Source organism: Actinoplanes sp. NBRC 101535, from assembly GCF_030269225.1.
Taxonomy (GTDB): domain Bacteria; phylum Actinomycetota; class Actinomycetes; order Mycobacteriales; family Micromonosporaceae; genus Actinoplanes; species Actinoplanes rectilineatus.
The window spans coordinates 1-56340 of the sequence record NZ_BSSY01000016.1 but is presented as its reverse complement, the minus strand read 5'-3'; the positions used below and the strand labels follow the sequence as shown (position 1 = coordinate 56340).

At 71.6% G+C, this 56340-nt stretch carries 54 protein-coding genes (1 of these 54 only partly in view); 28 read left to right on the top strand and 26 right to left on the bottom strand.

The window, feature by feature from the left end; genetic code table 11:
* Positions 1-522 carry the 3' portion of a DUF8746 domain-containing protein gene (locus tag QSK32_RS34005; protein ID WP_285474178.1) on the top strand. The gene continues 135 nt to the left of window position 1, outside the view, so the window shows 522 of its 657 coding nt (coding positions 136-657); the start codon falls outside the window, past its left edge; the stop codon is at positions 520-522.
* Entirely contained in the window at positions 519-1118 is a 600-nt protein-coding gene (locus QSK32_RS34000) for a hypothetical protein (protein ID WP_045741887.1), read from the top strand. Before QSK32_RS34005 ends, QSK32_RS34000 begins: the two co-directional genes overlap by 4 nt.
* A 99-nt stretch (positions 1119-1217) precedes the next feature.
* Here QSK32_RS34000 and QSK32_RS33995 read toward each other — a convergent pair whose 3' ends face one another.
* From QSK32_RS33995 to QSK32_RS33980, 4 genes are all read right to left on the bottom strand, one after another.
* Positions 1218-1904: a pyridoxamine 5'-phosphate oxidase family protein gene (locus QSK32_RS33995; protein WP_285474177.1), complete on the bottom strand. Its 687-nt coding sequence runs from the start codon at positions 1902-1904 to the stop codon at positions 1218-1220.
* A gap of 116 nt (positions 1905-2020) precedes the next feature.
* Positions 2021-2332: a hypothetical protein gene (locus tag QSK32_RS33990; RefSeq protein ID WP_285474176.1), complete on the bottom strand. Its 312-nt coding sequence runs from the start codon at positions 2330-2332 to the stop codon at positions 2021-2023.
* A gap of 27 nt (positions 2333-2359) precedes the next feature.
* Positions 2360-3019 (bottom strand): lysophospholipid acyltransferase family protein, encoded by a 660-nt coding sequence (locus tag QSK32_RS33985; protein ID WP_285474175.1) that lies wholly within the window; start codon positions 3017-3019, stop codon positions 2360-2362.
* Between the two features lie 118 nt (positions 3020-3137).
* Entirely contained in the window at positions 3138-3341 is a 204-nt protein-coding gene (locus tag QSK32_RS33980) for a cold-shock protein (RefSeq protein WP_045741886.1), read from the bottom strand.
* Positions 3342-3778: 437 nt separating this feature from the next.
* On the opposite strand from QSK32_RS33980, the gene QSK32_RS33975 reads away from it, so the two are divergent.
* On the top strand, positions 3779-5890 hold the full coding sequence (locus QSK32_RS33975) for an elongation factor G (protein ID WP_285474174.1): 2112 nt from the start codon (positions 3779-3781) through the stop codon (positions 5888-5890).
* Positions 5891-5978: 88 nt separating this feature from the next.
* On the top strand, positions 5979-6821 hold the full coding sequence (locus tag QSK32_RS33970) for a hypothetical protein (RefSeq protein ID WP_285474173.1): 843 nt from the start codon (positions 5979-5981) through the stop codon (positions 6819-6821).
* A gap of 342 nt (positions 6822-7163) precedes the next feature.
* On the opposite strand, the gene QSK32_RS33965 is transcribed toward QSK32_RS33970, so the two are convergent.
* Complete coding sequence (locus QSK32_RS33965) at positions 7164-8285, bottom strand: lipase family protein (RefSeq protein ID WP_285474172.1); 1122 nt, start codon at positions 8283-8285, stop codon at positions 7164-7166.
* A gap of 108 nt (positions 8286-8393) precedes the next feature.
* Here QSK32_RS33965 and QSK32_RS33960 point away from each other — a divergent pair, with 108 nt between their 5' ends.
* On the top strand, positions 8394-9002 hold the full coding sequence (locus tag QSK32_RS33960) for a TetR/AcrR family transcriptional regulator (RefSeq protein WP_285474171.1): 609 nt from the start codon (positions 8394-8396) through the stop codon (positions 9000-9002).
* Positions 9003-9138: 136 nt separating this feature from the next.
* Positions 9139-11100, top strand: coding sequence for a trypsin-like serine protease (locus QSK32_RS33955; RefSeq protein ID WP_285474170.1), 1962 nt, complete (start codon positions 9139-9141; stop codon positions 11098-11100).
* Between the two features lie 89 nt (positions 11101-11189).
* On the opposite strand, the gene QSK32_RS33950 is transcribed toward QSK32_RS33955, so the two are convergent.
* The 5 genes from QSK32_RS33950 to QSK32_RS33930 form a co-directional block, all read right to left on the bottom strand.
* A complete protein-coding gene (locus tag QSK32_RS33950; protein ID WP_502872576.1) occupies positions 11190-12317 on the bottom strand; it encodes an RNA polymerase sigma factor in 1128 nt (375 codons plus the stop codon).
* 2 nt (positions 12318-12319) lie between these two features.
* Positions 12320-12730: a YciI family protein gene (locus QSK32_RS33945; RefSeq protein WP_211275352.1), complete on the bottom strand. Its 411-nt coding sequence runs from the start codon at positions 12728-12730 to the stop codon at positions 12320-12322.
* 106 nt (positions 12731-12836) lie between these two features.
* Complete coding sequence (locus QSK32_RS33940; RefSeq protein ID WP_285474168.1) at positions 12837-13118, bottom strand: hypothetical protein; 282 nt, start codon at positions 13116-13118, stop codon at positions 12837-12839.
* Between the two features lie 220 nt (positions 13119-13338).
* Complete coding sequence (locus QSK32_RS33935) at positions 13339-13509, bottom strand: hypothetical protein (RefSeq protein ID WP_285474167.1); 171 nt, start codon at positions 13507-13509, stop codon at positions 13339-13341.
* A 111-nt stretch (positions 13510-13620) separates the two neighbouring features.
* Positions 13621-14394, bottom strand: coding sequence for an SDR family NAD(P)-dependent oxidoreductase (locus QSK32_RS33930; RefSeq protein ID WP_045741968.1), 774 nt, complete (start codon positions 14392-14394; stop codon positions 13621-13623).
* Between the two features lie 133 nt (positions 14395-14527).
* On the opposite strand from QSK32_RS33930, the gene QSK32_RS33925 reads away from it, so the two are divergent.
* A complete protein-coding gene (locus QSK32_RS33925; protein WP_245673908.1) occupies positions 14528-15139 on the top strand; it encodes a TetR/AcrR family transcriptional regulator in 612 nt (203 codons plus the stop codon).
* A 5-nt stretch (positions 15140-15144) separates the two neighbouring features.
* Here the strand turns inward: QSK32_RS33925 and QSK32_RS33920 are convergent, their stop codons facing one another.
* A complete protein-coding gene (locus QSK32_RS33920) occupies positions 15145-16512 on the bottom strand; it encodes an MFS transporter (RefSeq protein ID WP_045741877.1) in 1368 nt (455 codons plus the stop codon).
* Between the two features lie 189 nt (positions 16513-16701).
* On the opposite strand from QSK32_RS33920, the gene QSK32_RS33915 reads away from it, so the two are divergent.
* Positions 16702-17685 (top strand): SEC-C domain-containing protein, encoded by a 984-nt coding sequence (locus tag QSK32_RS33915; protein ID WP_045741876.1) that lies wholly within the window; start codon positions 16702-16704, stop codon positions 17683-17685.
* Positions 17686-17925: 240 nt separating this feature from the next.
* Here QSK32_RS33915 and QSK32_RS33910 read toward each other — a convergent pair whose 3' ends face one another.
* Positions 17926-19101, bottom strand: coding sequence for a serine hydrolase domain-containing protein (locus QSK32_RS33910; protein ID WP_285474166.1), 1176 nt, complete (start codon positions 19099-19101; stop codon positions 17926-17928).
* Positions 19102-19282: 181 nt separating this feature from the next.
* Between QSK32_RS33910 and QSK32_RS33905 the strand changes: the two genes are divergently transcribed.
* On the top strand, positions 19283-19552 hold the full coding sequence (locus tag QSK32_RS33905) for a hypothetical protein (protein WP_285474165.1): 270 nt from the start codon (positions 19283-19285) through the stop codon (positions 19550-19552).
* Positions 19553-19625: 73 nt separating this feature from the next.
* On the opposite strand, the gene glgX is transcribed toward QSK32_RS33905, so the two are convergent.
* Both glgX and QSK32_RS33895 read right to left on the bottom strand, forming a co-directional pair.
* Complete coding sequence (glgX, locus tag QSK32_RS33900; RefSeq protein WP_285474164.1) at positions 19626-21734, bottom strand: glycogen debranching protein GlgX; 2109 nt, start codon at positions 21732-21734, stop codon at positions 19626-19628.
* 52 nt (positions 21735-21786) lie between these two features.
* The gene (locus QSK32_RS33895; protein ID WP_285474163.1) at positions 21787-22341 is read right to left on the bottom strand and encodes a TetR/AcrR family transcriptional regulator; all 555 of its coding nucleotides are present in this window, start codon (positions 22339-22341) and stop codon (positions 21787-21789) included.
* Between the two features lie 83 nt (positions 22342-22424).
* On the opposite strand from QSK32_RS33895, the gene QSK32_RS33890 reads away from it, so the two are divergent.
* Positions 22425-23252 (top strand): CE1 family esterase, encoded by an 828-nt coding sequence (locus tag QSK32_RS33890; protein WP_285474162.1) that lies wholly within the window; start codon positions 22425-22427, stop codon positions 23250-23252.
* Here the strand turns inward: QSK32_RS33890 and QSK32_RS33885 are convergent.
* Positions 23178-23612 (bottom strand): MerR family transcriptional regulator, encoded by a 435-nt coding sequence (locus QSK32_RS33885; RefSeq protein WP_063775495.1) that lies wholly within the window; start codon positions 23610-23612, stop codon positions 23178-23180. The genes QSK32_RS33890 and QSK32_RS33885 overlap by 75 nt on opposite strands.
* A gap of 104 nt (positions 23613-23716) precedes the next feature.
* On the opposite strand from QSK32_RS33885, the gene QSK32_RS33880 reads away from it, so the two are divergent.
* Genes QSK32_RS33880 through QSK32_RS33870 form a run of 3 tightly spaced genes read left to right on the top strand, consistent with a single transcriptional unit; the run spans position 23717 to position 25208 of the window.
* Positions 23717-24373 (top strand): glycoside hydrolase family 32 protein, encoded by a 657-nt coding sequence (locus tag QSK32_RS33880; protein ID WP_045741869.1) that lies wholly within the window; start codon positions 23717-23719, stop codon positions 24371-24373.
* A gap of 42 nt (positions 24374-24415) precedes the next feature.
* Positions 24416-24793, top strand: coding sequence for a ChaB family protein (locus QSK32_RS33875; RefSeq protein ID WP_045741967.1), 378 nt, complete (start codon positions 24416-24418; stop codon positions 24791-24793).
* Positions 24780-25208, top strand: coding sequence for a DUF1810 domain-containing protein (locus QSK32_RS33870; protein WP_045741868.1), 429 nt, complete (start codon positions 24780-24782; stop codon positions 25206-25208). The genes QSK32_RS33875 and QSK32_RS33870 overlap by 14 nt, the downstream gene beginning before the upstream one ends.
* Here the strand turns inward: QSK32_RS33870 and QSK32_RS33865 are convergent.
* On the bottom strand, positions 25196-25669 hold the full coding sequence (locus tag QSK32_RS33865; RefSeq protein ID WP_285474161.1) for a macro domain-containing protein: 474 nt from the start codon (positions 25667-25669) through the stop codon (positions 25196-25198). The two genes, QSK32_RS33870 and QSK32_RS33865, sit on opposite strands and share 13 nt — an antisense overlap.
* Positions 25670-25679: 10 nt before the next feature.
* On the bottom strand, positions 25680-27290 hold the full coding sequence (locus tag QSK32_RS33860) for a sensor domain-containing diguanylate cyclase (protein WP_052720352.1): 1611 nt from the start codon (positions 27288-27290) through the stop codon (positions 25680-25682).
* Between the two features lie 156 nt (positions 27291-27446).
* Here QSK32_RS33860 and dacB point away from each other — a divergent pair, with 156 nt between their 5' ends.
* Positions 27447-29000: a D-alanyl-D-alanine carboxypeptidase/D-alanyl-D-alanine endopeptidase gene (dacB, locus tag QSK32_RS33855; protein ID WP_045741866.1), complete on the top strand. Its 1554-nt coding sequence runs from the start codon at positions 27447-27449 to the stop codon at positions 28998-29000.
* Here dacB and QSK32_RS33850 read toward each other — a convergent pair.
* From QSK32_RS33850 to QSK32_RS33835, 4 genes are all read right to left on the bottom strand, one after another.
* Positions 28895-29665: a hypothetical protein gene (locus QSK32_RS33850; RefSeq protein ID WP_157410949.1), complete on the bottom strand. Its 771-nt coding sequence runs from the start codon at positions 29663-29665 to the stop codon at positions 28895-28897. The genes dacB and QSK32_RS33850 overlap by 106 nt on opposite strands.
* Before the next feature lie 61 nt (positions 29666-29726).
* Positions 29727-30374: an HNH endonuclease family protein gene (locus QSK32_RS33845; protein WP_425394636.1), complete on the bottom strand. Its 648-nt coding sequence runs from the start codon at positions 30372-30374 to the stop codon at positions 29727-29729.
* 234 nt (positions 30375-30608) lie between these two features.
* The gene (locus tag QSK32_RS33840; protein WP_285474160.1) at positions 30609-33656 is read right to left on the bottom strand and encodes an ATP-binding protein; all 3048 of its coding nucleotides are present in this window, start codon (positions 33654-33656) and stop codon (positions 30609-30611) included.
* Positions 33657-33793: 137 nt separating this feature from the next.
* Positions 33794-34498, bottom strand: coding sequence for a hypothetical protein (locus QSK32_RS33835; RefSeq protein WP_285474159.1), 705 nt, complete (start codon positions 34496-34498; stop codon positions 33794-33796).
* Positions 34499-34604: 106 nt separating this feature from the next.
* On the opposite strand from QSK32_RS33835, the gene QSK32_RS33830 reads away from it, so the two are divergent.
* The 8 genes from QSK32_RS33830 to QSK32_RS33795 all read left to right on the top strand — a co-directional run bounded on the left by QSK32_RS33830 (position 34605) and on the right by QSK32_RS33795 (position 41744).
* Positions 34605-35654 (top strand): hypothetical protein, encoded by a 1050-nt coding sequence (locus QSK32_RS33830; protein WP_045741863.1) that lies wholly within the window; start codon positions 34605-34607, stop codon positions 35652-35654.
* Positions 35655-35710: 56 nt separating this feature from the next.
* Complete coding sequence (locus QSK32_RS33825; RefSeq protein WP_245673907.1) at positions 35711-36619, top strand: hypothetical protein; 909 nt, start codon at positions 35711-35713, stop codon at positions 36617-36619.
* 134 nt (positions 36620-36753) lie between these two features.
* Positions 36754-37092, top strand: a complete 339-nt coding sequence (locus QSK32_RS33820) for a hypothetical protein (protein WP_157410947.1) — start codon at positions 36754-36756, stop codon at positions 37090-37092.
* Positions 37089-38339: a hypothetical protein gene (locus QSK32_RS33815; protein WP_045741861.1), complete on the top strand. Its 1251-nt coding sequence runs from the start codon at positions 37089-37091 to the stop codon at positions 38337-38339. Before QSK32_RS33820 ends, QSK32_RS33815 begins: the two co-directional genes overlap by 4 nt.
* Before the next feature lie 76 nt (positions 38340-38415).
* Positions 38416-38976 carry an ArsR/SmtB family transcription factor gene (locus QSK32_RS33810; RefSeq protein WP_157410946.1) on the top strand — a complete coding sequence of 187 codons (561 nt, stop codon included), beginning with the start codon at positions 38416-38418 and terminating at the stop codon, positions 38974-38976.
* Positions 38973-40190 carry an MFS transporter gene (locus QSK32_RS33805; RefSeq protein ID WP_285474158.1) on the top strand — a complete coding sequence of 406 codons (1218 nt, stop codon included), beginning with the start codon at positions 38973-38975 and terminating at the stop codon, positions 40188-40190. Before QSK32_RS33810 ends, QSK32_RS33805 begins: the two co-directional genes overlap by 4 nt.
* Positions 40191-40277: 87 nt before the next feature.
* Positions 40278-40901 carry a transcriptional repressor LexA gene (gene lexA / locus QSK32_RS33800; protein ID WP_045741858.1) on the top strand — a complete coding sequence of 208 codons (624 nt, stop codon included), beginning with the start codon at positions 40278-40280 and terminating at the stop codon, positions 40899-40901.
* 42 nt (positions 40902-40943) lie between these two features.
* Entirely contained in the window at positions 40944-41744 is an 801-nt protein-coding gene (locus QSK32_RS33795) for an SAM-dependent methyltransferase (RefSeq protein WP_045741857.1), read from the top strand.
* A 45-nt stretch (positions 41745-41789) separates the two neighbouring features.
* On the opposite strand, the gene QSK32_RS33790 is transcribed toward QSK32_RS33795, so the two are convergent.
* On the bottom strand, positions 41790-42455 hold the full coding sequence (locus QSK32_RS33790; protein ID WP_045741856.1) for a DUF2306 domain-containing protein: 666 nt from the start codon (positions 42453-42455) through the stop codon (positions 41790-41792).
* A 1174-nt stretch (positions 42456-43629) separates the two neighbouring features.
* Between QSK32_RS33790 and QSK32_RS33785 the strand changes: the two genes are divergently transcribed.
* From QSK32_RS33785 to QSK32_RS33775, 3 genes are all read left to right on the top strand, one after another.
* Complete coding sequence (locus QSK32_RS33785) at positions 43630-46521, top strand: FtsX-like permease family protein (RefSeq protein ID WP_285474157.1); 2892 nt, start codon at positions 43630-43632, stop codon at positions 46519-46521.
* A 112-nt stretch (positions 46522-46633) separates the two neighbouring features.
* Positions 46634-47461: an ATP-binding cassette domain-containing protein gene (locus tag QSK32_RS33780; RefSeq protein WP_285474156.1), complete on the top strand. Its 828-nt coding sequence runs from the start codon at positions 46634-46636 to the stop codon at positions 47459-47461.
* Complete coding sequence (locus QSK32_RS33775; RefSeq protein WP_045741854.1) at positions 47458-48144, top strand: ATP-binding cassette domain-containing protein; 687 nt, start codon at positions 47458-47460, stop codon at positions 48142-48144. The genes QSK32_RS33780 and QSK32_RS33775 overlap by 4 nt, the downstream gene beginning before the upstream one ends.
* Here the strand turns inward: QSK32_RS33775 and QSK32_RS33770 are convergent.
* Positions 48132-49196: a spore photoproduct lyase family protein gene (locus QSK32_RS33770; protein ID WP_045741853.1), complete on the bottom strand. Its 1065-nt coding sequence runs from the start codon at positions 49194-49196 to the stop codon at positions 48132-48134. The genes QSK32_RS33775 and QSK32_RS33770 overlap by 13 nt on opposite strands.
* Before the next feature lie 96 nt (positions 49197-49292).
* Between QSK32_RS33770 and QSK32_RS33765 the strand changes: the two genes are divergently transcribed.
* On the top strand, positions 49293-51554 hold the full coding sequence (locus QSK32_RS33765; protein ID WP_285474155.1) for a putative bifunctional diguanylate cyclase/phosphodiesterase: 2262 nt from the start codon (positions 49293-49295) through the stop codon (positions 51552-51554).
* Between the two features lie 18 nt (positions 51555-51572).
* Here QSK32_RS33765 and QSK32_RS33760 read toward each other — a convergent pair whose 3' ends face one another.
* Together QSK32_RS33760 and QSK32_RS33755 are read right to left on the bottom strand one after the other, a co-directional pair.
* The gene (locus QSK32_RS33760) at positions 51573-52379 is read right to left on the bottom strand and encodes a patatin-like phospholipase family protein (RefSeq protein ID WP_285474154.1); all 807 of its coding nucleotides are present in this window, start codon (positions 52377-52379) and stop codon (positions 51573-51575) included.
* Between the two features lie 9 nt (positions 52380-52388).
* Positions 52389-53054, bottom strand: coding sequence for a TetR/AcrR family transcriptional regulator (locus QSK32_RS33755; protein ID WP_285474153.1), 666 nt, complete (start codon positions 53052-53054; stop codon positions 52389-52391).
* Positions 53055-53117: 63 nt separating this feature from the next.
* Between QSK32_RS33755 and QSK32_RS33750 the strand changes: the two genes are divergently transcribed.
* Entirely contained in the window at positions 53118-54068 is a 951-nt protein-coding gene (locus QSK32_RS33750) for an alpha/beta fold hydrolase (RefSeq protein ID WP_285474152.1), read from the top strand.
* A 47-nt stretch (positions 54069-54115) separates the two neighbouring features.
* Here the strand turns inward: QSK32_RS33750 and QSK32_RS33745 are convergent, their stop codons facing one another.
* Positions 54116-55105, bottom strand: a complete 990-nt coding sequence (locus tag QSK32_RS33745; protein ID WP_045741850.1) for an acyl-CoA dehydrogenase family protein — start codon at positions 55103-55105, stop codon at positions 54116-54118.
* A gap of 91 nt (positions 55106-55196) precedes the next feature.
* On the opposite strand from QSK32_RS33745, the gene QSK32_RS33740 reads away from it, so the two are divergent.
* Positions 55197-56087 carry an AraC family transcriptional regulator gene (locus tag QSK32_RS33740; protein ID WP_045741849.1) on the top strand — a complete coding sequence of 297 codons (891 nt, stop codon included), beginning with the start codon at positions 55197-55199 and terminating at the stop codon, positions 56085-56087.
* Positions 56088-56340 lie beyond the last annotated feature (253 nt).

Here is a 56340-nt window from a genome sequence, read left to right as displayed (position 1 = left end):
GGCGACGCCGGGCGCCAGCTCACCGGCGAGTACTCGCTCGGCATGCGCCAGCGCCTGGCGGTGGCGACCGCGCTGCTCGGCGAGCCGAACGTGCTGGTCCTCGACGAGCCGGCCAACGGCCTCGACCCGGCCGGCATGGCGTGGCTGCGCGGCCTGCTGCGCGAGCACGCCGCGGCCGGCGGCACGGTGCTGATCTCCAGTCATCTGCTCGGCGAACTGGAGCTGATGGTCGACGACGTGGTGATCATCGCGGACGGCCGGCTCCGGACGGCGTCGCCGCTGGCCGACCTGTTCGCCGGGAACCACCTGCGGGTCCGCGGCGGCGACGACGAGATGCTCGCGAAGGCCTTCACCGAACACGGCGCGACGGTCACCACCGACGGCCGCACGCTGCTGGTCACCGGCCTCACCCCGGAACAGGCCGGCGACATCGCCCTGCAGGCGCAGGTGCCCGTCTACGAACTCGTCGCGCAGACCCAGCACCTCGAGGACATCTTCCTGAACCTCGCGGAGGCATCATGATCGCGGTCCTGCGCAGTGAACTGCACCGCAGCCTGTCGATCCGCTCGTCGTGGATCATCCTGGCGCTGTTCGCCGGGCTGGCGGCGTTCACCGGATGGCTCAGCGAGGACTTCTGGACCCTCTTCGCCGGCCTGGGCGCCTTCGGCATCGCCATCGTGCTCACCTCCCAGCACTACCAGCACCACACGATCATCCTCACCTTCCTCGGCCGGCCGCAGCGCCTGGTGGTCCTCGCCGTGCAGTGCCTCGTCGCGATCCTCTTCGGTCTGGCGCTCGGTGTGGTCAGCGGATTCCCGATCGTCGGCGGGCACCCCGGGCAGTACCTCACCACGCTGGCCGCGATCCCCCTGATCGCCGTCTTCGGCGTCGCCAACGCGACCATCGTGCGCCGCCCGATGTGGCTGCTCGGCGGCTACCTGGGCTGGCTGGTGATCGCCGAGGGCATGATCGGCCGGCTGGAGGAGCCGCTGCCGTTCACCAGTTTCCTGTTCGCCTCGATCGGCCAGCCCCGGTTCCAGCTGGCCCTGCTGGGCTGGACGGCGGGCTCGCTGGCGCTCGCCGCCTGGTCGGTCCGGCGCGACGTCACCGGTGGGTGAGGTCGGGACACCGCTTTCGGCGTACGCGAAAAGCGGTGTCCCGAAGCCGCCGCCGGAGGTCGTCGCCCGGCCCGCGCCGCTGATCGTCCGCGAACAGGGTCAGGAGGGCCGGCGTAGGGCGGCGATCTCCTTCGCCAGGCGGCGGTTACGGTCGCGCAGTTCGTCCAGTTCGCGGTGCAGGCCGTCGAGCGCGGGGGCGAGTTCGGCTCGGGTCCAGCGGGGCGTGATGTGCTGCGGACAGTTCCAGTCGAAGGCGTGCACCCGAACGGTGATCACCCGTTCCACGTGCGCCGCATAGTCCGGGGTGGCGACCCGGGCGAGCAGCGCCGCCGTCCCGTCCCGACGGGTGTCGGCCGTCTGTGCTGCTGTCTCGTGCCGGGCGTCGGCCACCTGCGCCTCGCCGAGGATCTTGAGGCGTTGCCGGCCGGCGTAGTCCATCAGGAAGAGCGACACCCGCGACGACGCCCGGAGGTTGCCGGCCGACACGTACTGCCGGTTGCCCCGGTAGTCCGCCCAGCCGAGCACGCTGTGGCCGTCCTCATCGTCGAGGACCTTCAGGAATCCGGGCGGCCCGCCGCGGTGCTGCACGTAGGGCCAGCCGCTCTCACCGGTGGTGCCCAGGTAGAAGCTGTCCCGCTCCCCGATGAACGCGATCTCCTCCTCGCCGAGCACGCTGCCGGTGTCCCACCCGGCGATCAGGCGGCGCATCGCGGTGTGGCTGCCGTACTCGCGCTGGGCGGCCATGACGGACGGCGTGTCGAGAGCGGTCAGGTAACGGTGCGGCACGGCGTCCTCCGGGTGTCGGTCTCGGTCCGGACGGTAGCGCCCCGCACTTGACGATCAGTGAATCGCGCCGGACCACCCAGGCCGACCGCAACCGGACCGTCGCGCCGTACCGCCCGTCACCACGGTGGTGGTGGGGTGTGTTGATTACGGGCGTGGTGGGCGCCTGAAGTCATCACGCCCGTGGTGGTGTGGTGATTACGGGTGTGGTGGGCGCCTGAAGTCATCACGCCCGTGGTGGTGTGTTGATTACGGGTGTGGTGGGCGCCTGAAGTCATCACACCGGTGGTGGTGTGTTGATTACGGGCGTGCTGGGCGCCCGAAGTCACCACGCCGGTGGTGGTGTGTTGATTACGGGCGTGCTGGGCGCCCGAAGTCACCACACCGGTGGGGGTGTGGTGATTACGGGCGTGGTGGGCGGCTGAAGTCATCACGCGGACCCTGACGACGAAACGTGTCTAGGGCTTGACGTCGCGTTCCCCGGACGCCACCGGGGCGACGGCGCGGAGTTCGGCGGTGAGCCGCGAGGACAGGGCCGTGGCGGACTCCGACGGCGGCGCGGGCGTGGGCTCGAAGAACGTCACCGTCAGGCGCGGGCGCCGCGGGAAACGGGCGATGTCCACTGTCCCGGAGACCGCCGCGCAGACGATCCGGGCCTGCGGCACGGCCTGGGCGAGACGCCCGACGCCGCTGCGGGCCCGCAACTGGCGGCCCTGCGACCGGCTGCCCTCCGGGAAGATCCCGAGACAGCCGCCGGTGGAGAGGCACCGCAGCGCGGCGTCCAGGGCGTCCGTGTCGGCCTGTCCACGCCGGACCGGGATCTGGCCCATCCCGTCGAGAATCCGCGCGACCAGCGGGTTCTTCCAGAGTGAATCCTTGGCGAGGGCCTGGATCTGCCGGCGGCGACGGGCGGCGTACGCGATCACCATCGGGTCCCAGGCGCTGTCGTGATTGGCGGGCACGATCGTCGCGCCCTGCTCCGGAAGGTGCTGCAGGCCGACCACTTCGAGGCGGCCCCACCAGCGGATGATCGGCCCGGCCGCCGCCATCACCACGCGATAGGTCAGGGGGATCCGGCGGGGGCCGGCGGTCGTGCCGGGGGAACGATGGTGCTCCATGAACTCACTCTCGACTGTCCAGGGCCCATGCTGTGTCACAGGCGTCAGGTCGCCTGATGATAGGAAACGCCGAGCGGCGGCCCACCGAAACAGTGGCCGCCGCCGGAGAGAACGTCGATCAGAGCGGGCGGATGTTCTCCGCCTGCGGGCCCTTCTGGCCCTGGGTCACGTCGAATTCCACCCGCTGGTTCTCCTCGAGGCTGCGGAATCCGGTCGTCGCGATCGCCGAGAAGTGGGCGAAGACGTCGGCGCCGCCGCCGTCCTGGGCGATGAAGCCGAAGCCCTTGTCGCCGTTGAACCATTTGACGGTTCCAGTAACCATGTCTGCTCCTTAGCAGGCTGTTGGGGCTGCACTGCGCGGCCCCGTGCGCCGCCGCGTTGATCGCCCGCGTCGGGAACGACACGAAAAACGAAAAAAGCGCCTGGCCGGGTTATCTGAAACCCAGCAGGCGCCGAAAACGTCTACGGAAATCAAAACTGCAACGAGTCGACGCTAGCACAGAATGCGCGTTCCCGGACGAATCATCGCCCGCCCGGAGTACGCCTGAACCGCTCGTGACCTCGGCCGACTGTTCAGTCGGTGACATGCCGGTGGACGGCCGCCTCGGAAAGGCCGGCCCGACCCGGCGGGTGAAAACCGGTGGCGCGGGGGTGGGGGCCGTGACAGGTTGGGCGTGACCGGCAGTCCACGACGAGGAGTGACCATGCGAACGGCTACCACGCTTCGGACCCCTGACCGTCCTATCGTGGAGCCCCGCCTTGGCCCTGTTGAACCTCGGAATCGTCGCCCATGTTGACGCCGGCAAGACCAGCCTGACCGAACGCCTCCTCTACGAGGCCGGAGCCGTCGCCCGGCCCGGGAGCGTCGACGAGGGCACCACCCGCACCGACTCGATGGAGTTGGAACGCCGCCGTGGCATCACCATCCGCGCGGCCGTCACCTCGATCAGTCTCGGGGAGCTGACGGTCAACCTGCTGGACACGCCCGGCCACCCCGACTTCATCGCGGAGGTCGAGCGTTCCCTGGCGGTGCTGGACGCCGCCGTGCTGGTGGTCTCCGCCGTCGAGGGGGTGCAGCCGCAGACCGTCGCCATCTGGCGGGCGTTGCGGCGCATCGGCGTACCCACCATGGTCTTCGTCAACAAGGTGGACCGTCGTGGCGCCGGCGCCGACCGGGTGGTCACCCAGTTGCGGCAGCGGCTCGCGGCCTGTCCGGTGCCGCTGACCACCGTCACCGGCCAGGGCGAGCGGGCGGCCCGGGTACGCACCGCCGGATTCGGCACCGAAGCCGTCGTGGCCGCGGTGGCGGAGGCGGACGACACCATCGCCGACCGGTGGCTGACCGGGGAGCGGGTCCGCGCCCGGGACGTGCGGCGTGCGCTCCGTCGCGGTGTGCGGCACGGTCGTCTCACCCCGGTCGTGTACGGGTCGGCGATCACCGGCGCCGGAGTTCCGGAACTGCGGCGAACCCTGTCCAGCCTTCTCCCGCACAGCGCCGAGCCGCGCCCGCACAGCGATGGGCCGGTCCCGCACAGCGCCGAGCCGCACCCGCACAGCGCCGCGTTGCGCCCGTACGGCGATGGGCCGGTCCCGCACGACAGCGATGGGCCGCGCCCGCACAGCGATGGGCCGGTCCCGCACGGCGCCGGGAGCGACGGGCCGGCGGCCGGCACCGTGTTCGCGGTCGACCGTGACGACCACGGGCGGCGGGTCTGGATGCGCCTGTGGTCCGGGCGTCTGAGCGTTCGCGACCGGGTACGCCTGTCCGGCGCCGCACCGCAGACCGTCACCCAGATCGCCGTCAGTGAACCCGGTGGCGTGCTGGTCCGCCCGTCCGCCGTGGCCGGCCAGATCGCCGCCGTCCGCGGGCTGTCCGCCCGGATCGGCCAGCACGTCGGGGAGCCGCCGCGGCGGCATCTCTACCGGTTTCCGCCGCCGACCCGGCAGGCCCTCGTCGAACCCGTCGACCCGGCCCAGCGGCTCGCCCTGTTCGCCGGTCTCGCCGAACTCGCCGACGAGGACCCGCTCGTCGACCTGCGCCTCGACGAGCAGCAGTCGCAGGCGGTCATCCGCCTGCACGGCGAGGTGCAGAAGGAGGTCATCGCGGCGCTGCTCGAGGACCGGTACGGCGTCCGGGTCCGTTTCTCCGGCACCCTGACCGCCTGCATCGAGCGGGTGACCGGTACGGCCGAGGCGGTGGACCGGGTCAAGGAGCACGGCAACCCGTACCTGGCCGGGATCGGTCTGCGCGTCGAGGCGGGCCACGACGTCACGTTCCATCCCGGGATCGAACCGGGACGGCTGCCCCCGGCGTTCGTCGCCGCCACCGAACAGGGCGTCCGGGCCGCCCTGCGGCAGGGCCCGCACGGCTGGCCGGTCACCGACTGCACCGTCACCATGACGTCCTCGCAGTACTGGCCGCGGCAGAGCCGCCCGCACCAGAAGTTCGACAAGTCGATCTCCAGTGTGGCCGCGGACTTCCGCAACCTGGCTCAGGTGGTGGTGACCGCGGCCCTGTCCCGCGCCGGTACCCGGGTGTGCGAACCGGTCGAACGTTTCGACGTCAACCTGCCCCGGCATCTGGCCGACACGGTGAGCGCGCTGCTCGGCCGGCACGGCGCGGTCATCCACGACGGCGTCGTCACGGGTGGGGAGCGGGCCGGCGGTTACCTGGAACTGACCGGGACCCTGCCGTCGGCGCGGATCCCGGGCGTGGTCGCCGCACTGCCCGATCTGACCGGCGGCGAGGCGGTCCTGACCGCCCACTTCGACCACTACGCGCCGGTGCCCGGTGACCGGCCGCCCCGGCTGCCGCGGCGCGGCCCGGATCCCGGCGATCGCGAGGAGTGGTTCCGGGCGGTGGCCCGCTGACTCGTACCGGCGAAAGGTATTGATCTTGAATAGCCGACCGGATGTACCGCGGTGAATGCCCGGCCCGTAGCCTGCCGTGGTGTATCCGGTGACACCACCCTTTCCGTCCTTTCCGTCCCTTCCGTCGCGCCCCGCGACGGTGACCGTGGCCTTCGGCCTGCAACTCGCGGTGGCCGGGGCGCTCGTGCTGTTCGCGGCGGTGACGGTCGTCGGCGCGGTCCACTACGACGGCCTGATCGACGTCGCCGCGCGCGAGACCGCCGCCGCGGCCGCCGACGTCCAGTCGGAGCGCAGCAGCAACACGTTCGGCGCGACGTTCACGGTGGTGCTGGCGCTGATGCTGGCGACCTGGCTCGGCGTCACCGCGATCGGGCTGTACCGGGGCAGTTCCGTCGCCCGCGTCCTCAGCCTGATCGGGCTGATCGTGCCGCTCGCGCTGAACGTCCTCGCCTGCCTCCTCGGCAGCCTGGCCGTGCTGCTGCTGTTCGGCCTGCTCGCCGGAGAGCCCGAAGGGGTGGACGACTTCGGCGAGCAGGACTTCGGGTCGGGGGACTTCGAGGAGTGGGCGGGCGAACTGTTCTACGAGCGTCTGGAGGAACTCGACACCGAGGGCCTGTCGGTCGCGGTCGAGCTCGCCTCCACGCTCGCCGGCGGGGTCGCATTCCTGGCCGCGGTCACGACCGTCGTGCTGCTGTTCACCACGTCCGCACGACGGCATTTCCAGCCGCCGGCGCGGGCATGGGGATATCCGCCGGCGCAGCCGTTCGCGCCGATGTGGCCCCAGCCGCCGGTCCACCAGCAGCCGGTCCATCAGCCGCCGGTCCATCAGCAGCCGGTCCATCAGCAGCCGGTCCATCCGGATTCCGGCGACCGGCAGCCTCCCGCGGAGACACCGGCCCCGCCCGGCGACCCGTCCACACCGGCTTCCTGACAGACCGCACACCAAGGATCAACAGCGAAGACCGATGTCGTAGCGGGGTGGGTGGTGCGGACCGTCGCTCCCGCCGAGGGCCCCGGAGAGCTTCGCCGGCCGCTACGCGTCCGGACCGCGAAGCCCTCCGGGGCGACCTGCGTGAGTGGTCGCGCCCATCAGTCCCGTGATCCACGGGACTGATGGGGACCCGCCGTGGATCACGGGAACGTGCCGTCGCCGCGGGTCACGGGACCGTGCCGAGCCGGCGTGGATCACGGGACGGTGCCGAGCCGCCGCGGGTCACGGGACCGTGCTCCGGGCGTACCCCCGAACGGGAATGACCGGCGGTGAGGGTGACCGTCAGGCGGCGAGGTGCGCGCGGGCGAACGCGATGTTGTGCGGCAGCGCCTGGGCCCACACGTTGTGGCCGGTGGCGTAGTGACGGTAGGTGACGTCCGCGCCGTGCAGCTTCATCTCGGTGACCTGCAGGTCGGTGAGGAACGGGAACGCCACCACGTCGAACCGGCCCTGGTTGACCAGCACCGGCGCGTCGAAGCCGCTGACCGGCAGGGTGGTGACGTCGCGCAGCACCGCCGGGAAGTCGCCGGTGCTGAGCGGCTTCGACAGCATCTGGCCGATCGACGTGCCCTGGGTGCGGGTGTTCATGTCGAAGTAGCAGAGCCGGTGTGCGTCGTCGACGACGGCGCGGCCGGCCGGCGTCAGGTAGGCGTCGAGGTCGAAGTCCGGGCGGGCGGTCTCCAGTCCGGCGAGGATGTACGCGACGTAGGTCGTGTAGTCCGGGGCGGGCAGCGGCGGGATGTACGGTCCGGCGACCGGGATGTACCCCTCGATCTTGGTGGCCGGCGCGTCGGCCATCGCGGCGGCGAGCCGGAGTTCGGGTGCGCGTTCGGCGGCCTTCGCCGCGGTGGCCAGGGTGGCGTGGCCGCCCTGGGAGATGCCGTTCACGACGTAGTCCCGCGACAGTGTGGGGTCGACGCTCCGGGCCGCCCGCACCGAGTCGATCACCGCGTTGGCCTCGGCGCCGGCGTCCAGGTACGCGTGTGAGCCGTCGGTGCCGATGCCGATGTACTCGGTGGCGACGAAGGCGAATCCGGCCGTGATCCACGGTGTGACGACGTTGACGTCCGCGGCGGCGGTGCCGTAGTCGTCGGTGTAGGCACAGTCGTCGCCGAGCCCGGCGGTCACGTGCGCGTTGGCCAGGATCGGCCAGCCGCCGGCCGGTGGGGTGCCGGTCGGCACGTAGATGGTGGCGAGCGACTGCCGGGGCTGGTCGAGGGAGTTCTCGGTCCAGTACGTGATCGACGTCGCGGTGCTTCCGGGCGCCTCCTTGCCGGGCAGCGGTGTGGTCGTGACGACCGTGCCGGGGCGCTCGCCGGGTGCCGCGGCCGAGGCCGGCACGGGGGCGCCGAGGATCAGCAGCGGGCAGATCGCCAGGGGCGCCATGCGGCGGATGGAGGGCATCGACATTCCTTCGTCTCCGTATCGACAGTGGACCTAGAAGTTAGGTTAGGCGAACCTAACATGCCGCATCGGCGCACCCGGATCTGTACCGAGCGGTAGAGTCGTCCCATGAACGCAGCGACACCCGCCGCCGGCGGCCGGCCCCGGGCCTTCGACGAGGAGGCCGTCCTCGACCGGGCCACCGAGGTCTTCTGGCGGCACGGCTACGACGGGGCCTCCCTGAGCGTGCTGACCGGGGCGATGGGCATCAACCGGCCCAGCCTCTACGCCACGTTCGGCAACAAGGAGCAGCTGTTCCGCCGGGTGTTCGCCCGCTACCACGCGGCCCGGGTCGCCGCCGCCCGCGCGGCACTGGACCGGCCGCGGGCGTACACCGCGGTGGAGGCGTTCCTGCGCGCCAGTGCCGACGGCCTGACCGCCGACGACCATCCGGCCGGCTGCCTGTCCATCCAGGGCGGTCTGGCCTGCGCCCCGGAGAACGCCGGCATCGCCGGGATCCTGGCCGCCGGGCGCGCGGAGACCGAGGCCGCCCTCTCCGAACGGCTGATCCGCGCGTCCCGGGAGGGCGACCTGCCGGACGGCGCCGACCCGCGGGCGGTGGCCCGCTTCGTGATGGCCCTCAGTGAGGGGCACGCGGTGCACGCCGCGGCCGGCGCCACCCGCTCCGACCTGCAGGCGTCCGTCGACATCGCACTGCGCGCCGTACGCAGAGATTGACATCGATTCTCCCATCGATCAGCCTTACTGCGCGCGCCCGTTCCACGGGCGCGCATCGGCTGAACGACGGGGGAGCCGGGCATGCTCCGACGCATGCCGTCCGCTCTCCTGGCGACCAACAGGAGCGAATCAGAGAATGACGGGGATTCAACGCGTCCACCGGCGCCTGGCCTTCGTGACGGCGGTGACGGTGGGCATGATCGCCGCCGCCGCGGTACCGGCCTCGGCGATCACCGGCGGCGAGACGCTCACCGCCGGGCAGTACTCCTTCACCGCACAGCTGCGGACCACCGGCACCGACCGGGGCTGCACCGCGGTGCTGGTGCACCCGCAGGCCGTCCTCACCGACGCGGCCTGCGTCGCGGGCGCCGACGGGGTGGTCTCGGCCGGGGCGCCGAAACTGCCGACCACGATCACCGTCGGCCGCGCCGACCTGACCGCCACCACCACCGGTTTCGTCACCCAGGCGGCCCGGATCATCCCGCACCCGACCCGGCCGCTGGCCCTGGTCGAACTGGCCGCCCGGACGTCGATCGCGCCGGTGACGGTGTCCCGGACCGCACCGGTCGCCGGTGAGCGGCTGGTGCTTGCCGGGTACGGCCGGACCGCCGACCAATGGGTGCCGGACGTGCTCAAGTCCGGTGCCGCCACCGTCGGCACCGTCGCGGCCGGCACGGTCACCACCACCGGCGGCGTGGGCGTCTGCAAGGGCGACGCCGGCGGCCCGGTCCTGCGGCAGGGCACGAGCACCGTCGAACTGGTCGGGCTGCACCACGCCTCGAACCAGGCCGGCTGCCTCGCCGAGGCGGCCACCGGCACGCCGGAGGCGACCGGCACCCGGGTCGACGACCTCTACACCTGGGTCAACGGCAACGTGCCGTCGCTGGGCAGCACCTTCGAGGCGGGCGACCACCAGCCGCACTACCGCAACTCCACCGGTGCCGGCCTCGGCGGCGGCCACGGCGGCGTCGCCAACGTCACCGGCATCACCACCACGGCCGCGGTGCCGGAACTGTTCCTGGGCACCGACTCCCGCTCGCACGGCGGCACGCAGATGCTGCTCTACTCCGGCAAGGACACCAGCACCACGTCGTCGTACGCGTTCCTGCGGGCCTTCACCTACGGCAACGTGATGCTGCGCGCGGGCAGCGTGCTGTCCTACTGGGTCTACCCGCAGAGCAAGGCGAACAGCTTCGACCTGGCCGAGGGCGACAACAGCATGTGCGTCGCGATGGACCTGATCTTCACGGACGGCAGCACCCTGCGCGACTCGGGGCTCACCGACCAGGACGGTCACGGCATCCACCCCGCCAACCAGTGCGGCACGATGACCCTGGACACCTGGAACGAGGTCCGGGTCGAGGTCGGCGGCAGGTTCGCCGGCAAGGTGCTGCGGACCGTCATGGTCGGGTACCAGCAGGCCGCCAACACCGGCGGGTTCCGCGGCTTCATCGACGACTACAAGATCACCGACGTGGTGGCGACGGACAAGTTCAGCACCGGCCTCGGCACCGGGGAGACCCAGCCGACCTGGACGAACACCCTGGCCGGCGGCGTCTCACCGCGCGGCGGTGCGGCCAACATCGGTGGCGTCGCCAGCACCGTGACCGTCCCGGAACTGTTCGTCGGCACCGACCACCTCGGTACCGGCGCCGGCAACATCCTGCTCTACTCCGGCAAGGACAACAGCGCGACCTCGTCGTACGCGTACCTGAAGAGTTTCGGCCTCGCCCAGACCTTCGGCGGCCCGACGACGAAGCTGCACTACCGGGTCTACCCGCAGAGCAAGACGAACAGCTACAACCTGGCCGACGGCAACAACAGCAAGTGCGTGGCGATCGACCTGATCTTCCACGACCGCACCACGGACACCCTGTCCAACCTGCGGAGCTCGACCGCCCCGGCGAGCAACGGCAAGCGACCCCACCCGGCCGAGCAGTGCACCGCGCTGACGCTGGACAAGTGGAACGACGTCACCGTCGACCTGGGTTCGCTGGCCAACGGCAAGGAGATCGTCGAGATCGACTTCGGGTACGACCAGCCGGCCAACACCGGCGGCTACCGCGGTTTCGTCGACGACATCCGGATCAGCTTCTGATCCCCGCTCCCGGCGTGCCCCCGATTCAGAGGGTGCGCCGGGAGTTCACCCGGACGGCGACCGTCACGGTGACGTCGGCCGGACCGCCCTCAGCCCGAGGCCGGGTGGTCACCGGCGTTCAGCCTCGCAGCCTGCCGGAGGAGATGGTTCCGTTCCGGGATGGTGGGGGCGGTCCGGGCCGCCTCCGCGTACAACCGGGCCGCTCGGGCCAGGTCACCGTCGCGTTCATGCAGGTACGCCGCGACCGCGGGGTAGCGGGGGAGGGCCGGGTCCAGGTCGGCGAGCGCCGCGAGACCCGCCCGCGGACCGTCCGCCTCGCCGACCGCCACCGCCCGGTTCAGGCGGGCCACCGGGCTGTCCAATTCGTCGTACCACTCGACGATCTGCACCCAGTCGGTCTCCTCGACGGTCGGCGCGTCCGCGTGCAGGGCGGCGATGGCCGCCTGCACCTGGAACTCGCCCTGCCGGTCCCGGGCCAGGGCGGCCTGCAGCAGGCCGACACCCTCCGCGATCATCCGGGTGTCCCACCGGCCGCGGTCCTGCTCGGCGAGCGGGATCAGCTCACTGCCCGGCCCGGTGCGCGCCGCCCGCCGGGCGTGGTGCAGCAGCATCAGCGCCAGCAGCCCGGCGACCTCCTCGTCATCGGTGCGCGCGGCCAGTTCCCGGGTCAACCGGATCGCCTCCGCGGACAGGTCCACATCCCCGGAATAGCCCTCGTTGAAGACCAGGTACAGCACCCGCAGCACGGTGCCGAGGTCCCCCGGCCGGTCGAAGCGGGCGTCCGCGACGGTCCGCTTGGCCCGGCTGATCCGCTGCGCCATCGTCGCCTCCGGCACCAGGTACGCCCGGGCGATCTGCCGGGTGGTCAGCCCGCCGACCGCCCGCAGCGTGAGCGCCACCGCCGACGCCGGGCTCAACGACGGATGGGCGCACAGGAAGTACAACTGGAGCGTGTCGTCGACCGCGCTCCCCGGGACGGGCGGCGGCTCGGCCTCCACCAGATCCTCACGCCGCCGCCGGGACGTGTCCGCCCGGACCGCGTCCAGGAACCGCCGCCAGGCCACCGCGACCAGCCAGCCCTTCGGATCCCGCGGCGGGCCGTCCGGCCAGGTGCGGACCGCCTCGAGAAGGGCATCCTGGACGGCGTCCTCGGCCGCCGCGAAGTCGGCTCCGCGGCGGACGAGGACAGCGATCACCGCGGGAGTCAGCTCCCGCACGTTCATTCCGCGGTGGCCGGCGACGTCACCCCGTAGAAGGGGCGCAGCTCCAGCCACTCGTGGATCGGCCGACCACCGGCGCCCGGTGCGGCGGACAGCTCACCGGCCAGTGCGAGGGCCCGTTCGTACGACTCCACATCGATGATCATCCAGCCGGCGATCAGGTCCTTGGTCTCCGGGAACGGGCCGTCGGTGACCGGCGGGCGTCCCGGCCCGTCGTACCGCACGAACGTGCCCTCCGGGGCGAGCGCCTGACTGTCGACGTACTCGCCGGTGCCCTCCAGCCGGGCCGCGAAATCGTTCATGTACGCGATGTGCGCGGTGACCTCCTCCGGAGCCCACTTGTCCATCGGCACGTCGTTCACCGGTGCCGGGGCGCCACGGTAGTGCTTGAGCAGCAGGTACTTCGCCATGGTGGTCTCCTCGATGCGGGTACGGCCCATTCTGGCCGCCGTCACACCGGGGACGGAGCCACCCACACGTTCTCGACATCCGTTCCCGCACCGGCATGGTGACCGATCAGCCGGCCCTCAGCCGGTCCAGTTCTTCGACGATCAGCACGCATGCGCGAGTGTCGTAGGCGGCCTGGCCGGCCAGCGAGCTGAAGGCACGTGCGTACAGCGCGATCTCTCGTGGCTGAGTGATGGACAGCTCAGCCGAAACGGCTTCCATGACGGACGACAGGCGATCCATTCGGCCGATCATCACATCGCGGCTTCCGACATGGGTCCGCTGACGATCAAACAGCGGCTGGCCCAGTCGCCCGCGTGGGGCACAACGGCTCGTCGGCACCTCGGCCACCTCGCCACGCAGAACACCGCGAAGTGGCCGGCCAGGTCCTCACCACTCGGGCCCGCATGGGTTCGGGATCCGGCGGCCTGGAACGCGCAGTGGGCCGCCCATCGCCTCGGATGAGGGACCAGGCCCGCTCCAGTGCTTTCACCTAGCCTCCTAGGATGCGGTACGCGGTACTGGCAGGATCACAGGGGACGGTGCTCCGGGCGTACCCAAAAGGCAGGAATCAGACGAGGGTGAAGCGCTTGACGAGTTTGCCGTTGTTGCCGAGGATCTTGATGCCGTTCTCGGCGGCGGTGACGAACGCCTTGGCGCAGCCCTTGCCGTAGACCTGGCCGTCGTTGAGGACGTAGCAGCGTTTGCGTTTGAGGGTGCGCAGGCGGGTGTCGACACGCATCGCAGACCTCCCGGAGGGATCGGGTGAGCTGCTCACCGGCGCTTCCGCAATCTGACGCAGCCGTGCCGGTGATCAGGCCCGAACGGGTCGTGACCGGGAATGGTCAGTTCATTAGAGCGCGGTGCCGCCCGAGGCGTCGATGACCTTGCCGGTGATCCAGCCGCCCTCTGCGGAGGCGAGGAATGCGACGACGGCGGCGATGTCGTCCGGCTGCCCGAGCCGGCCGAGCGCGCTGCGGGCCTCCGTCGCCGCTCGCCGCTCGGCCTGGCTCTCGTCGAGCAGGTACGCGTTGTTGCGCGTCATGACGACACCGGGAGCCACGGCGTTGACGGTGATGCCGCGCGGGCCGAGTTCCTGGGCGAGGCTGAGGGTGAACGAGTTCAGCGCGCCCTTCGCGGCGCCGTAGGCGATCGAGTGGGGCCCGGCGAGCTGTGCCGACAGGCTGGAGATGGTGATGACCCGGCCGCCGTCGCGGAGCCGTGGCAGGGCCAGTTTCGTGATGAAGAAGGGTGCTCGGACGCTCACCGCGAAGGCGGAGTCGAATCCTTCTTCGGTGAGTTCGTGCAGGTGGCCGAAGCTGGCCTTGGCGGCGTTGTGGACGAGGATGTCGAGCTTGCCGTCGGGTGCGTGATCGCGGCCGGACTCGTCGAAGGCCGCCCAGAGCCGGGCTGCGTCGCCGGGCAGGCCCAGCTCCGAGTGCACGGCGAAGGCGCGCCCGCCGGCCTTGCGGATGCCGTCGACGGTGTCGGTGGCGGCGGCCTCGTCGTGGCCGTAGCCGATGCCGACGGCCGCGCCCTCGCGGGCGAAGCGTTCCGCGATGGCCCGGCCGATGCCGTGGCTGGCGCCGGTGACCAGGGCGACCTTGTCCTTCAGTGCTTCTGACATCGGATTCTCCTTGTGCGACAGGGCCGGATCGGCCATGCGGCGAAGTCTAGACACGGTGCTGTTTGCTTTCGACACTGTGTCGACTGAAGATGATGTGACGTCAATTACCGTGGATGGTGGGTATGATCCCGCGGTGTCGAGCATCAAGAGCCGTCGCGGCCCGACCAGGGGCGACCAGCGTGAACAAGCGCTCGTCGACGCCGCCCGCGCCGTCTTCAGGGACAAACCGATCAGTCAGGTCACGATCGACGAGTTGGCCGCGGCGGCGGGCATCGCACGATCCGGCTTCTACTTCTACTTCGAGTCCAAACACGCCCTGCTCGCCGCGCTGGTCGAGCATCGCGTCGCCGAGTCCGACGCGGAGATGGCCGAATGGGCACACGCCGACGGCCTCGGCCGGGACGAGCTGCGCCGCGGCATGGCGGCCGGGCTGGCGCGCTGGAAGGTCGACGGGCGCTGGCTCTGCGAGGCGTTCCTCGCGGCCGAGCCCGCCCCCGAGGTGAGGAAGGTCCGGGATCGCCTGATCGACGAGGGCTGCTTGATGATCACCGAGCGCCTGGGGCGGGACGCCCGCGCCGGCCGCGCGGTGAACGGGCCACCCGATCTCATCGCCCGGATGGCCGCCGCCATGCGCAACTCCACCTTCGCCGACGTCTACGCCAAACCCGGCGTCCACGACGAGGAGGCGCTGCTCGACTCCCTCACCGACGCGGTCCTGCGCCTGTTCTACGGACCGACTCCGTAGGTCCGTCAGGCGGGGAGTTTCTCGGCGTACACCCGGCCGGTGGTGGTTCGGGCCCATCGGCCGGTGCTGGCGAATCCCAGGGTGAGGACCGCCAGGCCCAGGCCGCACAGGATCCACCAGCCGCCGGTGGAGCCGGAGGCGACGACCGCGCCGATGACCGCGACGCCGAGGGCGCTGCCGACCTGGCGGCTGGTGGAGGCGATGGCGGCGGCGACGCCGGCCCGGGCGCGGGGCATGCCGGAGACGGCGGTGTTGGTGATCGGGGTGTTGACCATGCCGAAGCCGAGGCCGAACAGCAGGTAGGCGAGGACGAGACGCCAGATCGGGGTGTCCGGTGCGGCGCCGGTCATCAGGAGCATGCCGAGGGCCATCGCGGTGCCGGCGACGATCAGCGGCAGGCGGGTGCCGCGGCCGGCGACGAGGCGCCCGGAGATCGGGGACGCGACGATGGTCATGCCGGCCATCGGGAGGGTGTACAGGCCGGCGTGCAGGGCCGACAGGTCGCGGGTCTCCTGCAGGTAGAGGGTGTTGAGGAAGAGGAAACCGCCGAGCCCGGCGAAGGCGCAGACGGCGATCAGGGTGGCGCCGCTGAACGGGGCGCTGCGGAAGAACCGCAGTTCGATGAGGGGTTCGTCGCGGCGCGGTTCCCATCGCAGCAGGGCGGCGACGGCGGCGACGCCCAGCGCGGCGCATCCCAGGATCTGCGGGGAGGTCCATCCCTCGGCGGGTCCTTCGATGATGGCGTACGTGACGGACGCCAGTGCCGTCAGCACCAGTATCTGGCCGACCGGGTCGAGGCGGCGCGGGTGCTCGGCCCGTGATTCGGGGATGAACCGCCAGGCCAGGATGAACGCGGCGACCCCGACCGGCACGTTGATCCAGAAGATGGACGGCCAGCCGAACGTGTGCACGAGCAGGCCCCCGGCGATCGGCCCGAGTGCCATGCTGAACCCGGTGACGGCGCCCCACACGCCGATGGCGCGGGCCCGTTCCCGGTTGTCGGTGAACGTGTTCGTGATGATCGACATGGCGACCGGGTTGAGCATGGAACCGCCGACGGCCTGCACGATCCGGGCGGCGATCAGCCAGCCCAGGGTGGGGGCGATGCTGCAGAGCAGGGAGCCGGCGGTGAACAGGACGAGCCCGGCCTGGAAGACCCGGCGCCGCCCGATCCGGTCGGCGGTCGATCCGGCGAGCACGAGCAGGCTGGCGAGCACGAGCGTGTACGCGTCGATGGTCCACTGCAGCCCGGACAGTGAGGCGCCGAGGTCGGCGCGGATCGCGGGCAGCGCGATGTTGACGATGGTGACGTCCATGCTGATGATCAGCAGGCTCATGCAGCAGATGGCGAGGATCAGGTAGCGGCGGGGCACAGCCCCTGTTCTACCCGGGTCCGGCAGGTTACTCGCGGATGGGGGACCAGTCGTCGTATGTGGACTCGCGGCGCCGGTTGCCGGACGGGTGCTGATCGGTTGCCGGACGGTTGCGGCGGCCGCCTCGTCCGGGCGAAGTGAGACCCAGATCAACGGCCGTGAGGCTCTGCCACGCAGTACCGTGACCAGGTGTCCTTGAAAGCTGATCTGACCAGCGCAGACCTCGCCGACATCCGGCTCTCCGTCCTGGGCGCCGCCGACCCGCTCGGCATCGCCTCCGACCTGGCGCATGCGGCCGGGTCCGGTGGTTTCGCCGATCCCGGCGATGCTGCTCCCGCGCTCACCCTGGCTGCCGAGATCGCTGAGAGCCGCAGCAAGCTCGATGCCGCCCTCACCTATGTGGATCAGGCCGTCGCGGCGTTCGCCGGGCGTGACGACAGCCCGGCCGCTGCCGCGCACGCGCTGCGGGCCCGGATCCTGTTCCGTGCCGGCCGTGACGACGAGGCGCTCGCCGAGCTGGAGCCGCTGCGTCCGCTGATCCTTCAATATCCGGATGCCGCCGCGTACATCAGTGCGGCCCTGGTCGCCGGTGGCCGGGCCCGTGAGGCGGAGCAGTGGTTGACCGCCGCCGTGCAGGAGTCGCTGGCGCAGCGTGGTGGTACGGAGCCCGCCGATTCGGCCGATGCGGGACTGCTGTTCTTCCTGTTGCAGCAGCGGCACCGGCTGCGGCATGTGCTGGGCCTGCAGCACGACGCGCACGACAATCTGGCTGAGCGGTTGGAGGCGAAGCTGGCCGGCACGGTGGCGCGCGCCGAGTCCGCGGTGGCCGGTGACCCGTTGTTCTGGCCGCGGGCCGAGTTCGACGCGTTGGCGAAGCGCTGGCCGGAGCTGGCGGAGAGCTACGGCCCGGACTGGGACGAGCACCGTGCCCGGATCGAGCGGGACATGTCGCTGAAGTCGGGCGCGGGCCTGCATGTGCTGCCCGCTTCGGTGGCTGGTCTGGCCGCCTACGCCGGCGCCGACGGTGACCCTGCCGCCCGGCCGGTCCGGGATGCCTACGCCCGCACGCTCACCGCGGCCGCGATCAACTGGCCGCCGGAGCGTAACGCCGCCTGCTGGTGCGGTTCCGGTGCGAAGTACAAGAAGTGCTGCCTGCCGCGGGCGCGTTCCTGAGATCAAAATCTTGACATGGTACGCGTCGGTATAGTCGCGTGCCTACCATGCGGCCGTGCTGCGCCGTCCAGGCCGTAGCGCCGCCGCCGGGCCCAGCCGGTCTGCCGTCACCCACATTCGGTGACGCTGTCGCGCCCAGGCATCCGCGCCGCCCGTCCGGTGGTCACCGCTCTCCTGAGACGTGGTGACCACCGGTGTCCGCCCATCTGGATTCTTCCGGCGGGACTGGTCCGGCGGCGGTCAGGACAGGGCGGCGGTCACGATGCGTTGCGAGACCACCGGCAGGTCGCCGCCCATCGTGAGCGTGTTCACCGAGTAGACCAGGCGCCGCGACAGGTCCAGGGTGGCGCCCATCCCGTTGTTGTAGCCGGGACGGTCACCGGATTTGCCCCACAGCTCCCAGCCGCCGAGCCGGATCCGGTTCAGCCCGGCGCTGTAGGTGGGGTCGGCGCCGTCCGGCCACGACGTGGCGTGTTCGGGAACCGTCAGCATCACCTCCAGCCAGCGCCGGGGGAGCAGCCGGCCGCCCAGCAGCGCGGTCAGGAAACGGTCCAGGTCGCCGGTCGTCGAGATGATCTCGGCGGCGGCCCATTGCAGGGACGGGTTGGCGCGGGTGACGTCCTCGTACACCCCGTCGACGAGTTCGTAGCCGCGGGCGTGCGGCCCGGGGATCGCCGTGTCGGTGCCGGGCAGGTAGGTGTGGTGCAGGCCCAGGGGGCGCAGGATGCCCCGGCGGATCGCGTCCGCGTACGGGCGCCCGGTGACCCGTTCGATGACCAGCCCGGCGACGATGTAGCCGACGTTGCCGTAGTCCTGCCGTTCGCCGGGGGTGTAGGGCGGCGGCTCGTTCCACAGCACCTGCGAACCGGGTGCGAACGTGTCGTAGCGGTGTTCCTTGAACCAGCTCCACGTCTTGTGCGGAATCGCGACGGCTTGCAGCCCGTGGGTGTGGTCGAGCAGTTGGCGCACTGTTCCCGCGTACCCCGGGGGAAGCCGGTCCGGGAGGATGCGCCGCACCGGCGCGTCGATGTCGATCAGGCCGTGCTGCGCCAGCTGCACCATCGCGGCCGCGGTGAACGTCTTGGTCATGCTGCCGATCCGGAACCGGGCGTCCCACGGCACCGGCGCCCCGGTCCGCAGGTCGGCGACCCCGGCCCGTCCCCGCCATCGGCCGTCGCTGCCCTCGACCCGGACCAGCGCGCCGCTGGCCCCCGCGTCCAGCGGTTCGATCGCGGCGGCCAGCGCCTCCCGGTTGATCGTGGTGCCGGCCGTGCGCTCAGTGCCGGCGGCTCCCGCCGGCCCGATCGTGCCGATCCCGGTGCCGGTGCCGGTGCGGTCGACGGCTCCGGCCGGTGTGCCGGTCAGGGCCAGGGTGCCGCCGGCGAGGGCGGCCGAGAGCAGGGCGCGGCGCTGCATGGTGAACCTCCGATGTGGATCCCCGTGGACGGGTTCACTCTGCCGCCGTGCGACGGCCGGGCCATCCGGGTCGGACCCCGGCAGATCCCGTATTCCGTGCCCCCGAGTCGTCTCGGGGGCGGGTCGGGGGAGGAGGGGGGCCGGACGGGTGGCGGGTCTCCCCTTTCGGGCGACGGTGATCATGGGTGGGCGTCGATACGGGCACAGCGAGTACTACCCGCGTCAGCGGATCAACCCGGAGGGCGACACTCCTCTGGTGGTGTCCGTCCCGGAGGACGCGAACCTGGGCCAGAAGCGGTCCGGCCGGATCTACGAGGTGGACGGCGCGACCGACGGGAAGCTGGTGGGTCACAGCCGGGACGGCGCTGCGATTCCGGTCGCCGACCTGGTGGAGCCGCCCTGCTCGGGGTGTGAGGTCTCGGACGAGGTGGCGTTGCCGTTCTCGCCGTGACCGGTGGACGCCGCCGGGTGGCGCGCTGCGACGGTGCGCAGCGCGCCGCGTACCCGGTGACGGGGTTGATCTGTCAGTAGCGGCAGCGCAGGACGACGAGGGTGTGGCGGGGGACCGTCACCTGGGTGGTGGCCCGGAAGGTCTTGCGGCGGGCGGCCAGTAGCGGGTCGGCGGTGTTCGCGGCGGTCTCCCAGGTGCGGCCGTAGTCGCGTGACGGCAGGGTGAAGGCGACGTCCTCGCCCAGTGGGTTGAACAGCAGCAGGAACGAGTCGTCTTTGATCTCTTCGCCGAGGGCGTCGCGTTCCGGGATGCCGTGGCCGTTGAGGAAGACGGTCATGGTCATGCCGCTGCGGGTGTTCCAGTCGGCCTCGGTCATGATTTCGCCGTCGCGGCGCAGCCAGGCGATGTCGGGCAGTTTCGAGTCGCCGGCCGGGTCGCCGGTGAAGAAGCGGCGGCGGCGGAAGATCGGGTGTTCGGCGCGCAGTTGCAGCAGGCGGCGGACGAAACCGGTCAGGACGTCGTAGCCGCGGGCGTCCTCCCAGTCCATCCACGACAGTGCGCTGTCCTGGCAGTAGACGTTGTTGTTGCCCTGCTGGGTGCGGCCCAGTTCGTCGCCGTGGGCGATCATCGGGACGCCCTGGCTGAGCAGCAGGGTGGCCAGGTAGTTGCGTTTCTGGCGTTCGCGCAGGGTGACGATCTCGGGGTCCTCGGTGGGGCCCTCGACGCCGCAGTTCCAGGACCGGTTGTGGCTTTCGCCGTCGCGGTTGCCCTCGCCGTTGGCGTCGTTGTGTTTGTCGTTGTACGAGACCAGGTCGTGCAGGGTGAACCCGTCGTGCGCGGTCACGAAGTTGATCGAGGCGATGGGGCGGCGGCCGTCGACTTCGTAGAGGTCGGAGCTGCCGGTGAAGCGGGAGGCGAACTCGCCGAGGCTGGCGGGTTCGCCGCGCCAGAAGTCGCGGACCGAGTCGCGGTATTTGCCGTTCCATTCGGTCCAGTTCGGTGGGAAGCCGCCCACCTGGTAGCCGCCGTCGCCGACGTCCCACGGTTCGGCGATCAGTTTCACCTGCGACACCACCGGGTCCTGGTTGACCAGGTCGAAGAAGGCGGCGAGGCGGTCCACCTCGTGGAACTCGCGGGCCAGGGCGGCGGCCAGGTCGAACCGGAAGCCGTCGACGTGCATCTCGGTCACCCAGTACCGCAGCGAATCCATGATCAGGCGCAGGGATTCGTGGTGGCGGACGTTGAGGCTGTTGCCGGTGCCCGTGGTGTCGTAGTAGTAGCTCTTGTCCTGGTCGACGAGGCGGTAGTAGGCCGGGTTGTCGACGCCGCGGAACGACAGGGTCGGGCCGAGGTGGTTGCCTTCGGCGGTGTGGTTGTAGACGACGTCCAGGATGACCTCGATGCCCTGGGCGTGCAGGGCTTTGACCATGGCTTTGAACTCCTGCACCTGGCCGCCGCCGCCGGCGAACGAGGCGTACCCGTTGTGGGGTGCGAAGAAGCCGATCGTGTTGTAGCCCCAGTAGTTGGTGAGTCCGCGTTCGATCAGCGTGCTGTCGTGCACGAACTGGTGCACCGGCATCAGTTCGACGGCGGTGACGCCGAGACCCTTCAAATACTTGATCATCGCGGGGTGGGCGAGGCCGGAGTACGTGCCGCGGACGTCTTCGGGGATGTCCGGGTGCTGGATCGTCATGCCCTTGACGTGTGCCTCGTAGATGACCGTCTCCCACATGGGGACCTTCAGCGGGCGGTCGTTGCCCCAGTCGAAGAACGGGTTCACCACCACCGAGCGGGGTGCGAACGGGGCCGAGTCGGCGTCGTTGTACGACCCGGGGTCGCCGAACTCGTAGGAGAACAGCGCCGGGTCCCAGCGGTAGTCGCCGTCGATGGCTTTGGCGTACGGGTCGAGCAGCAGCTTCGACGGGTTGCAGCGCAGGCCCCGGGACGGGTCGTAGGGGCCGTGTACGCGGTAGCCGTACCGCTGGCCGGGTACCACCCGCGGCAGGTAGCCGTGCCAGACGAGGGCTTCCCGTTCGGGCAGGTCGATGCGGGTCTCGGTGCCGTCCCGGTCGAACAGGCACAGTTCCACCCGGGTGGCGGCCTCGGAGAAGATGGCGAAGTTCGTCCCGCCCCCGTCGTAGGTCGCGCCCAGCGGATACGGGTTGCCCGGCCAGATTTTCATGCCGCCTCCTTCCCCGAGTGGGGCCCGCCGAAAACAACCTGTGTCGATGACCTCATGTCCGGAGCCCGGTCAGCAGAAGATCCAGGTAGCGGTGGGTGAGTGCCGGGCGGGCGGCGGCGTCCGGCTCCAGGGACGCGGCGTAGACGATTCCGCAGATCAGGCGGGTGATGTCGGCCGCGGTGAGGCCGGGGCGGATCGCTCCCGCGCGCTGGGCGCGGTCGAGCAGCAGCGTGTTGAGGCCGGCGAGCCGGGCGACCACCTCGGCGGTGCGCGGCAGGACGTGGTCCGGCGCGGAGAAGACCGGTGGGATGGCGGGGTCGGCGAGCAGGGCGTCGATGCCGGCGAGGAGCAGGCCGGTGAACGCGGTCCCCGGGTCGTCCTCGGTCAGGGCGTGTTCGCCGCGGGCCGCGAGGGCTTCCAGGCCGGGCAGGGCGATCGTCTCGAGGAGGGCTTCGGGGGTGGGGAAGTGCCGGTAGACGGTGGCGACGCCGACGGCGGCGGCGCGGGCGACCTCGTTGAGGCGCAGGGGGGTGCCCTCGTCGACGAGGCGGCGGCCGGTCTCGACGATCTGGTCCCAGTTGCGGGCGGCGTCTCTGCGCAGGCTCATGTGACCGAGGATAAACGGATGGGTCATCCGCTTGATGCTACGGTGAAGTGGATAGGTTATCCGCAACGCTGATCGGGGAGACCATGCAAACGCACCAGACGATCGAGGTGGGCGGGCTGACCCGCACCTACACCCTGATCACCCCGGACGGCGGGCACGACCGGCTGGTACTGGTCCTGCACGGATCAGGGCAGACCGCGGCGACCCACCGCACGTTCACCGGCAACGCCTTCGACGGGCTGCGGCGGAGCGCGGTCGCCTACCTCGACGGGATCGGCCGGCAGTGGAACGACGCCCGCAAGCAGAGCCGGGCCAAGGCCCGGATCCGCGGCATCGACGACGTGGGTTTCGCCGCGGCGGTCGCCCACCGGCACGGCGCCGGCCTTCCGGTGTACGCCGTGGGCTACTCCAACGGCGGCGGCCTGGTGATCCGTCTCCTGCACGAACGGCCCGACGTCGTCGCGGGCGCGGTGGTCGTCGCGGCCCAGCAGCCCGCGGCGGACAACTTCCTGGTCCCCGGGCTGCCGGTGGTGCCCCGGCCGGTGCTGCTGATCCACGGCACCAAGGACCGGATCGTGCCGTACGCCGGAGGCGAGATGGCGAAGTGGGCGCAGATCGCGTTCCGGTCCGGCGGGGCGATGCTGTCCTCGCCGCAGACCGCCGCCTACTTCGCCGGGCGCAACGGGATCACCACGCCGCCGCAGACCGCCGACCTCCCGGCGAGCGCCCCGGGCCGCACCTCGGTGAGCCGCACCGACTACCGGCAGGAGGGCAGACCGCCGGTCACGCTGTACACCGTCCACGGCGGCGGCCACACCATCCCGGGACCGGTCGACTCACCCGCGCTGATGGGCCGCACCGGGCACGACATCCACACCGCCGCCGCGATCGAGGAGTTCCTCGGCTTCTAGGACAGGGCTCTGGAGTCCCTTGTACCAGGCGATCTTCTCCTTGACCCGCTGCTGCTCCCGGCGCAACCGCGTGACCTTCTCGTCGATCTCCCGGTCGTGTTCCTCCAGCAGGGCGGCGCGCTGCTCGTCGGTGCCGCCGGTGCTGAGCAACTCGGCGAACCGGCGCAACCGTGCGATCGGCATGCCCGAGTCGCGCAGACAGCGCAGCAGGCCCAGCCGCGACAGGTCGTCGTCGTCGAAGACCCGGCGGCCCCCGGACGTGCGGCGGATGCCGTGCAACAGGCCGATCTTCTCGTAGTAGCGGATCGTGTCGATGCTGACCCCGATCCGGCCGGCCGCCTCGCCCGGCGTGTAAGGCACGATGATCCCCCGATATCGACGGTGATGGGTGCGGGGAACACTACCGGCTTTTCTGGCAGGCCGAGGTTCTGGCGCGGTGGAACACGGCAGTGCTACTCAGAGTCATGACACCGCGCCTGCACTTCACCCCGCGCGTGGGGGAGCTCGGCGAGTTGCTCGGCGTGGCCGTCGACGGCGGCCGCTACCGGCTGTTCCACTCCCAGGGCTCGGCGGTCTCCGACGACCTGGTGCTGTGGACCGAGACGGGCGAGGCCGGTGAGGCGCCGGCCGGGCAGCGGTTCTTCCCCCTCGGGCCGGACTGGGTGGACCTGCGTCCGGACGCCGACGGGCGGATCGGATTCGGCATCGGCGGCTACGACGGGTCCGTGTTCACCGCGCGGGCCCGGGGCGTGTTCGGCTGGGGCGGCGTCGGCATGCCGGTCACGTTCGCCGACGCGGCCGGGCGGCGCTGCCTGGTGGCGGGGGTCGGCGGATCGGTGAGCCTGCCCTGGGTCCTGTCGGTCCGCGACGACCGGCTGTTGGCCGCGCCGCACCCGCACCTGGACCGCTACCTGATCACCGGTGCCGCGGGCCTGACCGTCGCCGGCGGCGAGATCCGCGACCACGGCGAGGTGATCCTGCGGATGCCGGCCGGCGGGGAGACGGTGGTGCTGGCCGACGGCGACATCGTCGAGGCCGCCGTCGAGGGCGTCAGCGGCCTGGGTGCCGCCCGCCGCCGCGGCCCGGCCACCCCCGGCGCCCGGATGATGCGCTTCGCCTGATCCGGGGCGTTTGCGGCCGTGGTCTGCGGGCATCCCCAGCTCATGCCAGCACGTGAGGAACTTCCCGACACCCTGAAACGGTCCCCGAAGAAGGCCCAGGACACCTTCCTCAAGACCCACGACTCCGCCGTCGACCAGTACGGCGAAGGCGAACGCGCCCACCGCACCGCCTTCGCCGCCGTGAAACACTCCTTCGAGAAGATCGGCGACCACTGGGAGACCAAGGAACAGAAGGGCCCCAGCGACGAGGGCCGCGCGGGGAAGACCGCCGGCGGGGTGGACGCCAACGCCAGCAAGGCCCACCTGCTCGACGTGGCGAAACGCCTCGACGTCACCGGCCGGTCCCGGATGACCAAGCCGGAACTGGTCGACGCGATCCGCAAGGCCAACGACCGGGAGACGCGGCGTGCCCGTCAATGACCTCGACGAGTTCGTCAGCGCCCAGGACGGTGTCCACGAACAGGCGCTCGCCGAACTGACCGCCGGCGGCAAACGCAGCCACTGGATGTGGTTCGTCTTCCCGCAGGTGGCCGGGCTGGGCATGAGCCCGACGGCGCAGCGCTACGCGATCCGCGACCTGGCGCAGGCCCGCGCCTACCTGGCCCACCCGGTCCTCGGGCCCCGGCTGTCCGCGTGCGCGTCGGCGCTGCTGCGGCACCGGGGCACGAGCGCCACCCGGATCCTCGGCAGCCCCGACGACCTGAAACTGCGGTCGTCGATGACCCTGTTCGCCCGGGCGGCCGACGACCCGGCCCTGTTCGAGGAGGTCCTGGACGCCTTCTACGACGGACCCGACCAGCGGACCCTGGACATCCTGGACGCTCAGAAGTCGTAGACGGTGACCGGCACGTCCCGCTCACACAGGGCGGCACGGATCAGCGGCTCGATCAGCGTCCACCTGCCGCCGGCCAGCCCGCACCCGATCCGCGGCATGTGCACGGACGCCTGACGTTCCGCGGCCGCGGTCGCGAGCGCGGCCAGGCACCGTTCGACCGCGTCGTAGCGGATCGGCGGCCCGCCGCTGCCGGTACGCATCCCGTGCTGCCCGATCATGTTGGCCACCGCGACGTCCGGAGCCACGGGCACGACCTGGATCGCGCCGAGCCCGAAGTCGTTGCCGGCCCGCCCGCGATGCCACTGCCGGTAGGCCCGCTCCGGTTCGGGCCACCGCCGTGACACCGCGACCACGAACCCCTTGCCCCACCCGCCGAGGTCGTTGCACACATGCGCGACGATCTTCGGCCCCTTGGCCTGCGGACTGGTCGCGTCCCCTTTGATGATCGTCAACGGCGTCACCCGCGTGATCCTAGACGTGGGCGGCTACCTGGGTGGCCGCGTGGACGCGGTCACGGCCGGCGTTCTTCGCGGCGTACAACGCGGTGTCCGCTCGTTCCAGCAGGCGCTCGACGGACTCCGTGCCGTCCCAGGTGGCGTGCCCGATGCTGCAGGTCTCCGCGCCCGGAGTCGCCGCCCGCACCCGTTCCAGCACCGCGTCCGCCTCCCGCGGCGTGCAGTCCGGCAGTGTGATCGCGAACTCCTCCCCACCCCAGCGGGCGATCAGGTCGCCCGGCCGCAGTTGGGCGCCGAACGCCGCCGCGGCCCGTTGCAGCATGTCGTCGCCGGCCTGGTGGCCGTGGGTGTCGTTGTACCGCTTGAAGTGGTCCAGGTCGGCCACCGCGACGGTCAGCGGACGGCCGCCGGCCCGGGCCCGGTCCAGGGCCCGCCGCAGGTCGTCCTGCCAGGCCCGCCGGTTGGGCAGGCCGGTCAGGGTGTCGGTGAAGGCCATGTGTTCCAGGCGGTGCAGCAGACGCTCGTGTTCCACGGCGAGGGCTGTCTCGTCGGCGAGCAGGGCGACCGCCCGGGTGCGGTGGTCGTCGATGGAGGCGATGCGGTGTCTCCAGCCGGCGACGAGCATCGCGACGACCACGCCGCCGGACACCACCGGATGCCACATCATGGAGGCCGCGCCGACCCGCTGGAGCAGGGCGGCGGAGACCCGCGGGTCCTGGGCCGGGTCGGCGAGGAAGACCGGTTCGCCGCTCTGGTAGACCAGCCCGACCATCGAGGCGCTGTCCAGCGGCACCCGGGTGCCGAGCACGTCGCTGCCGGAGGTGCGGGTGGCGACCAGGGTGTCGTCCTGCAGTTCGAGCAGGGCGACGCTGTCCGCGCCGGCCAGGTCGAGGACGGCGGCGATGATGGTGTCGCGGGCGTCCTCGCCGGCGCGGATGCGGCGGGCGGTGGTGGAGACCGCGGCCAGCAGCCGGTCGGTCTCCCGGGCGGCGGTGACGTCCTGCAGCTGGATGAGGGTCCACTGGCCGCCGGCGTCGGCGCCCGCGCTGAGCCACACCCAGCGTTCCGAGCCGTCCGGCCGCAGGAAGCGGCGTTCCCCGCCGATGGCGGTCTCACCCTGCAGGTAGGGGCGGGCGCTGTCGCCGACGAGTTCGGTCTCGGTGCGCCCGGCGAGTTCGCAGAAGGCCGGGTTGACGGCGATCAGGGTGCCCCGGTCGTCGGCGATGGCGACCCCGGCAGGGGAGGCGTGGAACAGGCTCTCGAAGCGCCCGGCGACCGCGGCCGCCTGGTCACGGGCGGTGCCGAGTTGCCGTTGCCGGCGGCGCAGGACGTGGTGCAGCAGCGTGCCGAGCAGGCCGGCCAGGATGAGCTGACCGGCGTAGTACCCGAGTTCCGGGGTGCGCAGCCGGGGTTCGGCGGCGACTGTCGCGGCCCAGCCCGCGCATCCGAGCAGCCCGGCGGTGGCCGCGATGCGCCGGGAGGTGACGGCGACGCTGATGCCGACGATGGCCAGCATCAGGGTGGTGGTGTGGTGCAGGCGGCCGGTGAGGGCGATCAGGGCGATGCCGGAGACGGGCAGGGCGAACGCCAGTGCCGTGCCCCATCGCTGCCGCCATCCGGTGTTCAAAGGCTGCCCCCTTCGCCGCCACTGTCGGTCGCCGGCGGCCGAAGTTGAACGGATCCGGGGACCCGCCGCCCGCAAGACCGCCGCCGTACCCCCGATAAGGGATGAAACGCCGCGAAAAACCCCACGTCCGGGTACGCGGGCCGTGAGGATCGCGTCATGCGACCGGCGTCCGCGTGTGCCCTGCTGCTGACCGCTGTCCTGGCCGGCGGCTCCGGCCCGCCGCCGGCTCCGGCGTCCGGCCGGGCCTCCCCGTCGTGCGCGCGAGGAAGCGGGCGCAATGCCGGACTCGACCGGATCCTCGCCGATCCGCGGCTGGCCGGCGCCACCGTGGCGGTCGAGGTCCGCGACGCCGAGCAGGGTGTCACGCTCTACGCCCGGGACGCCGACCGGCGGGTGCTGCCCGCGTCGAACCAGAAGCTGCTCACCGCGGCGGCCGCCTTCGAGGTGCTGGGCCCGGCCTACCGGTTCCGGACCGGCGTGGCCACCGGTCCCGCCGGTGACCTGGTCCTCACCGGGCAGGGCGATCCGACGATGACCCCCGCCCGCTACGACGCCCTGGCCGCCGCGGTGGCCGCCGCCGGGATCACCCACGTCCCCGGCGGCCTGGTCGCCGACGACTCCTGGTTCGACCGGGTGCCGTACGGGCTGGACTGGTCGTGGCAGGACGAGCCGGAGGCCTTCGCCGCGCCGGTCTCCGCCCTCACGTTCGCCGCGGATCCCGGCGGGGACACCGCGGCCGTGGCGGTCCGGTACGCCCCGGGCGCGCGGCCCGGCCGGCCGCCGCGGCTCGTGACGGTCCCGCCGGCGGTCGCCCTGGTCGACGCCGCCACCACCGGCCCGCCCGGGTCGCCGGACACGATCCGCGTGACGCGGGCGCACGGCTCCGCCACGGTCACCGTCACCGGTGCGGTCCCGCAGCGGGGCGCGGCCGGCACGCGACTGGTGGCCGTCGCCGATCCGGTGGCCGTCTCCGCCGGGCTGTTCCGGCGGGCACTGCTGCGGCACGGGGTGACGGTCGCCGGGCGTACCCGCGTGGTGGTGCCCGGAAGTGACCGCGCGCGGCGGCGGACGGTCGCGGCGCAGCTCTCCGCCCCGCTGGCCGTCCTGGTCCGGCCGATGCTCAAACGCTCCGCCAACGGTCCCGCGGAACTCCTGGTCAAGGCGATGGGCCGGGCCGGTTCGCCCGGAACGCCGGGCAGCTGGCCGACCGGCCTGGCCGCGGCGCGTACCGCCCTCGGTGCGCTGACCGTGGACATGTCCACCACGACCCTCGGCGACGGCTCGGGTCTCAGCCGCCGCAACTGGCTCACCGTCCACCAGCTGGCGAACCTGCTGACCGCCGCCCGGAGCCGCCCGTGGTTCCCGGACCTTTTGGCCGCCCTGCCGGTGGCCGGTGACCCGGATCCACTCGTGGGCGGGACGCTGCGGTCGAGGTTCCGTGGCACGCCCGCGGCCGGCCGGTTACGGGCGAAGACCGGGACGTTGACCGGCGTGAACGCCTTGTCCGGCTATCTCACGATAAATCCGGGCGAAACGCTGGTCGTCGCCGCCATCGTCAACAACGCCACTACCCCCGTCAGTGACATTCTGGACGCCCTTGTGGTCTATCTGTCCGCGGAGAAGACCTTCACCAGGGCCTGTTCCACCTCGGCCGCGGTGACACCGCCGCCGGGCAGGGCCGCGACCACCGCCGCCGCCAGCGCCTCGTGATCCCGGGCGGTGCGGGTGCGCGCCGCTCCCAGGGTCTGCTGCAGGTAGGACGTCGCCGACCAGTACCGGTTGACGGTCCCGTCCGGGTTGCGGGAACCCGGCGGCGCGGTCAGCACGTCGTCGGTCGTCAGGACCGCCGAGCACAGCGCCGCCCGGACGTCCCGGTCCTTGAGCAGTGCCAGGAACTCGCTCTTCGTCATGGTGTCCCCCTCGTCCGGGCCGGTCAGCCCCCACGGTCCGGTGTCGTCCTCCCGCGCCGTCACGTACCGGGCGGAGAAGTGCGCATGGCCGGTGTGCGGGCCGGCCCCCTGGTAGGGGCGAGCCGTCCATCCCCAGGACCGCGACCAGATCCGCCGGCGGTGGATGACGTTCTGCAGCCGGTCGTCGAGCCCGGCGCGATGCCGGTTCACGACGGTGGCGACGATCCGGTCCATCGACCATCCGGCCGGCCAGGGGCCGCTCGCGTCCACGTCGATCGCGTGGACCTCGGGGCGGGAGTCGGCGTCGGTGAACGGTGTCCGCGCGCCCGGCGTGTCGTCCGGGTTGTGGTCGCTGACCGTGTCGCGGTGCGCCCGGTCGCCGACGCTGCCGTCGCTGCTCCGGTCCCGGCCCGGGGCGAGCCGGTCGATCTCCGCGCGCAGCACGCCCAGACACCGAACCAGCACCCAGCCTGCCATGCCCCGTGCAACGACCGATCGCGGACACGGGACACGGCAGGCGCGGATACTACGAGCAGGTGTTGAGCATGGTCTGCAGGGCGGTCTTCTCCGCCGACTGCAGGGTCAGCGCCCAGTAGTACTTGACCGCGATCCACATCTTGGCGTACGTGCAGCGGTAGGAGGTCACCGAGGGCTGCCACGTCGACGGGTCCTGGTCACTCTTGGACTGGTTGACGTTGTCGGTCACCGCGATCAGCTGCGGGCGGGTCAGGTCGTTCGCGAAACTCTGCCGCTTGGTGGTGGTCCAGGCGCTGGCGCCGGAACGCCACGCCTCGGCGAGCGGCACGACGTGGTCGATGTCCACGTCGGACGCGGCGGTCCAGGTGGCGCCGTCGTACGGCGAGTACCACGACCCGGAGGTCGAGGCGCACGCCGAGTCGGTGACGACGCTGGTGCCGTCGCGCTTGAGCACGGTCTCGCGCGTGTTGCAGGTGCCGGAGATCGTGATCCAGTGCGGGAACAGATCCCGGTCGTAGGTGCTGGCATTCGCCTCGGCGGCGACGGTCAGCGCATTCAGATAGGTCTGTGCCGTTGCCGTGGAGGGGATTCCGGTCGGCGCGGCCTGGGCCGGGGCAGCCATCAGGCCGACGGCGACGGCGACCGTGGCCGCCAACGCCAGAATGCGGGGGACGAGGGGACGGGCGAACGATTCCATGCGAGCTCCCATCTCGGGGTACGTCCATGTCGGACGTCATAGAGATACGGGAACCGAAAGTCTCCAGATGATGACGGACGTGAATTTCTTGTGTCAGAACAAAAAATAACAAAACCGCCATCGAGTACGCGTCGCGAACAGTTCCGCAAAACCACTGCTCCCGGCGTTTCCCGCGATCGAGGGGCGGCCCGGGTCCGCCGACCGGTGTTCCGGTCCGGCCGCCCGATCGTCCGGTCAGTGCGGTGTCGCGACGTCCGCCTGGGCGGCCCGCAGCGCGGCGGTGACGTCGTGGTCCGGTCCGACCGGCGACCAGCCGACCGCGGCCCGCACCCCGGCGCCCGACAACTCCAGGTGCAGGCGGGCGATCACCAGGTCGGCGCTGTCCGGTCCGCAGCGGGTGAGCACGATGCCGAACACGGTGTCGCCGATCCGGGCGACCACGTCGCTGTCGCGCAGCGTACGGCGGGCGGCGTGCGCGGTGGCCTGCAGATAGGTGTGCCCGCCGTCGGCGACCGCGTGCAGCGGGTCCAGCGACAGCACCGCGACGACGGCCGGGGCGGGCAGCAACTCCCGCCGGTGCTGGGCCAGGGCCAGTACCCGTTCCCAGGCCTGCCGGTCCGGCAACCCGGTGACCGGGTCGGTGGCGGTGCCCAGCTCGGTACGCAGCAGCCAGTTCGCCGACCGGTCGTGGGCGCGGTCGGCGGCCAGCGCGGTGCTCAGCAGCCGGCCCAGCATCGCCAGCAGCGACTCGGCGCCCGACATCCGCGGGTCGTCGACGTGTTTCTGCGGATCCATGCCGCAGATCGCGCCGAACAGGCTGCCGTCCGGTTCGGTGATCACCGCCGCGGCGTAGGTGCCGACGGTCAGGTGCCGGTTCGACGGCGAGGCGGCGTACTGCGGCACGGCCTGGGCGTCGCGGGCGACCGTCGGGGCGTTCCCGGCGACCATGTGCATGCAGTACGTGTCCTGCCACGCCTGGCCGGAGCCCTGCCGCAGCCCGTACCCGTTGTCGGCGTCCAGATAGAGATAGGTCTGCCGGCCGTCCTCGACCCGGGTCACCGCCCAGAACGCCAGCGGCATCCGCTCGTGCAGATAGTCCAGCACGATCCGGGCGGCGTTCTCGAACGTCGCGGCCGGCGGCGGCGCGGGCTCACCGGGGTCGAGCGGCTGCAGCGCCGCCCGCAGCACCGGAGCGGGCTCCTCGGTACGCACCGCGGGCGGGGCCGCCGTGGCGGGCACCGCGGTGGCGTCCGCGGGCAGGGTGAACGTGAACCGGGAACCGTGACCGTCCGGGTTGGCGGACGCGCCGATCGTGCCGCCGTGCCGTTCCACGATCCGTTTGCAGATGCCCAGCCCCAGGCCGGTGCCGCTGTACCCGCCGCCGGTGTGGGCGCGGTGGAAGTCGTCGAAGATGCCGGCGTGCTGCCCCTCCGGGATGCCGATGCCGTTGTCGTCGATGGTGACCGTGACGAACCCGCCGGCCTGCCCGGTGCGGATCCGCAGGTGCGGGACGACCCCGGCGGCGGTGTACTTGATCGCGTTGCTGATCAGGTTGTCCAGCAACTGGCGCAGCAGGACCGGGTCGGCGTGCACCGGATGCAGCTCACCCAGGTCGAAGACGGGCACCGGCCGGCCGGTGCTCTCGGCCTGGTCGATGCGGGCGACGGCGATGTCACGGACCACCTCACCGAGCATGGTCATCGTCGGTGCGGCGACCGCGTCACGGGCCGTCGTGTACGCCAGCAGATCGTTGATCAGGTTGCGCATCCGGACGGCGGCCCGCGACACCCGGGCCAGGCCGTCGCGGGCCTCGGCGGCGTCCGGGTGCGGCGAGTCGAGGAACGTCTCCGCCAGGCTCTCGGTCCAGCCCTCGACGGTGGCCAGCGGGTTGAGCAGGTCGTGCGCGACGACCCCGGCGAACGAGGCCAGCTCGCCGCGGTGCCGCCGCTCGGCGGTGACGTCGTGGAAGACGGTGACCGCGCAGCGTACCCCGTCCAGATCACCCGGCAGGGCCTGCGCGCTGATGCTCAGGATCCGCCCGTCCGGCACGTTCGCGTTGCGGACCAGCACGTCCTGCCCGCGTACGATCTGCCCGTCCAGCGCCCGCCGGTACGGCATCTCGTCCGGCGGCAGCGGCGACCCGTCCGGCCGGAACAGCCCGTAGTCGCCCGGATCCGGCACCCGGTCCCCGCCGGGGGTGCCCATCAGGTCCCGGACCGCCGGATTGCGCAACAGCACCCGGCCCTGCTCGTCGATGACGGTCAGCCCCTCGGTCATCGCGTCGACGATCGCGTTCATCAGGGCGGCCTGATTCCCGGCCGCCTGCTTCTCGGCGCGCATCTCGGCGATCAGGGCGGCCCGCTCGTCACGGCCCAGCGCCAGCGCCAGGCCCACCACCGCGATCATGCCGACGAACGCCTGGGCGACCAGGGCGCGGGCCGGATGCGACGCGATCTGCGCGAACACCCCGTAACCCCGCAACGTGCACAGGATGGCGACGGTGCCGAAGAGCAGATCGTGGACGACCACGAAAGCGGTGTGCAGCCGGGAACCGGCCCACACGGTCATCACGATCACCGCGAAGGCCAGCGGCAGCGTCTGGTGGATGCCGAACACCGTGGCGTACGCGGCGGCCGACAGCAGCAGCACCGCCAGGTACTCCACCTGACGGGCCGGGTGCGCCGCCGACCACCGGTCCCGCAGCACCCGCCACCAGCCCGGCCCGAGCAGATGATGGGCGACCAGATGACCGATGCGCAGGCCGGTGACCCCGATCAGCAGGATGCTCACCGTGTTACGGGTCAGCCACACCGCCGTGGCCGGCCACGAGTAGTGGCCCTCGACCAGCCACACCCCGGTCGGCCCGAGCAGCGCCCCGCACGCCGTGGCCAGGAACGACGCGGTCGCCAGCCGCCACAGCTCGGCGGTACGCGCCAGCGGCCGGTCCCCGCCGCCACCCCACAGGTGCGGCAGCCAGCGGCGGAACAGGCGGACGAAGACGAGCGCCTGCACGAGGTTGGCCACCACGAACCAGGCGGCCAGCGGCGCGGGCGCGCCGGTCGCCACGTTGACGACCATGGTGACCGCGGCGAGCGCGAGGACGTCCAGGAACCGCCAGCGGGACGTGCACTGCACCAGGAACCAGACCGCGGAGACGCCGGCCGCCGGCCACACCAGGCTCAGGTTGGTGGCGTCCATGACGGTCAGCCGGCCGGCGTAGGTGGCCAGCAGGTACAGCGCCGCGAACCCTAGGGTGCGCAGCGCCGAGGTCCGCCGGCTCACCACCGGCCCTGTCGTCGGTCTACCCCTGCCCTATCGGCGGGCACGCCACCCGGTTGAGCCGCTCGGCGGACCGTGCGGGGCTGGGCGCCGGCCACACCCCGACCCGGGCGTGACCGAGACCGACGCAGGATCCGTGGTCACCAGGGCGCCGACGGCGGCTTCCTGCCGGCCTGGAGATCGTCGACGAGTCGCAGCACCGCCTCGGAACCGCCCTGCTCGGAGACCCAGCGACTGACCACACAGGCGGCCTGCAGGTACGACCGGTCGTTGAGGTCGCGGGTGGCCGCGGCCCAGTCGGCGCCGACCACCGGCAGGGCCTCCTCCCAGGGCAGCAGGCACCGGTCCGCCTCGGACTCGGGCCGCAGATACCGCTCGTCATCGGAGATCAGCACGGCCAGGCCCTCGTCGAACCAGTCCGGCACGTCCGACGCGGCCGAGCCGAGCCGCTCGTGCAACTCGGCGTGCGCCAGCTCGTGGGTGGCGATCACCTCGTTCGCGCCCGCCGGGGCGAGCATCAGCGACCACCGGCCGAGCGCCCGGCCCTTCTCCCCGCCGCCGCCGAGCCGCCGGTAACACTCGGACGTCGAACAGATCAGCACCCGCGGATCGCTGACCCGGCCGCCGTAGAACGTGCTGATCCGCCGGTCGGCGGCGTCCAGCATGCGGCGGTAGGCGTCGTCGTCCCGGTCGGCGTAGACCCCGTCGGCGATCTCACTCAGCCCGTAACACTGCGGGCAGGCGGCCGCGGCGACCACCGGCGCCCCCACGGCCAGGCCCACCGTGGCGGCCGCCACGAGCGTCACGGTCACGGCGGCCACGATGATCCATCGGCGTGTGCGCATCCCGGAAGGGTACGTGCGTCCATCCTTTGTCGACCCCGATACGGCATGGTGTACCCGGAGGGCTCAGGTCTCTTCACTCGTGGTTCGCCGGTGGAAGGTGGGAAACGTGACGACGTCCGTGGAACAGGTGCGTCAGGCACCACCGCAACCGTTCAGCGCACGGGAACGCTGGGTGCTGCTCGCCGCCTCGTTCTGGCTGGTGGCGGGGCTGCAGCTGGACGCGTACGCGCACGCCACCACCCCCGAGCTGGAGACGTTCTGGACACCGTGGCACGGGGTGCTCTACTCCGGCATCGCGGTCTCCGGCCTCACCCTGGTGTGGATCATGCGGTCCCGGCTGCCGGGCATCCCGACCTACCGTGACGTGCTGGCCCTGCCGAACGCGCTGCGCCTGCCCCTGGCGGGCATGGCGTCGTTGCTGGTCGGCGGCGGCGTCGACACGCTGTGGCACAACCTGTTCGGCATCGAACGCGACATGGAGATCTTCGTCAGCCCCAGCCACGAGTTCATCATCCTCGGCATGGTGCTGGTGGCGATGGGCCCGGCCCTGATGCTGGCGACGAGCTCCGGCCGGACCCTGAGCGCGGGCGGCGCCTGGCTGCTGGGCCTGTCGACGCTGCTGGCGACCCTGCCGGTGCACATCTACACCCTGCACGCCTCGGCGATCGGGTTCCGCCACATCGGCAGCGGCGCGCAACGGTTCCCGGTGTTCTCACCGGACTCCCAACTGATCCACGGCTACGTCTTCAGCACCGTGCTGCTCCTCCTGCCGCTGATCATGATCGGCCGCCGCTGGCGGATCCCACGGGGCCTGCCGGGCGCGACGATCGCCGTGCTGGCCCTGCTGATGCACCTGATGTTCGACTCGGAGGACTCGTGGTGGCCGGCGGTCACCCTGGCGGTGACGGTGCTGGTCCTGGAAGCGGCGTTCCGGATCGCCAACCGGCTGGTGCGGCTGTCGCCGAACGCCCGCTGGACCCTGTTCGGCCTGATCGCGCCGCCCGCGGCGTGGGGAACGGTTCTGGCGGCCGGCACCGTGATCGAGGGAAGCGTCGGCTTCAACATCCACATCATCACCGGCTTGCTGACGTTGACGGCCCTGACCGGCGCGGCGACGGTGCTGGTGACCCGAAGCGTCCAGCACCTGCCGGAGTGAGTGTTCCTGTCTTCCCGGCGGCGCCTGTCCGGCGGGGTGTGACGGCACGCAGGTGGGTGACGGTGTGGCTGGCGGTCGCGGCGGGCCTGATCTCGGCGGGCGGCCCGGCAGCGGCCCACGCGGGCGGCCTGACGGCGACCGACGCGCAGGGAACCGTCGTGTCGGTGAGCCCGGCAGTGCCCGGCCTGACCGTCGAGGCGATAGAGAACGGTGCCCGGCTCCGCCTGCACAACGCGACAGCCACCCCGGTGACGGTGTCCCCGGGCGGCGGCACGGCGACCCCCGCCGTGGCCGCCCCCGGCACCACACTGACCTGGATGGACACCCGTTGCACCCCGGACGGCCGCTCGGTCGCACCGGGCGCCGTGGTGCCGTGGACGATCACCCTGACCGCGGGCGGCACCCCGGTGACGGTGACCGGCGTTCTGACCGGCGGCCGACCGCCCCTCTCGCCGCTCTGGTGGGCCGCGGTACTGGCCGTGGCCGCGGCAGTCGTCCTCCTGGCCCGCCGATCCCGTGCCGCCACCGGCTCTGCCCGGCGTCTCGCCAAGCGGGGTGACCTGCTGCTGGCCGCCTGCGGGACGGTCGCGGCCGTGGCGTCGATCGGGCACGTGGCCGGGTCGACCCTGGCCGTGGAATCCGCGCCGATGGCGGGTACGTTCCTGAGCGCGGCCGGCATCAACCTGCTCGCCTGGCCGTTGATCCTGGGCGGTGCCTGGACGACGTTGCGAGGACGGGCCGCCGGAGTACTCGCCGTGTGCGCCGGCGCAGCCTTGACGGCGGTGTTCGTGCTGCCCGACGTCACCGCGTTCCACCGGGCCGTCCTGCCGTTCGCGGGCGCGGCGAACGTCGAACGCGCCCTGGTCGTCGTCGCCCTCGGACTGGGCACGGGAGTCGCGGTGGCCGGCGCCGGCGTCCTCCGCGACCTGGCCGCACGACAGTCGACATCGCCGGGGCCGTCATGAGCCGCGGTCCCGATCGGATCGGCCCGACCAGGATGTCCTGCAGAGGGCGGGCGCGTCGCGGGGAAGAGGCGGGACGGATCGGTTGCGGTCGGTGGGGTGTGGCGCGTACCCGGAGAAATCTTTTGATCCTGCTGGTGGCGTTGACGGTCGCCGGGTGTGCACGGCAGGAAGCGGCCCGGGCGGAACCCGCGGTCTGCGGCTCACCGGCAGCCGGAGCGGTCCGGGTGGACGCGGGCCTGCGTGCCGGACGGGCGGAACCGGCGCCGCACCGGGTCGAGGTGGCCGAAGGCGGCACGGTGCAGCTCGGGGTGAGCGCGGACGTGGACGCCGAAGTGCACGTGCACGGATACGACCTGGTCTTCCCGGTACGGCCGGACCAACCCGGATGCGTGCTGTTCGTGGCCACGCGGAGCGGCCTGTTCGACGTCGAGGCCCATCCGGAGACGCTGTTGCTGCAGATCGAGGTCCGATGATCCCGGTCGCGCCCGGCACGGATCGTGACGTGCGGGTGCTCGCACACGGCGTGGGCAGCGCGGCGGACCTGCCGCTGCCTCTCGACCTGGTGTTGCAGGCGGGCGCGGCGACCGTGGTGCTCTCCTTCCTGATCGTGGCGATCTGGTGGCGCCGGCCCCGCCTCACCGAGGCATCCGGCGATCTCGCGAGCGACCCGGATGACCAGCGGGAGCGCGGCTCCGGGCGGCGGCTGGCCTGGCTTCGTGGCCTGGTGCTCCTGCTGTCGGTGTACCTGCTGGTCAACGCCTTCACCGGCCCGCACGGTCCGCTGAACCCGGCGGCGCACGCCCTGTTCGTCTGGTTGTGGGTCGGCCTCGTGCCGGTCAGTGTCGTGTTCGGGCCGGTGTGGCGGTCGGTCAATCCGCTGCGCACGGTGTTCCGGATACTGCGCCTGCCCGCCGGTGGGCTGCGCCCGCTGCCGCCCGGCACGGTCGGCGGATCCTGGCCGGCGGCGGTGTTCCTGCTGGTCTTCGTCTGGTTCGAGCTCATCGCCCCCGATCACGGCGATCCCCGTGCGGTCGGTGCGTTCCTTGCCGGGTACGCGGCCGCGCAGCTCTTCCTCGCGACGCTGCGCGGGCAGCAGTGGTTCGCGCGCGGCGACTGCTTCGAGGTGTACTCGACCCTCGCCGGTCGGCTCAGTCCCTTCCGGCGGCTCGCCCCACTCCGCCGGCGAAAGCCGCTCTCCGGGCTCGGCCTGCCGCTGCATCCGGGGTTCGGCCCGGCGGCGTTCCTCGCGGTGTGGTGGGGTTCGACGGTGTTCGACAGCGCCACGGCCTCGCCGTGGTGGGCGGGATTCGTGCAGCGTGCCGGGCACCCGATCCTGCTCGGCACGATCACACTGGTGCTGATCTGCGCGGTCGTGTTCGTGGCCGGCCGCCGGGTCGTCGCGTCGCTGATTCCGATCGCCGTCGGGTACACCCTCGCGCACTACCTGTCGCTGCTGCTCGTCGAGGGTCCGCGGGGCGTGCTCCTGCTGGCCGGCAGCGACGCGCGGTGGGATGTCGTGCCCCTGCCCGAGGTGGTGGCCGGGGCACAGATCGTGCTGATCCTGGCGGGTCACGCGCTGGGGGTGATCGTGGCGCACGACCGTGCTCTGGCCGACGCGCCGGACCGGCCACCTCTGGCCGTGCTGGCGGACGAGATGCCGCTGGCCCTGTTCATGATCGGGTGCACCTGGGCGGGTCTGTTCCTGCTCTTCGCCCGCTGATGCGTCTGGTCCCTGTTTCGCCGCGGCCGGTCGGCGACATATTGAGAAGACTTCTTTGCATTGATACCTTCTCATTGTGTCCGAACAGCCACCCCGCCTCCTGTCCGATGTGGATGCGCTCAAGGCGCTCGCCCACCCGCTGCGCCAGCGGATGCTGACCTGGCTGCACCGCAACGAGTCGGCGACCTCCGCCGACCTCGCGACGATCTTCGACGCCGACCGAGGTGCGACCAGCTATCACCTGCGGCAACTCGAACGGTACGGATTCGTCGAGGAGGACCGGGAGCGCTCCTCGGGACGCCGCAAGTACTGGCGGCCGGTGCCACAGGACATCCGGCTGCCCCGGGGAGCGGAGGACCCGGCGGTGGCGGCCGCCGCTGCGGAACTCGGCAATCAGTGGATGGAACAGGCCGAACGTGACCTGCACAGTTACCTCGCGGACCGCGGCGTGCACGGTGTCTTCGCCGACGCGGCGACGCATTCGTTCGGCTCCACAGTGCTGACGGCGGAGGAACTGACCCGCTTCGGGGAGGAGTACGTGACGTTTCTCAAGAGCTGGCATCGGGAGCCCGCAACCGCTCCGCGGGACGCCCGGCACGTCACCGTGCTCTTCCACGCGTTCCCGACACCGACATGACCACGCTCTGGCGTAACCGTGATTTCAGCCTGCTCTGGACCGGTCAGGTCGTCGCGAGTCTGGGCGCCGCGGTCACCGGCACGGCGATGCCGTTGCTGGTGCTCGCCACCACCGGGTCGGCCGCCGACGCGGGTCTGGTCGGGGCGGCCGGAACCCTGCCGTACCTGTTGGTCAACCTGCCGGCCGGTGCGCTGGTCGACAGGTGGGACCGCCGTCGTGTGCTGTTGGTCAGCGAGATCGCCGCGGCCCTGGCGATGGCCACCGTCCCGGTCGCGCTGTGGCTCGGGGTGCTCACCGTGGCCCAGATGTGCATGGTCGCCTTCGCGCAGGGGGCCTGTTTCGTCTTCTTCGGCCTCGCCGAGCGCGCGTCGCTGCCCCGGATCGTCGCGGCGGAGCAACTGCCCACCGCCATCGCCCACAACGAGGCCCGCAGCCGCGGCGCCTCCCTCGCCGGTCCGCCGCTGGGCGGGGTGCTGTTCGGCCTGGACCGGGCGCTTCCGTTCGCCGCCGACGCGCTGTCGTCCCTACTGGCGTTCGTCGCACTGCTCTTTCTCCGTGCCGATCTGCGGAGCCGGCCGCCCGGGTCGGCCGAGCCACTGTGGCGGGCGACCACCGCCGGACTGCGCTGGATGTGGCGCCACTCGCTGATCCGCGCGGCGATCCTGCTGGTCGCCGTGAGCAACCTGGTGTTCCAGGCTCTGGTGCTGGTCCTGGTCGTGCTGGCACGTGATCACGGTGCCTCCGCCGCGGAGGTCGGGACCATGCTCGGCATCTACAGCGGTGGTGGGCTGCTGGGTGCACTCGCCGCCGGCCGGCTGCACCATCGGTTCACCCCGCGGACCGTGATCGTCGGCGTGAACTGGGTGTGGGCCGCGTTGCTGCCGCTCTTCCTGCTCACCGGGGAACCACTGGTGATAGGCCTGATCGGGGCGGCGACCGCGTTCATCGGGCCGCTGTGGAACGTGGTGGTGACGTCTTACCTGACACTGCTCGTCCCGGATGAACTGCGCGCCCGGGTGGGCGGAGCGTCGATGACATTGTCCTGGGGCGTGATGCCGATCGGGTCACTCGGAGCGGGATACCTGGTGACCGGGATCGGGCCGTCCGGCGCGATCGGTGTGCTGGCCGCGACGATGGTCGTGACCGCCGTGGTGGCGACGGTGAGCCCTGCCGTCCGCAGTGCTCCCGTTCTCGTGGGCGGCACCGAGGGATGATCCACATGGCGGGGGAGCGGTCCCCCGAACGTGCGATTTCGGTCGCGCTTCGTACATCTGATCTAATCGTCGGGTAAGGTGCGGGCCATGAGCATCGACAGCGGTGACGACTCGAAGGCTCCCATCACCGCCAAGCAACAACGCATTCTCTCGGTCATCCGTGATTCCGTTCGCGATCGTGGATACCCGCCCACTGTTCGCGAGATCGGTGCCGCGGTCGGGCTGGGTTCCCCGTCCTCGGTGTCCCACCACCTCAGAGTCCTCGAACGGCACGGACTGCTGCGCCGCGAGCCCAACGGATCGCGTGCGGTCGACGTGCGGCCACCGGTCGGCGAACGCGTCCTGACCGTGCCGGTCCTGGGCGACATCGCCGCCGGCACGCCGATTCTCGCCGAGGAGAACGTGCAGGACCACCTGACCGTCTCCGCCGCCATGGTCGGCCACGGCACGTTCTTCGCCCTCAACGTCAAAGGCGACTCGATGATCGACGCCGCGATCTGCGACGGCGACGTGGTCGTGGTCCGGCGCCAGCCCGTCGCGGAGAACGGCGACATCGTCGCGGCCATGATCGAGGGCGAGGCCACCGTGAAGGTTCTGCGCCGCCGCGGCCAGCGCGTCGAACTGGTCCCGCGCAACCCGCTCTACCAGGTGATCCCGGGCGACGACGCGGTCGTTCTGGGCAAGGTCGTATGCGTGATGCGCAAGCTCTGACCGGCCTTCCCGCCGGTCGATGATCCTATTAGGATCTGCCGCGTGACGCTCGAGAAGTTCGACACCGGAGCCGCTCACCCGGCCCGCCGATACAACTACTGGCTGGGTGGCAAGGACAACTTCGCGGCCGACCGCGAGTCCGGCGACCTGCTGGCCAAGTCCTACCCCGCGGCGCGCATCGCGGCCCGCGCCAACCGGGCCTTCCTGCAGCGCGCCGTCGGTCACCTGGCGCGTGAGGTGGGCATCCGGCAGTTCCTCGACATCGGCACCGGCCTGCCCACCGCCGACAACACCCACGAGGTGGCACAGCGGATCGCCCCGCAGAGCCGGATCGTCTACGTCGACAACGACCCGATGGTGATGGCCCACGCCCGGGCCCTGCTCACCAGCGCACCCGAGGGTGAGACCCGCTACCTCGAGGAAGACCTGCGTGACCCCGAGCGCATCCTCTCCTCCCTGGAGATCCTCGACCTGACCCAGCCGGTCGGCCTGATCCTGGTCGCGGTCATCCACTTCCTGCCCTCGCAGGAGCAGGCAACCGGCATCGTCCGCACCCTGCTCGACGCGCTGCCCGCCGGCAGCCACCTGGTCATGACGTGCGCCACCACCGACTTCCTCACCCCCGAACTCAAGGCGAACTGGGACGAGTCCCTGCGCACCGGCCGCTCGGACGTGCACCCGCGCGGCCGTGCCGAGTTCGCGCAGTTCTTCACCGGCCTCGAACTGATCGACCCGGGCATCGTGGCGCTGAGCGAGTGGCGCCCCGACCCCGCCGCTGACGAGAACCCCGCACCGGTGGACGCCTCGTTGTTCGGAGCGGTGGCCCGCAAGCCGGTGGGATAAATTGCGCTGCATGCGGTGCCGTCCTGTCGATCCGTCCCGTCGTTGTCATTCCGGCCGCCCCGGGCGATCCGCGACGAGGGCTGGTCGTCGACGACGGCGGGACCTGCTGATCAGGACCTCGGCCAGGATCAGGTTGACGATCCAGCCCAGGGTCTGACCGAGTGGAATCATCGAGACCGCCCGGTCGCCGATGCTGTCCGGGGCGACACGCCCGAACGGCACCTGCGACAACAACAGCAGCGGGACCACGATGCGTGCGGTGACCGCGAGGAACGTCAGCGCATAGTTGCGCATCACCCACTCCCGGTGCTCGAGGAACTGGCGGCGGCGGGCCGACCGGTAGGCGAGGACACCGGTGACGAGCCAGAGCAGGGACGCGAGGGTGAGGCTGACCTGCGTGAGCGGCCGTCCCGACCACAGCGCGACCGGAATGCCGGTCACGCCGAACGCCACCACGCCGACGATCAGATAGGTCCGCCCGATCACCCGGTGCAGCCGGCGCCGGGCGCGGACCCGGTCGACGAACTGCAGTGGGCCGATGATGAGCGCCACCGACGCGGTGATGACGTGTGCGACCAGGGTGTAGTAGTGCACGTCGTCACGAACCGCGATGCGGCTGTCGCCGATGTCGAGACTCAGGTAGGGAACGCTGAGCACCGCGGCCACGGCGACCGCAACGACGAACATCAGCCATGCCGGTTGTCTCTGCATGCGGCCGAGCCTGCCGGATTCGTCGGCGTTCCGCGTCAGCCTATGAACGTAGTTGTCGTACGCAGATTTTCGTACGCGCCCTACGCATCTGAACGGATTCGCCCGCGCCGCCCGAACGTCACGATGGCGGGCATGAATCGAACCACACGTGCCGTGACCGTGTCCGGCCTGGTCCTCGGGGCGGCCGGCAGCAGTGCCGTGGGCGGCCGGAGTCTCGTTTCCCGTCGTGGTGCCACGCGGCGTCGTGAGCCTGTCGTCCGGTGCCTTCTGCCGGGCCAGGCTCTGGACTATGAACGGGTGGTGGTCCCGGGCGCAATGGAGTGCACGGCGGTGTGCGGATGTGCGGTCAGTTGTTCCGAGAGCGCGGCGCTGTGTGCGCACGCGGTGGTCGTGCCGGTGGCGGGTTCGGTATCAGAGGGCGGGGAGGGGCATGGTGACAGCGCCGGGGGTGATGATCCGGGGCGAGGTGGGCCATTCGGGGTTGCCGGCTCGGGGGAGGAAACCGGCGGCACCGGGGCTGGCGCACGGATCTCCTCGCCGGACGCGACCGGCTGATTCATCAGGACGGCCGCGAGCATGGGCGTGGCGCCGGCGAGCACTGCCAGCGCCGGGGGCCATGAGCCTCGGCGAGGTCGCCCTCCACCGGACTGGGGAGGATCCGTTTCGGCCACCGTGTGCTCCCTGACGGACGTCGGTCGGTGCTGTGGGCGTGGCGTGGCGGGGCTGGGCTGGGCTGGGCGATCACCACGGTGGGCGTGCGCGGCGGTCGGCCGGTCGATATGCGCCCGGGTGTGATGGCGGAACACCGAAACGGTCAACGACGAAGGGGATCCGCGGTTACGGGCCGGCGCATTGGCGAACGCGATGGTGGGGCGCCGAAGCCGGATTGCGGGGCCGGCCTACTGGTCACCGCCGGGAATCCGGTTCACCGGAACGTCCCTCCGGTCGATGGGCGAATCGATGGGCGAATCGTGAGAGATGGGCGGTGGGGTGTCCGGGGTGAAGGCCATTGACCTTGGAAAACGGCCCTCGTGACAGGGCAGCGCGCCGGAGTCTGGTGTCGTAGCCTCGGTGCACCGCGCGAAGGAATCGGCATCGGCGCATGTCGGGATGGTCGTGGACGGGGTGGACGGTCGCTTGTGGATCGATGAGCTGAGGAGGGGGAGTGGCGTCCGTGAAGTCGTGGGTCCTTGACCGGCTCGTGCTGGCCGCGCTCCTCGGCGGGTTGCGCCAGCGGTCCTGGTCGGTGCTCATCGTGGCGGCGTTCGCTGTCGTCGCGGCCGCGGGGGCGGCGCCGGGCATGTTCGCGGAGGCTTCCGGGAACGCGGCCTTCCAAGCTCGGCGGGATCAGACTCCGGCGTCGGCACAGCAGAACGACGCGGCGGTGGTGCGGGTGTCGGCGAACGTCGGGCCGCGCAGCCTGGACCAGGTGCCCGTGACGAACGATCTGCGACAGGTGCCGCACCTGACCGAGCCGGATCTCACCGGCGGGTCGATCGGCGCGGAGCTGGTGCGGCCGCAGTTCTGGAGTTCCACGGTCGGTGTGGCCGGGCAGTCCAGGGCGGGCGGCGGGAACGACGCCACGGGATCGGGTGGGACTGACGGTGTCACCGGACGCGGCGGAGCGGAGCGGGCGCGACTGTTCGCGGTCGAGGCGCCCGCGGAAGACCTGGTGGCGGTGGGACCGACCGCGGATGGCCGGCCGCGGGCCGGGGACGACGCGGCGCGGGACGGGTTGTGGCTGCCGCAGCCGGTGGCCGAGTCGCTGGGAGTCCGAGCCGGGGACGAGATCGTCGTCGCTGTGACGCGGGGGACGGACGGCGAGGCGCAGCGGGCGACGGCGACGGTCGACGGCATCTTTGCGGTGGACGCCGGTGGGCGGCTGCCCGCGGATCCGGCGGGCCGGCATCAGTGGGCGTTGCGGCGCAGTGACGTGCCGGGGGACACCGAGTACCGGACCCTGCCGTCGTACCTGCTGGTCGGTGACGTGGCCACGGTGGAGCGGCTGGCCGAGGCGGTCGGTGACCAGCTGTTCTGGTCGGCCGAGTCGGAGCTGGCGCCCGGGGTGACGCTGGCCGAGGCTCGTCGAACCGCGGACCGGGTCGAGGAACTCCGGCGGCGATATGCGACCGACCTGTTCTCCGAGAACGACGATCCGCTCGCGCTGCGGTTCGCCAGTGGCATCCAGCGGATCGCGGACGACGCCACGGGGACCACCGATGCGGTACGGCAGCGGACCCGGCCGGTCGAATGGGCGGCCGTCGCGGTGGGCCTCGCGTCGGTGCTGGCCGTGGCCCTGCTGTCGGCGAGGCGACGGGAGCGGGAACTGCGGCACGCCGTGGCGGTGGGCATGTCCGCGCCTCGGATCGGTGGACTGTGGCTGCTGGAGCACCTGCTCCCGGCGGTTCTGGGCGCGGTGACCGGGTGGCTCGTCGCGTGGCAGCTCGTGGAGCGGCTGGGGCCGCCGGGACGGATCACCGCATCGTTGCAGCCGGCGGCGTTGTCCGGTGGTGGCGCGGTGCTGGCCGGGCTGGCGCTGGTGGCCGGGGTCGGGGCGGTGGCGGCGGCACGGCGGGTACGACCGGCCCCGCCCGCGACCGCTCGGCGCGCGCTGCCGTGGGGAACGATGGTGGTGGCCGTGGCACTGGTCGCGGCCGGCGGCCTGGTGAGCGCGAGTGGCCCGGCCGACGGCACCAGGGGGGTCGATCTGCTCGTACCCCTGCTGGTTCTGTGTTCGGTGGGGGTGATCGGCGGATGGCTGCCGACCAGGCTTGCCCACCGCCGGGCCGGGGCGACGCCGCCGGCGGGTCGGACCCGGGTGGTCTTCTGGCTGACCCGGCGGCGCCTGGGGGCGGGTGGCACCGAACGTCGGCTTGCCGTCCTGGTGGTGACCGCCGGGCTGGGGATGTTGCTGTTCGCGCTGTCGGCGGTGCATGCGACGCGGATGTCGGCTCAGGACCGGGTGGCGGTGGCTGCGGGCGCCGAAGCGGTGGCGACGATCGAGGGCTCGTGGGTGCTCGACGCCGATGCGATTCCGGTGCCCGTGCCGGACCCGGCGGATCCGGCTTCGGTTGCCGAGCCGGTGCCGGGAGTGCGCACGCCGTCGCTGCCGCCGGGCAACACGGTGGTCTGGCTGGCCGACGTCACGACGCCGCTCGACGACTACCAGAAGGATCTCCTGATCGTCGATCCGGCTCGGTTCGGGGAGGTCGCGCTCTGGGGGAACGGCCCGGAACTCGCGGCGGCCCGGGCGGCACTGACGGAACTGGCCGCACGGCCCGCGGCCGATGACGGCAGCCCGCGGGCGATCGTCGTGGCCGATCCGGCTGCGGCGCGGGTTCCGACGGTACGGATGATGGCCGGCCCGCAGATCCAGGACCTGGAGGTGGCGTCGCGGGTCGACGCGTTCCCGGGTATGCGGGGGCGGGCGATGTACGTGGTCGCCGCCGACCCGATGTTCACCCGGCTCGGCGCCGAGGACCCCCGGCTGCGGCCGCGGACCCGGCAACCGCAGGGCATGCTGTTCCTGCGGACCTTCCTGTGGAACTCGTCCGGGCGTGCGGGCGCGCAGGCGATCACCGACGCGCACGGCACCGTCCCGGAACGCATCGACACCGCGGACCAGTTGCGGCAGGACGCGGCCTACGTTGCCACCGGGCGGGCGCGTGGCTACCAGGTGGCGATCGCCGGATACCTGGCGCTGGTGGCGTTGCTGACCTTGGGCATCTATGCGCAGCGTACGGCCGCGGCGCGCCGGCCGGCGGACCTGATGCTCGCCCGGGCCGGGCTCGGGCGGCGCGGAGTCGGACGGGCCCGGGCACTCGAGTTCGTGCTGCTGGCCGCGGTCGCGTTCGCCGCGGCCGTGGCCGGGGTCGCCGCCCTGACGCCCCTGGGCGCGCGGTTGCTGGACGACCAGCCGGGGTTGCTGCCGGCGTACACGCTGGAGATCTCGGCGAACGGCCTGGCTGTCACCGCGATCGTCGCCGTGGTGGCGACGCTGCTGGCGATCGGGCTGACCACGGTGCGGTCGGCGAGTTCCGAGGAGGACGCCTACCGTGACGACTGAGATGCCGTCCGTGATGGTGGGACGTCGTTCGTGGTGACGGAGGTGCCGTCCATGATGGTGGGACGTCGTTCGTGGTGACGGAGGTGCCGTCCATGATGGTGGGGAGGCTGTCGTGACTACGGGGCCGGCGTTACTGGAGGGGCGTGACCTGCTCCAGCTGTATGCCGCGCCCACCGGGCCCACCCAGGCGCTGCGGGGCGTGGACGTGACCGTGTCCGGTGGGCGGATCAGCGCTGTCACCGGACCGTCCGGCAGTGGCAAGTCGACCCTGTTGGCGTTGCTCGCGCTGCGGGAACGGCCGGCCGGCGGTGAACTGCGGCATCGGGGGCGGCTGGTGTCCGCGCTGTCGCGGCGGGAACTGCACCGGCTGCGGCGGACCGAGGTCGGGTGGGTGGCGCAGCGGCCTACGCACAGTCTGTTCCCGCAGCTGGACGCTCGGGGGCAGATCGAGCAGATGGCCCGGTTGCGGGGTGTGAGGTGTGACGTCGCGGCGGTGCTGGACGAGGTCGAGTTGGGGGCGCGGTCCGGTACCCGGCCGGCGCTGATGTCCGGTGGGGAGCAGCAACGGCTGGCGGTGGCTGCGGCCGGTGTCGGGGCGCCCGCGCTGCTGGTGGCCGACGAACCTACGGCGGAGTTGGACGACGAGTCGGCGGCGCTGGTGTTGCGGCTGCTGCGGGCGCGGGCGGCGCAGGGCAGCGCGGTGGTGCTGGCCACCCACGACGCGCGGGCGACGGCCGCGGCGGACACCGTCCTGCGGTTGCGCCACGGGGTGTTGTCGGGGGAGCACAGCGCCGGTCAGCACCAGCGGACCACGGCCGTCGACGGGCTGGGACGGTTGCAGTTGCCGGAGGAGGCGTTGGCACTGTTCCCCGAGGGGCGAGTCGTCGTCACGGTCCAGGACGGACATGTCGAGCTGCATCCCGCGGAGAAGGCGCCGTGATCCGGGTCGAGGGGGTCAGCCATGTGCGGGGGCGGACCAGGGTTCTTCAGGACATCGACCTGGAACTACCTGTCGCGACCCTCGCGGTTCTCGCCGGCCGCTCCGGGTCGGGAAAGTCGACGCTGTGCCATCTGATCGCCGGGGTGATGGCGCCGTCGCAGGGGCGGGTGCTGTTCCGGGGGCGGCCCCTGCGCGGCACACCGCCGTGGGTGGACATCTCCCTGCTGCCGCAACGTCTCGCCCTGGAACCCGACCTCACCGTTGCGGAGAACGTGCTTCTCCCGATCGGCCTGCGGAAGCAGAGAATCGACGATCGGGAGTCCGGGCACCGGGGTGCGGGGTTGCTGGAGCGGCTGGGGCTGGCCGGGATCGCCGGCCGCCGAGTGCGCGAGACGTCGCTGGGGGAGCAGCAGCGTGCCGCACTGGGCCGGGCGCTCGTCCTGGGCCCGGCCGTGGCGGTGCTCGACGAACCCACCGCTCATCAGGACGACGACCACGTGCACCTGGTTCTCGCAGCGCTGGCCGCGGCGGTCGACGACGGCACCCTGGTGGTGGTCGCCAGCCACGACCAGCGGGTGATCGAGACCGCCGGCATGGTGACACGGATGCGGTCCGGACGTATCGACGAGGCCGGTGGCCACGAGAGGAGAGGCGCGGACGATGCCGGTGATCAGAAGGCGTAGCGCACTCGGCAGTACGGCGTACGTTCGCCGATCAGGCCGACGAGGGCCGCTACGTAACCACCTTTCTCCCCCGTCCGGTACCGCACGTTCCACGAACCGTTCTCCGACCGTTTCGGCTGTTGCAGATCGGGACGCCAGATCAACTCCTCGGCTTTCGGATGCCAGCCGAGATTGACCTCGTGCAGGTCCCGGTTGTGGGTCAGGAAGATGACCTCCGCGGCCAGCTGCTCCTTGGCCGCCGCGCCGATGCCCGCGTCGAGCTGGTCCAGCAGTTCGGCCCAGTCCGCCAGCCAGCCGTCCCGGACCACGACCGGGCTGAAGTTGACGTGCACCTCGTATCCCGCGGCCACGAAGTCGTCGATCGCGGCGATCCGGGCGGCGACCGGCGTGGTGCGGATGTCCAGGATCTTCGCGTCGCGGGCCGGCATCAGCGAGAACCGGATCCGGGTGCGTCCCCGCGGGTCCCAGTCCAGCATCTGCGGGTTGACGTGTTTGGTGGCGAACGATGCTTTCGCCGCCGGCATCCAGCGGAACATCTCCACCAGGTCGCGCACGTTGTCGCTGATCAGGGCGTCGACGCTGCAGTCCGAGTTCTCGCCGATGTCGTAGACCCAGGAGTGCGGGTCGCAGGCGTTCGGTGTCGTCTTCACCCCTTGGCGGGCGGCGTGCCGCCGCACGTACCCGCTGATCCGGTCGATGTTCGCGAACACCGTGACCGGGTTGCTGTATCCCTTGTGCCGGGGCACATAGCAGTAGGCACACGCCATCGCGCACCCGTTGGCCGTCGACGGTGCGATGAAGTCGGCGGACCGGCCGTTGGGGCGGGCCGTCAACGTCTTCTTCACGCCGAGGACCAGGGCTTCCCGTTTGATGCGCACCCAGCGGTTCACGTTCGTCTCGTCGCCGTACAGTTCCGGGATCCGCTGGTGGCTCTCCACCTCGACCCGGGTCGCTTCCGGGAACCGGGCCAGGACCTCCTTGCCGCGGGGCAGTTCCGCCGCCGCCGGCTCGACGTAGATGCGGCGGATGTCCAGCAGCTCGGAGGAGGTCATGACCTAACTTACGATTGTCGGCACGGCACGCGCCGAACCGCCACGACCAGTGGCTCAGTCTCCGCCGGGTGATGCCGATGTCAGGGTGTGGCGCGTGTGAAGTCGACCGGTGACCGCGTCGCGAACGCGGCGGTCGCCGGCACCGGCCTGATTCTCGCCGCCTTCCTCGTGTTCTACCTGGGCAGCTGGGGTGACGACGAGACCCGGCAGTACCTCACCGACCTGATCCACGTGCCGATCTCGCTGGTGTTCACGCTGCTCGCGCTGCGGGTCGTCGTGCACGGCGGCCGGACCGTGCAGGCGCGCCGGGCCTGGGTCCTGATCACGGCCGCGTTCTTCTGCCGGTTCGCGTCGCAGGTGTCGTGGTTCGTCGAGGACGCCATGATGCACCGCACCGCCTATCCCGCGTACGCCGACTATTGGATGATCCTCTATGTCCCGCTGATGTTCGTCGGCCTGCTGCTGATGCCCGCGGCCCGGCGGTCGCGGATCGACCGGATCAAGTTGACGCTCGACGCGCTCATCGTGGCGGCCGGCACGTTCATGGTGTTGTGGTACCTGCTGCTCGGGCCGATCTTCGTCAGCCGGAACGTGCCGATCGGGCAGGTCGCCTACTCCGCGGCCCTGCCGATGGGTGATCTGCTGTTGGTGCTGGCCCTGGCGATGCTGTTGATGCGGCGTACCGGCAGCGGTGATCCGGCGATCGTGATGCTCGCCGGGGCGGTGGCGATGTTCGTCATCGCCGATGTCGGTTACGGATATCTGCAGCTGCACGTCGGGTTCGCCGGCGGTTCGTGGCCGGACCTGTTCTGGCTCGGCGGCGGTTTCCTGATGGTGCTGGCCGCGCATCGCACCTACTGGTCGGGCCGGGGCGCCCCGGATCAGAACGGCCGGTCCGCCCGGGTGAACTGGCTGCCCTACGGCGCCATCGCCCTGGCCTACGGCATTCTCGGCTATCTGGCCCGTGAGCAGGGCATGTACCCGCTCGGCGGCATGATCATCGGGGCGATCCTGATGACCGCGCTGGTCATCGCCCGGCAGATGTACGTGCTCCGGGAGAACCAGGATCTCGCGGTCACCGATCCGCTGACCGGCCTGCCCAACCGTGCTCTGATCAACACCCGGATCGCGGCGCTGGCGGCGCAGCCGGCCCGCAGCGGCCGCTGCCACGCGGTGATGCTCATCGATCTGGACAAGTTCAAGCCCATCAACGATGTGTACGGGCACGAAGCCGGTGACGCGGTCCTCGAGGCGGCCGCGGTCACGTTGCGGACCGCGATCCGTGCCGGGGACACGGCCGGCCGTCTCGGCGGTGACGAGTTCGCCGTGATCCTGCGGGATCTGCCGGACCGGGGCGCCGTGGAGCGGGTGGCGCAGCGCCTGGTCGGGGCGTTGCGGACGCCGATCGTCTTCGGCGAGGTGGTGCTCTGCGTGGAGGCGAGCATCGGTGTCGCGATCCACGACGCGCTGCATCCGGTCAGCCCCGACCTGCTGCTGCGGCAGGCGGACCTGGCCATGTACACGGCGAAGCGGTCCGGCCGGTCGCGCTATCAGGTCTACACGCCGGACCTGGATCCGGGCGGGCGGGCCGCCGAGTTGCGCAGCGCCATCGAGAACGGCGACCTGATCGTGCACTACCAGCCGGTGGTGGCGCTGGGCAGCGGCGAGACGACAGCCGTCGAGGCTCTGGTCCGCTGGGAGCATCCGGAGCGGGGACTGCTGCCGCCGGCCGATTTCCTGGACCTGGCCGAGGAGACCGGGGTGATCGTGCCGCTCGGCGAGTGGATGCTGCGCGAGTCCTGCCGGCAGGCCGCCGAGTGGCACGACCGGATTCCGGCGGCGGCGCACCTCGACCTGAGTGTCAACCTGTCGGCGCAGCAGGTGATGCAGGAGGGCCTGCCCGGTGTGGTCGCCGCGATCCTCGACGACACCGGGTTCCCCGCCGAGCGGCTGATCCTGGAGATCACCGAGGGGGTGGTGCTCGACGCCGACGACAAGCTCGTCACCCGGCTCGAGGAACTGCGGGATTCCGGGGTACGCATCGCCGTCGACGATTTCGGCACCGGCTACTCCGCGCTGGGCTGCCTGCGCCGTCTCCCGATCGGCATCCTCAAGATCGACGGGTCGTTGACGGCCGGGCTGCCCGGTGACGCGACGGCGCGACAGCTCGCCGAGGCGGTCATCCGGCTCGGGCAGATCTTCGCGATGGAGGTGGTCGCCGAGGGCATCGAGACGGCCGAGCAGGCGCGCACCCTGCGGGACCTGGGGTGCGAGCGGGGCCAGGGGTTCCACCTGTATCACCCGATGCCGGCGGCGTACGCGGTCGAGGCCCTGGGGGAACACGCGGGACGGCGCTGACGCGTACCCCGCGGGGTGTCAGCGGTCGCGATGCCAGGCGCGACGCGCCTCCGCCTCCGCGACCAGCGCCCGCAGCAGCGGCAGTGCCCTGGTCGCCGCGTCCCGGCCGGCCTGCTCGAATTCGGGGATGCGGGACAATTCCCAGAAGGCGTATTCGTCGACCTCCGGGTTGAGCACCAGGTCGGCGTCCTCCTCGAGGCGGTCGCCGCCACCGGGCTGCAGGGTGCTCACCGCGACCATGATGTGGATCAGCGTGTTCGGCGGGCGGCGCGGCAGCGGGCCGGACACGTCGACGGCGACCACGATGTCCGCGCCCATCTCCCGGGCCAGCGCCGCCGGGACCATGGTGACCAGCCCGCCGTCGACGAGCAGGTGCCCTTCCCGGTCGACCGGCGGGAAGACGCCGGGGATCGCCGCGCTGGCCAGGACCGCGCTGGCCACCGGTCCTTCGCGCATCACGACCTCACGGCCGGTGGTCAGGTCGCAGGCGACCGCGGCGAACGGACGTTCGAGTTCCTCGAAGGTCAGGCTGCTCAACGTGCCGTCCAGGAACACCGCCAGTTTCGACGTCTCGAACAGCGCCTTGCGGGTGAGCCCGGGACGGATCAGCCGCGCCCAGCGCAGCGTCTGCGCCAGTTTGGCGATCTCCGACGGGCTGCGGCCGCTGGCGTAGAGCGCGCCGACCAGGGCACCGGCGCTCGTGCCGGTGATCACCGCGGGTTCCAGGCCGGCCCGGTCGAGCACGTCGAGCACCCCGATGTGGGCGGCGCCGCGCACGGCCCCGCCGCCCAGTGCGAGCCCGATCCGGATCGGCCGTTCCTCCATCACCCCAGGCTAGGCGACGGGAGACGTGTCTTCGCCGGGTGGGGAGGGGCGCAGTGACCGGCGGAGCAGGTCGATCAGGTTCTCGGCGGCCGCCGCGGTGTCGAACGCCGGGTCGGCCAGGTTCTCCGAGACGATGCCGTCCAGGGCGCCGTTCACGATCACCGCGGTGACCGCCGGGTCGACGTCACGCCGGTAGTCGCCCGCGTCGCGGCCCGCGGCGATCAGCGCCGCCACCGACGCCTGCCGGCCGGGGGCGTGCGGGGTGTCCTCGACCTCGGCGTCCTCACTGATCGCCTCGACGATCATGCGGGTGTGCGCCGGGTGGTCGCGAAGGTGACCGACGAGCGACCGGATGTAGGCCTCCAGCGCCGCCGCGCCGGTCCGCGTGCCGATCGCCGCGCCGATGTGCCCGGTCAGGGCCTCGATCACCGAGTCGTAGGCGGCCCGCACCACGGCGTCCTTGGACGGGAAGTGGTACAGCACCGCAGCCTTGGAGATGCCCGCCGCCTCCGCGATCCGGGCCAGCGAGGTTCCGCTGTAGTGATGCCGGGCGATCAGGTCGACGGTCACGCCGATCAGTTGGGCGCGGCGGGCCTGTTCGGTCAGGGTGAGCGCTTTGGCGGGCGTCTTGGCGGGCGTCTTGGCGGGCGTCTTGGCGGGCGTCTTGGCGGGCACCGCACCACCGTACCGATGACCGTGCGGTTGAAGAATCTACCAGCCGGTCAGTATTCTGACCGCATGGTAAGGAAGCTTCTGCTCGGAGCCGCCGCCGCAGTCGTGACCCTGGCGTCGGTCACCGCCTATGCCCTCCGCGACCCGTCCCCGGTCGGCTACTTCACCTCGACCGAAGCCCAGGACCGGTTCCTCGCCGCCTACCGCGCTGCGACGGCCGACCTGCCCACCCCGGACCGCACCCTCGACATCCGCACCGGCTACGGCATCGTGCGCGTCTATCACTTCGCCGGCGCCGGCGGCGATCCGCTGCTCCTGCTCCCCGGCCGGGCCTCCGCCTCACCGGTCTGGGCCGACAACCTGCCGTCCCTGCTGCGCCTGCGCGACGTCTACACCGTCGACCTGCTCGGCGAACCCGGCCTCAGCATCCAGCAGCGCCCCATTCGTACCGATGATGACCATGCGCAATGGCTGCACGAAGTCCTCCAGGCGCTGCCGGAACCACGGATCCACCTGTTCGGCCTGTCGTTCGGCGGGTGGACCGCGATGAACCTGGCCCTGCACCGTCCCGAGAAGGTGGCCGGCCTCATCCTGCTCGACCCGATCCTCACCTTCGCCAACCTGTCAGCCGGTGCCGTGCTGCGATCAATCCCGGTCAGCGTGCGCTGGGCACCCGAGTCCTGGCGGGAGGACTTCGCGAGTTGGACGGCGAACGACGCCCCGGTGGCGGACGTCCCGGTCGCGGACATGATCGAGCAGGGGCTCCAGGCGTACACGATGAAGCTCTCGGCACCCACCCGGCCGGACCCGGACCGCCTGGCCGGGCTGCGCGTGCCCACCCTGGTCCTGATGGCCGGCCGGTCCCGGATGCACGACGCGGACGCGGCAGCGGCGCATGCCACCCGGACGCTGACCGCGGCCACCGTGAAGACCTACCCGCAGGCCTCACACGCGATCAACGGCGAGTACCCGGCGGAGATCGCCGCCGACGTCGCGACCTTCCTCCAGGCGCGGTGAGGCGGTCCCTCTGCGAACCCATTGCCGGGGTACGCCGTGAGCACCGTTCAGACCAGGGCGGTCCCGTACTTCTCCACCGCCAGGTACGGGTTGAGATGCGGGTGGCGACTCGCCACCGCGACGTCCCGCCAGAACCGCTGCACCGGATTGTCCAGGGCGAACCCGCCCGCCCCGTGCAGATCGAGCAGCAGGTCGACCGCGGCCCGGCAGTCGCGCCCCACGGCCGCCTGATCCATGTGCCAGCGCGGCAGATCGGCGGACGGGACCTCGCCGTCGGCGTCCACCGCCGCCGCGATGGCGAACGCGGCCCGTTCGGCCCGCTCGATCAGGTGGGTCGCCTCGGCCAGCCAGTGCCGGGCGCCCGCCGACTCACCCATCGACGCGTACGCGGTCATGAACGGCTTACGCCCCGACGCGAACATCGTGTGCGTGACGTCCAGCGCACCGCGGGCCGCACCGATCACCGGACCGATGACGGTCAGCGCGAACAGCATCACGTCGTCCACGCTGAACGGCCGGAACCCGGTGACGAACCGGGCCGGCACCCGCACGCCGTCGGCCACCAGGGTGTGACTGCCGGTGGCCCGCATGCCGGCCGTCCGCCAGGTCCGGTCGACCGTCAGATCCGCGACCGCGACGTTCGCGAAGTGCGGCACGCCGTCGATCATCAACGCGAGACCCGCCCAGGTGGCGTCCTCACAGCCGGACACGTTCGGCCACGCCCCGGTGATCAGCACGTCGTCGCCGTCGCGGACGCCGGTGCCCCGGTCCGGACGTCCGGACCCGCAGAAGAGGGCGTCCGGATCGGCGAACAACTCCTCCTGCTCCGCGGCACCGGCCAACCTCCGGGCCAGCACCCTCGACACCACGCCGACGCCGGCCACCCAGGAGGCCGACGGATCCGTACGACCGATCTCGATCTGCCGGTCGAGGATCGACCGCGCGGTGGTACCGGGCGCTCCCAGCGCGAAGTCCCCGGCCTTGCGCAGCGCCTCGACCGTCTCCGGCGCGAGCCGGTCCTGCTCGTCGTTAAACATGATCTTCACTCAACCGCGCGGGTGTGCCGGAGACCATGCGCCGGTGGACCGCGGACATACGCGTGTGTGCGCCGCGACTAGATTCCCCCGCGTGGACGTGATCAGCGAGGCGGTCGAGGCACTCCGGATCGGGCGCGCCTACGGTCGGCGGATCGAGACACCCGTCCAGCAGGCCGGACGCTTCGCCGGGTTCGAAGGCGTCGGCTTCCATGTGATCCTTCGCGGTCACGGCTGGCTGATCTCCGAGGAGTTGCCGCCGCTGGCGGTCGGACCGGGCGACATCGCGCTCGCACCGTACGGCGCACCACACGGCTTCGCCACGGAGCCGGTGCCGCTGGCGACCCTGCCGCTCGCGACGATGGGACCGCAGCGCCCGCCGGACGGGCCGGTCGACATGGAGTTCATCTGCGGCGCCTACCGCCTGGACGACGGCGGAACGGTGCACCCCTACCTGCGGTCCCTGCCCGCGGTGGTGACCGTGACACCGGACGGCCGCCTCGCCGCGCTGGTCGAGGTCCTGGCCGCGGAGATGGACACCCCGCGCACCGGCACCGAGGTCACCCGGCCGGCGGTGGTCGACCTGATGCTCATCCACGTGCTGCGCCTCTGGAACGAGCGCGCCCCGGAACCCTCCTGGCCGGCCCTCGCCGACCCGGGGATAGCGGCGGCGCTGCGCTCGATCCACGAGAGCCCGCAGGAGCAGTGGACGGTCGCCGAGCTCAGCCGGGCCGCAGGGCTGTCCCGGACGGCCTTCACCCGCCGGTTCACCACCCTGGTCGGCACCCCGCCGATGACGTACCTGATCAGCCGCCGCCTGACCCGGGGCGCCCAGCTCCTGCGGGAGTCCGACGCGCCGCTGTCCGCGGTGGCGCGCCGGGTGGGGTACGCGTCGGAGTTCGCGTTCGCGGGCGCGTTCCGCCGTGAGTTCGGGATGGCGCCGGGACGCTTCCGGCGGGCTCTGCATGCCCCGGACGGCCGCTGACCCCCCCGATTTGGCGTTGCGGGGTTGAGGCTGTAATGTTTTCCGAGCCGCCAGGGAGACGGGCGAGCGAACGGGACCTGAAGTCGAGGGCTCGGAGCGGCCGTCCTGGGGGAAACCCAAGAAATGGTCACGGTGAATCATCGTGTATTGTTTCGCGGGGCTCGAACGGATTTCTCAGCCGATCGAATTCGCCGGAAACGCGGATTTGACGGGGCGGAAAACGAGAGAGTAAAGTTGAGCGAGTGCCCCGGAC

What these genes read in the sequence shown, in the direction of transcription:
- QSK32_RS33935 (WP_285474167.1), bottom strand. Translation starts at nt 13,509, where the DNA reads ATGCGTGTCGACACCCGCCTGCGCACCCTCAAACGCAAACGCTGCTAC.
- QSK32_RS33980 (WP_045741886.1), bottom strand. Translation starts at nt 3,341, where the DNA reads ATGGTTACTGGAACCGTCAAATGGTTCAACGGCGACAAGGGCTTCGGC.
- lexA (WP_045741858.1), top strand. Translation starts at nt 40,278, where the DNA reads ATGAGCATCGACAGCGGTGACGACTCGAAGGCTCCCATCACCGCCAAG.
- QSK32_RS33815 (WP_045741861.1), top strand. Translation starts at nt 37,089, where the DNA reads ATGATCCCGGTCGCGCCCGGCACGGATCGTGACGTGCGGGTGCTCGCA.
- QSK32_RS33985 (WP_285474175.1), bottom strand. Translation starts at nt 3,019, where the DNA reads ATGGAGCACCATCGTTCCCCCGGCACGACCGCCGGCCCCCGCCGGATC.
- QSK32_RS33960 (WP_285474171.1), top strand. Translation starts at nt 8,394, where the DNA reads ATGAACGCAGCGACACCCGCCGCCGGCGGCCGGCCCCGGGCCTTCGAC.
- QSK32_RS33805 (WP_285474158.1), top strand. Translation starts at nt 38,973, where the DNA reads ATGACCACGCTCTGGCGTAACCGTGATTTCAGCCTGCTCTGGACCGGT.
- QSK32_RS34000 (WP_045741887.1), top strand. Translation starts at nt 519, where the DNA reads ATGATCGCGGTCCTGCGCAGTGAACTGCACCGCAGCCTGTCGATCCGC.
- QSK32_RS33990 (WP_285474176.1), bottom strand. Translation starts at nt 2,332, where the DNA reads ATGACTTCAGCCGCCCACCACGCCCGTAATCACCACACCCCCACCGGT.
- QSK32_RS33895 (WP_285474163.1), bottom strand. Translation starts at nt 22,341, where the DNA reads ATGAGCCTGCGCAGAGACGCCGCCCGCAACTGGGACCAGATCGTCGAG.
- QSK32_RS33760 (WP_285474154.1), bottom strand. Translation starts at nt 52,379, where the DNA reads ATGGAGGAACGGCCGATCCGGATCGGGCTCGCACTGGGCGGCGGGGCC.
- QSK32_RS33750 (WP_285474152.1), top strand. Translation starts at nt 53,118, where the DNA reads ATGGTAAGGAAGCTTCTGCTCGGAGCCGCCGCCGCAGTCGTGACCCTG.
- QSK32_RS33770 (WP_045741853.1), bottom strand. Translation starts at nt 49,196, where the DNA reads ATGACCTCCTCCGAGCTGCTGGACATCCGCCGCATCTACGTCGAGCCG.
- QSK32_RS33945 (WP_211275352.1), bottom strand. Translation starts at nt 12,730, where the DNA reads ATGGCGAAGTACCTGCTGCTCAAGCACTACCGTGGCGCCCCGGCACCG.
- QSK32_RS33845 (WP_425394636.1), bottom strand. Translation starts at nt 30,374, where the DNA reads ATGGAATCGTTCGCCCGTCCCCTCGTCCCCCGCATTCTGGCGTTGGCG.
- QSK32_RS33790 (WP_045741856.1), bottom strand. Translation starts at nt 42,455, where the DNA reads ATGCAGAGACAACCGGCATGGCTGATGTTCGTCGTTGCGGTCGCCGTG.
- QSK32_RS33955 (WP_285474170.1), top strand. Translation starts at nt 9,139, where the DNA reads ATGACGGGGATTCAACGCGTCCACCGGCGCCTGGCCTTCGTGACGGCG.
- QSK32_RS33910 (WP_285474166.1), bottom strand. Translation starts at nt 19,101, where the DNA reads ATGCAGCGCCGCGCCCTGCTCTCGGCCGCCCTCGCCGGCGGCACCCTG.
- QSK32_RS33890 (WP_285474162.1), top strand. Translation starts at nt 22,425, where the DNA reads ATGCAAACGCACCAGACGATCGAGGTGGGCGGGCTGACCCGCACCTAC.
- QSK32_RS33835 (WP_285474159.1), bottom strand. Translation starts at nt 34,498, where the DNA reads ATGCGCACACGCCGATGGATCATCGTGGCCGCCGTGACCGTGACGCTC.
- QSK32_RS33905 (WP_285474165.1), top strand. Translation starts at nt 19,283, where the DNA reads ATGGGTGGGCGTCGATACGGGCACAGCGAGTACTACCCGCGTCAGCGG.
- QSK32_RS33880 (WP_045741869.1), top strand. Translation starts at nt 23,717, where the DNA reads ATGACACCGCGCCTGCACTTCACCCCGCGCGTGGGGGAGCTCGGCGAG.
- QSK32_RS33745 (WP_045741850.1), bottom strand. Translation starts at nt 55,105, where the DNA reads ATGTTTAACGACGAGCAGGACCGGCTCGCGCCGGAGACGGTCGAGGCG.
- glgX (WP_285474164.1), bottom strand. Translation starts at nt 21,734, where the DNA reads ATGAAAATCTGGCCGGGCAACCCGTATCCGCTGGGCGCGACCTACGAC.
- dacB (WP_045741866.1), top strand. Translation starts at nt 27,447, where the DNA reads ATGCGACCGGCGTCCGCGTGTGCCCTGCTGCTGACCGCTGTCCTGGCC.
- QSK32_RS33930 (WP_045741968.1), bottom strand. Translation starts at nt 14,394, where the DNA reads ATGTCAGAAGCACTGAAGGACAAGGTCGCCCTGGTCACCGGCGCCAGC.
- QSK32_RS33875 (WP_045741967.1), top strand. Translation starts at nt 24,416, where the DNA reads ATGCCAGCACGTGAGGAACTTCCCGACACCCTGAAACGGTCCCCGAAG.
- QSK32_RS33965 (WP_285474172.1), bottom strand. Translation starts at nt 8,285, where the DNA reads ATGCCCTCCATCCGCCGCATGGCGCCCCTGGCGATCTGCCCGCTGCTG.